This window comes from Methylobacterium oxalidis (assembly GCF_007992195.1).
Lineage (GTDB): Bacteria > Pseudomonadota > Alphaproteobacteria > Rhizobiales > Beijerinckiaceae > Methylobacterium > Methylobacterium oxalidis.
This window is the reverse complement of the sequence record NZ_BJZU01000055.1, coordinates 1-54607: the sequence shown is the minus strand read 5'-3', so window position 1 is coordinate 54607 and position 54607 is coordinate 1. Positions and strand designations below refer to the sequence as shown.

Genomic DNA, 54607 nt, shown 5'->3' with positions numbered 1-54607 from the left:
CGCGCGTCGTCCCCTGCTCTGCTGAGCTCTTGTCCTGGGACCGGAGCTTAACCCCGCCTCCCCGTTCTGTTGAGGGCGGTCAGGCTCCGGGCAGGATCTCGGCGTCCAACGGAGCGCCCTCGGCCCAGGCGTAGAGCAGCGCGCGGACCGCCTCCGGGTCGGCGAGGCGCTTGGCCGCCACCGTCTCGCCGGGGCCGACCCGCACGCTGACGCCCCCGTCCTCGTTGACGGATCCGAACGCAATCTCGTCCGTGCGGTCGTCGCCGAGGAAGATCGCTCGGCGCCCCGAATAGGGCGATTCCGCCATCAGCGCGCGGATCGCGTGCCCCTTGGTGGCCGAGGCCGGCACGATCTCGCCGACCGCCTTGCCGAGCTGGAGCCGGTACGCGCCCGCGAGCTCGGCGGCGATCTCCTTCACCACCGCCTCCGCGCGCTCCGCGCCCGCTGCGTCGGCGAGCCGCCAGTGCACGGCGACCGAGGCGCCCTTGTCCTCGATCAGCACCGCGTCGAGATCGGCGACGAGGGCCTGCAGGCGCGGCACCCGGGCGCGCAGATCCGGATGATCCTCCGGGCGCGCCCCCGTCACGGCGTCGCCGAGCCGCCGCTCGACGCCGTGAAGCCCCGCCACGTCGAACCGCGCGGGTTTCAGGAAGTCGTCGATCACGCCGATCGGTCGGCCGGTGACGATGGCGAGCGCGCCGCCGAGCCGCTCCCGGAGCCGTTCGAGAGCCGGCACGAGGCCCGGATCGACCCGCACCGCGTCGGGTCGCGGCGCGATCTCGACGAGGGTGCCATCGAAATCGAGGAAGAGGGCGAGGTCGCTCGGGGCCGTCACGGGGCGCGCTCCTGTGCTGCGGGCGGACTGCGCTAGCACGCCGCGTGCCCGCGGCAAACGCCGCGGCCGCACCGGCGGATGCACCCCGCGCGACGCGCCGGTCCGATCGCGCGCAGATGTGATCCCCGCGGCAGGATCCGGCGCCCCTGTTTGGCGGGAGGCCCGGCTGCGGCTACATGCCGGACCGGGACAGGTGACGGGAGCGGCGGATGCAGGATACGGACGTGGTCGGGCCGGAGGCGGCGGGCTTCAGCGCCGAGCGCCTGGAGCGTATCGACGGCTGGATGCGGCGCCTCGTCTCGGACGGCCGCCTCGCCGGCCTCTCGGTCAGCGTGATGCGCCGGGGCCGCACCGCCTTCGCGCGGGCGCACGGCCGGGCCGACCTCGCCCGGGAGACGCCCTTCACCCTCGACACCATCACCCGCATCTACTCGATGACGAAGCCGCTGACCTCGGTCGCGGTCATGATGCTCTACGAGGAGGGCCGCTTCCAGCTCGACGACCCGGTCGCCCGCTTCCTGCCGGAATTCTCCGAGATGCGGGTGCTGACCGGCGGGAACCGCAACAAGTTCGAGAGCGAGCCGGCCCGCCGGCCGATCACGATCCGGGACCTCCTCACCCACACCTCCGGCCTGACCTACGGCTTCATGGAGGCGACCCTCGTCGACGAGCTCTACCGGCGCAACGGCGTCGACTTCCACCTGAAGGATGCGAGCCTCGCCGAGGTGGTGGGGCGGGTGGCCAAGCTGCCCCTGCTCTCTCAGCCCGGGGCCCAGTGGAACTACAGCGTGGCGACCGACGTGCTCGGCCATCTCGTCGCGGTGATCTCGGGCATGGATTTCGGGGACTTCCTGCGCGAGCGGGTGATCCGGCCCCTCGGCATGGCCGATACGGATTTCCACGTGCCGCCGGAGAAGCTGCCGCGGCTCGCCGCCAACTACACCCTGTTCCGGGACCGCAGCCTCAAGCTCTACGACGACGCGGTCGACACGGCCTTCGCCAAGCCCCCCGCCATCGCCTCGGGCGGCGGCGGACTCGTCTCGACGGCCGCCGACTACCTGCGCTTCTGCCGCTTCATCCTGAACGAGGGTGAGCTCGACGGCGTGCGCCTCCTCGGGCGCAAGTCCGTGGCGCTGATGCTCACGAACCACCTGTCGGGCGACCTCGCCAGCATGGGCACGCCGCGCTTCGCCGAATCGTCCTACACCGGCATCGGCTTCGGGCTCGGCTTCTCGGTGATGCTCGACCCCGCCCGCGCCCAGATCCTGGGCACGCCCGGCGAGGTCGCCTGGGGCGGCGTGGCGAGCACCGCCTTCTGGATCGACCCGGCCGAGGATCTCGCGGTCGTTCTGCTGACGCAGCTGACCCCGTCCTCGGCCCTGCCGATCCGGCGGGAATTGCGGGTGCTCACCTACGCCGCGCTCGTGGACTGAGCGCGGCGCCGGATCTTCAGGCTCACTCCGCAGGCGCGGCCGGGGCGGCCTTCTTCTCGGGGGCCGGCGGCTTCGGGGCGGCGGGCTTCGGCGCCGGCGGCGTCGCCGCAGCGGTGCCCGTCGTGCCGGGGCCGGCATTGCCCGCCGTGGCCGCGGGCTTCGGCGCCCACTCGGCGTCGGCGCGGGGGCCGTTCGCGCCGTTCGTCGGGCCGGTGAGTTGGCCGGGCAGCACGTCGGTGACGCGGTTCCAGGTCTGCGAGCCGCACAGGAAGCCGAGCATGCAGCCGCGCACCGAGAGCTCGGCCGGTTGCTCGCTCCAGATCGTCACGTCGTAGAACTTGCCTTCCTCGGAATTGTAGATCTTGCCCTCGTATCGGCTGTCCGCGTTCGGCTTCAGGCCCATGATGAGCTGGTGGCCGAGGGAGGGGCGGCTCTGCTTCTTCGGGTCCGGGTTCTTGAAGTCGACGCGGGGCTGGCCCTTGTCGTTCAGCGGGGTCTTCAGCCAGACCACGTAGCCGCAGATGTTCTTCTCCTGCGGGCCGCACTTCTCGACGCGGATTCGGGCGCGCCCGTCCTCCGTCAGCCAGGTGCCGCTCGGGTCGATTGGCGCGGCGGCGTGGGCGATCCCGGCCAGGGCGCCGAGTGCGATGAGCGGCGCAATCGCGCGCCCGGCCAGAAGCCCGGCCCAGGGTCCGGCACTCGCGCCGGTCCGTCGAAACGTCATCCGATCACTCCCATGGCCTCCTGCCCCGCCTGGACGACACGCCTCGGCGGCCGGGCCTCGTCTGGATGCCCCGCCATTCCTCCCGGAAGGTGTCCGGATCATGACCGCGCCGCGCGGGACGGGGGAGAAATCGCCGGGTGCAGCCGGGGGTGCGATGGAGTCTACGGCGCTCGAACGCGAAGAGGGCCGGCGCTCGCGCACCGGCCCCTTGAGCCTTCACGGTCCGATGTAGCGGCTCACTCGGCCGCGGTCATCTCCGGGGTGTAGTGGCCGCACCAGTCCTTGTTGGCGACCACGGGCCAGAGGCCCTTCGACTCCGGAGCCGGCTGGCTCACCGGCGGATTGAAGCGGCAGAGGCCCTCGTCCGTTGCGGCGACGCCTCCGTTCAGCTTGTGGTCGTCGAAGAAGCGGCAGCTCTCGCAGGCGCCGTCGTGGGTGCTGGCCATGTGTGTCTCCAAAATTCGCTGGGGCGAGCATGGCCCGCCGCGTCCTCGCACTTGTTAATTAGAACAAGTCCAATGTGCAGTCAATGCTCCTCCGGCAACCCGGTTCCCGCCTACCGCGTCCCAACCGTGTCTCTACCCTGTGCGGCACCTCAAAGCGGACGTTGACGGCAGTGCCCTTCACGGCCTAGCTTCGTCGGTGACGGTTCCCTTCGGGGATCAAAAGGGAACGCGGTGAGGGTTCATCCCGAGGCCGTGGCTGCCCCCGCAACTGTAAGCGGCGAGCCCTTCACCACCACGTCACTGGACGCTGCGGCGCCTGGGAAGACGGCGGGGGGCACCGACCCGCGAGCCAGGAGACCTGCCGTCAGCCGTGGTCACACGCGAGCCAGTCGGGCGGGGTGTTCCGATGGGTGCCGAACCGGACGACGCGCTGCGGCGCGCGGCCGGGCCGAGGCCTCGTTCGCGGTGACGTGCCACACTGAGCGCGCCCGCGTGTCCGCCGTCCACCGAAGCGCCCCCGCCGCAGGCGTCGCGCCCGCAGCCCTGCCCCGTTCCGTCCTGCCCGTCGCGGCGGGCCCGGTCGTGGCGTGGCCGGTCCGCCGACGAACCGTCCTGTGCGGGGTTGATTGCAACATTATTACATTGCAATCAGTGCGACGGCGAGAGCGGGCATCCGCGCGTGCCTCGACCTTCGGACCCGAACCCCGATGCCCTCCCGTTCCATCCACGCCGGTGCCACCGCCCGCCTCGTCCGGCGTCTCCTCCTCTCCGCCGCAGGCGTCTGCGTCTGCGCGGAGGTGCAGGCGCAGGAAGCCGTCACTCTCGACACGCTCTCCGTGGCCGGAAGCGGCGCGCCCGCGGGCCTGCCGGCGAGCCTCGCCTCGGGCCTCGCCCTGCGCGCGCCGAATCGCGGCGCGAGCCGCCTCGACCTGACGCCGCTGGAGACACCTGCGAGCATCGACGTGATCGGGGGCGAGACCGCGCGCCTGCGGGGCCAGAACACGGTCGTGGAGGCGGTGACGCAGAACGCCACGGGCATCACCACCATCGGCGCGCCCGGCAACGGCAACGGCGCCTTCACGGCCCGGGGCTTCGCCGGCCCGAACTCGATCCAGCAGCTCTACGACGGCACGCGCCTCTACGTCGGGGCGGGCACCGTCAACTTCCCCTTCGACACCTGGAACATCGAGCGCATCGAGGTGCTGCGCGGCCCGGCCTCGGTTCTCTACGGGGACGGCGCGATCGGCGGCGTGGTCAACGTGGTGACGAAGAAGCCCGTCTTCGTGCCCCTCAACGAGGCCCGCGCGGCCGTCGGCTCGGACGGCGTGGCGCGGCTCGCACTCGATTCCGGCGGCCCGATCGGCGAGTCGATGGCCTACCGGCTCAACATCAGCGGCAACCGGGCGGACGGCTGGATCAGCCCGGACGGCGACTTCCGCAACCTCGCGGTCTCGGGCGCGGTGACGTGGCGCGCGACGCCCGACCTCGACCTCACCGTGAGCCACGATTTCGGCTTCCAAGAGCCGCAGCGCTACTGGGGCACGCCGCTGGTCGAGGGCCGCATCCTCGAGTCACTGCGTTTCAACAACTACAATATCCGCGACGCGAAGATCCTCTGGCAGGACAACTGGACCCAGGCGCGGGCCGAGTGGCGCCCGAGCGCGGACATCACGATCCGCAACACCGCCTACCGCCTTCAGAGCCGGCGCCACTGGCGGGACGTCGAGCAATACGCCTTCAACCGGGCCACGGGCTTGATCGACCGCTCGGACTACATCGAGATCTACCACCAGCAGGAGCAGGTCGGTAACCGCTTCGACGCGGCCTTCCGGGGCGAGCTGTTCGGATTCCGCAACGAGTTCCTGGCGGGCTTCGACGTCAACGCGATCCGCTTCCGCCACACCAACAACTCGCCCTACGGCGGCGAGTCGAGCGTGTCGCCCACCGGCTACGACCCGGGCCTTTTCATCAATCTCGCGGGCACGCGGCCGGCCTACGCCACCCGCACCAGCCAGGCCTCGGTCTTCGCGGAGAACCGGCTGATCCTGTCGGACCGCCTCTCGCTGCTGGCCGGCGTGCGCTACGACGCGCCGAGTCTGCACCGGGAGGACCTGCGCGCCGGCACCTCCTTCGACCGGGACTTCCGGGCCCTCGGCTACCGCTTCGGCGCCGTCTACAACCCGACGCCGGACACCGCGCTCTACGCCCAGTACGCCACCGCGACCGACCCGGTCGGCAGCTTGATCAGCCTCTCGCAGAGCCTCGCGAATTTCCAGCTCGCGACGGGGCAGCAGGTCGAGGTCGGCGCCAAGGGCCTGTTCTGGGGCGGTCTCGGGGAGTGGACCCTGGCCGGCTACCGCATCGTCAAGGACAACCTGATCTCGGTCGTGCCGGGGCAGCCGGGGGTGAGCACCCAGGTCGGCCAGCAATCCTCGCAAGGGTTCGAGGCCGCCGTCTCGCTGCAGATCACGCCCAGGTGGCGGGTCGATGCCAACCTCGCCCTGCTTCACGCGCAGTACGACGATTTCAGCCAGACCGTCGGCGGCGCCGTGGTCTCCTACGCGGGTCGCCAGCCGATCGACGTGCCCGAGCGCGTCGCCAACCTCTGGCTGAACTACGCTTTCGCGCCCGCCTGGGAGGCCCGTGTCGGCGTGCAGTATGTCGGCGATACCTTCTCGGACTTCGGCAACACGGCGCGGCGGCCCGACTACGCCCTCGTCAATCTCGGCCTCGACCATCAGGTCACGCCGGCCTCGCGCCTGTCGCTCCGGGTCTACAACCTGCTCGACACGGTCTACGCCGTGAGCGGCAACGCGGTCGACGGGATCGGCACGAACTGGCTGCTCGGGCGCCCGCGCTCCTTCGAGGTCGCCTACGCGGTGAGCTTCTGAGGCGATGCGCTCGCTCAAGCGCGCGAAGCGGTGGCTCGTCCTCGGCCATCGCTGGCTCGGGATCGGCACGGGGCTGTTCTTCGCGGTCTGGCTGCTGTCGGGCCTTGTGATGCTCTACGTGCCCTTCCCGAGCCTGACGGAGGCCGAGCGGCTCGCGCGGCTGCCACCGCTCGCCCTCAATCAAGTCGGCGTTGCGCCTGCGGAAGCCCTGCGGGCGGCGGTCCTTCCCGCCCCGCCCCGCTCCTTCGGCCTGGAGATGCGGGGCGACGCGCCCGTCTACCGGATCGTCAGCGCCGAGGGCGCCCTCGCCACGGTCTCGGCCGTGACGGGCGCGGTCCTCCCGCCGGTCGCGCCCGATGCGGCGCTCGCCTGGGTGCGCGGGCAGACCGGCCGCGCGGCCGGCGTCCGCACGCTCGAGCGCGACCAGTGGACGGTGGCCGGCCGCTACGATCCGCTTCGGCCCTTCCACGTCGTCGCGCTCGGCGACGGAGCGGGGACCGAGCTCTACGTGTCCGGCGTCACCGGTGCCGTCGTCCTCGACACGACGGCCCGGGAGCGCTTCTGGAACTGGCTTGGGGCGGTGCCGCACTGGCTCTACCCGACGCCGCTGCGGGCCCGCCCCGACCTCTGGCGCGACGTCGTCCTCTGGGTCTCGGGATTCGGCGTCGCCGGCGCCCTCAGCGGGCTCGCCCTCGGGATCTGGCGCCTGCGCCCGCGGCGGCGCTACCCGTCGGGCAGCGCGACGCCCTATCGCGGGATCGCCCGCCTCCACCACCTGTTCGGGGTCGTCGGCGGCCTCGGCCTCCTCACCTTCGTGGCGAGCGGCTGGCTCTCGATGAACCCGAACCGATGGTTCTCCGGCCCCTCGCCGGACGCGGCGATGCGGCAGGGCTACGCGGGCGTCGCGCCGTTGCCGGGCCTCGGGGAAATCCGTGCCGCCCCAGCCGGCACGGTGGCGCTGCGCTTCATCGCGGCCGGCGGGACGACCCGGCTCGTGGCCCTCGACGCGGCGGGTGGGCGCCGCGTGACGCCCGCCGTCGACGAGGTCGCGATCCGCGCCGCCGCACCGGGACTGATGCCGGGCGCGCAGCTCGCGGGCGTCGAACGGCTCGCTGCCTACGACGCCTACTGGTACGCCCACCACGACGCGAAGCCGCTGCCGGTGTTCCGCCTCGCCTTCGATGACCCGGCGGGAACGTGGTTCCATGTCGACGCGACGACGGGCGAGCTTCTCGACCGGCTCGACCGGAGCGGACGCGTCCACCGCTGGCTCTTCGCCGCCCTCCACCGCCTCGACCTGCCGGTCCTGATCAGCAACCGGCCGGCCTGGGACGTCGCGCAGTGGCTCCTCAACGGGCTCGGCCTCGTCGTCGCGCTGACGGGCGTCGTCATGGGGTGGCGCCGCCTGCGCCGTCCGCGGCCCGCTTTCGGAACACGAGGCTGAGGTTGTTCGCCGGCATCTCCACGCGCTCGTCGAGAGCGAGCCCGTGGCGCGCGGCGAGCGCCGTCACCGTGTCCCGGTCGCGCAGGCCCCAGGCCGGGTTGCGCGCGCGCAGGTCGGCATCGAAGGCGAGATTGCTCGCCGCGGCGTCCCGGTCCGCCTCCAGGAAAGGGCCGTAGAGGAAGAGAGGCGCGCCCGGCGGCAGGAGTCTCCCTGCCCCCGCCATCAGCCCCTCGGCCGCCGACCAGGGCGCGATGTGGATCATGTTGATGGCGAGGATCGCGTCCGCCGCCACGACGGGCCAATCGGGCGCCGACGCGTCGAGGCGGAAGGGAGGGCGCAGGTTCGCCAGGCCGCTCGTCCGGCGATGGGCCGCGATGCTCGCGAGCGCTTCCGCGTCCGGATCGCTCGGCTGAACGTCGAGATGCGGCAGGGCGCGAGCGAAATGCACCGCGTGCTCGCCCGACCCGCTGGCGATCTCGAGGACGAGCCCTCGCGTCGGCAGGATGCGCGCGAGCACGGCGAGGATCGGCTCGCGATTGCGCAGGGTGGCGGGAGCGTGCAGCGCTGCGCCGTCGGCATCCCAATCGAGCATCCGTCCGCCTCCCGTTCGAACGCCGGCCGCCGGGATCATAGGCGGCACCGAGCATCACTTCACGTCCGCGCGACGTTCGCGCGCGCAAGCCTACCGTTCGGCGGTCGCCGCCCGATCTTCCAGCGGACGGAACGGCCCGAGACCGGAGGCGCCGATGCGGATCGAGACCAACTTCCTGTTCGACCTCGACGGGACGCTCGTCGACAGCGTGTACCAGCACGTGCTGGCCTGGAAGCAGGCTCTCGACGCGGAAGGCATCGCCCTCTCCGTCTGGCGCATCCACCGCAAGATCGGGATGAGCGGCGGTCTGTTCACCAACCAGCTCCTGCGCGAGACGGAGCTGGAGATCAGCCCCGAGCGGGTCGACCGCCTGCGCCGCCTCCACGCGGAAGCCTACGCGGGGCTCTCGGGCCAGATCGTGCCGCTGCCCGGCGCGCAGGCGCTGCTCGCCGCCCTCACGGACGCCGGCATCCCGTGGGCCATCGCGACGAGCGGCCGGATGGAGACCGCCAGAGCCAACCTCGACGCTCTGGGCATCGACCCGGCGCAGGTGCCGGTCGTCACCCGCGACATGGTGAAGTACGCCAAGCCCGATCCCGACCTTTTCCTGGCGGCAGCCGAGCGCCTCGGGGTGCGCATCGATCACGCGGTGATCGTCGGCGACAGCATCTGGGACATGCTGGCCGCCCGGCGCTGCAAGGGGCTCGGCGTCGGGCTGCTCTCGGGCGGCTACGGCACCGACGAGCTGGAGCGCTCGGGAGCCGTGCGGGTCTACGAGGACCCGGCCGACCTCCTCGCCCATCTCGACGAGGTCGGCGGGCGTCGCTGAGCGGCGCTCACTCGCGCTTCCGCCCCGTCCAGGCGGCGAGCATCGGGGCCGTGAAGGTCTCGTACCACCACGTCGCCGGCAGGCCGGGCCACAGCGGCAGCGGCGCAGCGGCGGGGCCGGCAGCACCGGGCCGCGCCGTCCGGCCCTCGACCACGGGCGGGCGCTTGTTCTTGATCAGGAGGTCGTTCAGCGCCTCGACGCCGAGGGCCTCCACCGGCACGCCCCGTTCCGCGGCGAGCCGGTGAAGTTCCGCGAAGCCCGGTGCGTTGACCCAGACCTGCAGAAGCCTGGGGCCCTGAGCGGCGCTCCGCGCAGGCTCGGGCGTGGGCGACGGAGGCGTCGAGAGCGGGAGCGGCCGTGGGTCGGCGGCGTCCGGCCGCGGCTCGGCGGCCGGGCGCGGCGACAGGCTGGTGAGGGACGGACGGGTTCGCCGGGCCATGAGGTCTACCTTCGGGTTCTGCGGGCCTGAGCGGCCGGCCGCAGCGACTCGACCACCGCCGACCACATCGCGCCGACCTCGTCGGCCGCGCGGCTTCCGGGATCGTACTCGGTGACGGATTGCCCGCTGATCAGGGCGTGCGACAGGCTCGCCCGCTGCGAGACCTGCCCGGGCAGGACCGGGGCGCCGAGCTCCGTCAGCACGGTGCGCGTCTCCGCGACGATGCTGGTGGGGCGGTTGCTCCGCGTCATGGGCGGCGCCGCGTTGATGAGGCAGGCGATCCGCGCGTCGAGGCTGCGGGCCATGGCCAGCGTCGCGCCGACCGCGTCGAGGTCGAACGGGCCCGGCCGCACGGGGATGAGCGTCAGGCTCGCGCGGCTCATGAGTGCCGAGATCAGGGGCGCGTTGTGGGGCGGACTGTCGATGACGACCCAGTCGGCGTGCTCGCGCCGCGCCCGATCGAGCGTGTCGGGAATCGCGGCGGCGTCCGCCTTCACGAGGAGCGGCGTCTCTGCGGCGCGCTGCCGGTGCCAGAACGAGAGGGATCCCTGCGGGTCGGCATCGACGAGGATTGCGCGGCCCTCTCGCGCGGCGAGGGCTCCGAAATGCGCGGCGAGCGTGCTCTTGCCCGCCCCACCCTTCTGCGTCGCGATCAGGATCACCTGCACGGCGGCTTCCCCTGCACCCGGCCTCGCGCCGAGGATCCGGCCGTGCCGCGCTGCGGCGGGTGGCCATTTGAGGAGAGAAGCCGGGCCCTGGCAAGCCCCGGCGCTTCCCGGACTCGTCGAGAGGACGTGCGCGTCGCGGTGATGTCGGCGCAATGGGCGTTCGCGCCGCCGAGAGCGCCCTACATCGTGCCCTGACCCGACCCCAGCATGAGCACCGCCCTGACCACCGCCGGTATCCGACGCCCGCCCGCCATCGAGCGCCTGCTCACGCACGAGGCCGCGGCCGCACCGATCGCGATCTACGGGCGCACGGCCGTGACGCGATCGCTGCGCGCGGTACTGGAGGATGTCCGCGCGGGCCGTGCTGCGCTCGGCGCCGAGGCCGCCCTCCTCGCGGACGCGGCGACCCGTCTCGACGCCGAGAGCCGGCCCTCGCTGCGCCCGGTGCTCAACCTGACCGGCACGGTGCTGCACACCAACCTCGGCCGGGCGCTGCTGCCGGAGGAGGCGGCCGAGGCCGTCTCCGCCGTGATGACCCGGCCCGCGAACCTCGAGTTCGACCTCGAGCGGGGCGAGCGCGGCGAGCGCGACAGCCACGCCGAAGCCCTGATCTGCCGCCTCACCGGGGCGGAGGCGGCGATCGTCGTCAACAACAACGCGGCGGCCGTGCTGCTGGTGCTGAACGCTCTCGCCCTGCGCAAGGAGGTCGTCGTCTCCCGCGGCGAGCTCGTGGAGATCGGCGGTTCCTTCCGGGTGCCCGACGTGATGGCCGGGGCCGGCTGCCGCCTGCGCGAGGTCGGCACCACCAACCGCACGCATCTCGGGGACTACGCCGGGGCGATCGGCCCGCGCACCGGCCTCGTCATGAAGGTCCACCCGAGCAACTACGCGATCCAGGGCTTCACGGCGGAGGTCATGGAGGCCGAACTCGGCCGGCTCTGCCGGGAGCGGGACGTGCCCTTCGCGGTCGATCTCGGCAGCGGCAACCTCATCGACTTCGCGGCCTACGGCCTGCCGCCGGAGCCGACCGTGCAGGCGGCGCTGTCGCATGCCGACCTCGTCACCTTCTCGGGCGACAAGCTCCTCGGAGCGGTCCAGTGCGGGCTGATCGCGGGACGGAGCGACCTGCTCGCGCGCATCCGGAAGAATCCGCTGAAGCGGGCGCTGCGCGTCGACAAGATGACCTACGCCGCGCTGGAGGCGACGCTGCGCCTCTACCTGCACCCGGAGCGCCTGCGCGAGCGCCTGCCGACCCTGCGCCTGCTCACCCGCGACGCCGCCGACATACGGGTCCAGGCGGAGCGGCTGCTGCCCGAGGTGTGCGCCCGCCTTGGGGCTCGGGCCGAGGTGGCGGTCGAGCCCTGCATGAGCCAGATCGGCTCGGGCGCGCTCCCGGTCGAGACGCTGCCGAGCGCCTGCCTGGCGCTGCGCCCGCCGCCGGGCGCGCGCAAGGCAGGGGCCTGGCTGAAGCGGCTCGGGGCAGCCTTTCGCGCCCTGCCGCTGCCGATTCTCGGCCGGGTCAGCGGGGGCGCCCTGCGGCTCGACCTGCGCACCCTGGAGGACGAGGCCGGCTTCCTCGCGGGGCTCGCGGCTCTCGACCTGCCCGAGATGGATATGTGAGCCGCCTAGCCTGTCGCGAGCCGGCCAACTCTGGTAGACCCGGCCGCGGAGGCGAACGGGGTCTGGTGGCCCTCCTGGTCTTCAAAACCAGCGGTACGCCAACAGCGTACGGTGGGTTCGATTCCCATCCGCTTCCGCCAGACGCCCGAGGGGCGGGTCTGCGCGGCGCATGAATGACGGGCCGCTGATCAGCGGCGAACCTCGCTGTGATAGCCTCCGCCGCCGTCGGCTGCCCATCGGCGGCCGTCGAGGAAATGCCCCTCGCCGTAAAACCCGCCGCCGCCATCTGCCACCCACCGGGTGCCCTCGATCAGCGCGCCTTCGCCCTTGAACCCGCCACCGCCATCGGCTGCCCAGCGCAAGCCTTCGATGAGCGGGCCGTAGCCGCGGAAGCCGCCCTTTCCGTCCGCTCCCCAGCGCATGCCTGCGATGCCGGGTCCCTCGCCGCGGAAGCCGCCCCCGCCATCCGGGGCCCATTTCTGCCCTTCAACTCCGCGCCCGATTCCAACATATCCGCCCTGCCGATCCGAAGCCCAGCGAACATCTGGATTCCAATGAAATAGAATTGCGACCACGTTTGACGTATCCTCTCAGGGCAGAACGAAAATTTGAATGGAACTTCGCATTTCCTGCCGCGGCAAGTCGATGCATCGTCTTCGGCGAAAAGATTGGAATACTTGCGTTAAGAGGTTGAGCATTCTGAGCATCCAACCGTCTCAGGGTTGTACAGCGAGCCCTTCGCGGTCACGCCCGGACCTGCAACCGCGGCACGCTCACTCCCGGCAGCCGTTGCTGCGCTCCTGGCGGACGATCTCGCCAACCTTCGCGCGGTCCCGCGCTGAGAGCGGCACGTCCCGAATGTCGTCGTAGCGGCAGTTCGCGTTGCCGAAGGCTCTGATGCCGCGCGCGGTGCGGAAGCAGTAGCCCGCCTCGGCGTAGACGGCGTTCCGCTCACCCCAGAGCTCGTCGCAGGGAAAGTCCGCCCGCGCCGGCGTCGCGAGCGGCAGGACGGCGACGACGGGCACGAGGCCGATGAGGGCGAGCGGGCGCAAGAAAAGGCTCCGAGGCTAGGTTTGTCTTCCGCTCGGACCCTGTCACGTTCCTGCGCGCGGCGCTACGGCTCGGCTCTCGGTCACCCCTCGATCCGGAGGCCGGCAGGACCGTCCTCGATGCGGCCCACGATCGCGGCGAGCGGGTAGCCCGCCGCCCGGGCCCGGTCGCGGATCGCCTCGGCCTCGGCGGCTGCGCAGGAGGCGAGGAGCCCGCCGGAGGTCTGCGGGTCCGTGAGCAGGTGCCGCCGCCAATCCGGGAAGTCCGCGGGCAGGCGGACCTCCGCCCCGTAGGCAGCCCAGTTCCGGTGCGAGGCGCCGGTGACGTAGCCCTCCCGGGCGAGCGCCTCGGCGCGCGCCAGGAGCGGCACCGCGCCCGCCTCGATCACCACCCGCAGCCCGGACCCGCGCGCGAGTTCGAGCCCGTGGCCGAGGAGGCCGAAGCCGGTCACGTCGGTCATGGCGTGCACGTCCGCATCCGCCGCGAGGTCCGCGCCAACCCGGTTGAGGAGCGTCGTGGTCGCCAGGAACTCGGCGTAGCCGTCCTCCGGCAAAGCCTCGCGCTTGATCGCCGCCGAATAGACCCCGACGCCGATGCCCTTCGTCAGGATGAGGGCGTCCCCGGCCCGGGCGTCGCTGTTCCGGCGCACGCGGTCGCGCCCGGCGGTGCCGATGACGGCGAGCCCGTAGATCGGCTCCGGCGTGTCGATCGAGTGGCCGCCCGCGATGGGGATGCCGGCCTCGGCGCAGATGCTGGCGCCGCCCTTCAGGATCTCCGCCACGGTCTCGGGCGCGATCCGGCCGACCGGCATGCCCAGGATGGCGAGGGCCAGGATCGGCCGCCCGCCCATGGCGTAGACGTCCGAGATCGCGTTCGTCGCGGCGATGCGGCCGAAGTCGCGCGGGTCGTCGACCATGGGCGTGAAGAAGTCGGTCGTCGCGATGAGGCAGGTGCCGTCGTCGAGCGCCCACACGGCGGCGTCGTCCGCCGTCTCGTTGCCGACGAGGAGCCGCTCGAAGGGACCGGCAACGGGCTGGTTCGCCAGAAGCCCGCGCAGGATCGCCGGGTCGAGCTTGCAGCCGCAGCCGCCGCCGTGGGCGAGGCTCGTCAGGCGGATCGGTTCGGCGCTCATGGTCCCTCCGGGTTCAACGCTCGGCAAGGTCGGCTGCGGGCGGGCCGCGCCCGGTCAGATCCGTGCCTGGACGATGGTGGTGCAGGCGCTCTCAAGCTTCGGCAGGTCGCGCGCGGCGGCCATCCGGACGGCGAGCGTCCGGTCCTCGCCGCGCGCCACCGGGCAGTAGGGATCCACCGCGTCGAGGGCGTCCATCAGGCGCCGGCGCCCCGCGCAGCCGCCGTGGCAGGCAGCCTCGTGGGCGCAGCCGCGGCAGGGCTCGGGCAACGCGCGCGCGGCGACGAAGGGCTCCGTCTCGACGATCTCCGAGCCGGCCTCGATCAGCGTGCCGAGGGCCTGACCCGTCCCGCCCCAGTAGACGCAGGGCTGCACCGTGCCCCGCGGCGTCACCCGCACGGTGCCGGCGCCGCAGCCGCCGCGGCGGGCGGGCAGCCCCGCCATCGCCCGCACCAGCGGCTCGCCGATGGCGATCACGTCGGTCTCGGAGAACAGCCGGGCGAACCCGTCCCAGTACTCCTCGTAGGTGAGCGCGAAAGCGTCGGTGCGCACGGCCTGATAGACGTTGATGCGCAACGGCGCCTCGAACCGCGCGGCCACCGCCGCGATCTCGTGCAGGCGGTCGAAGTTCGAGCGCATCATCACCGCGATGAAGGTGACGCCGACTCCGAGCCGGCGGCAGCGCGCCGCCTGCTCCATCACGAGATCCCAGTTGCCCGCACCCCGCTGCGCGTCCTGCTCCGCACGGCTCGGGTAGTCGATCGAGAACTCGACGTCCGCGAAGGCCCGCACCTGCTCGTCGTCGATCACGGCGATCGAGTGCCCGTTCGAGGTGATGGTGAGCTTGAGGGGCTCGTGGCGCAAGAGATCGAGCAGGGCGGGAAATTGCGGGTGCATCCCGTTCTCGCCGGTGCCGAGATTGACGGAGCGCACGGGCAGCCGGTCGAGCACCGCGCGGACCTGCCCGGGCGCGAGCCGGTCGACGCGGCTCGGGTCGCGGTAGCAGAACTGGCAGGCGAGGTTGCACTCGTTGGTCAGCCCGAGGCCCAGGGAGAAGCTGCGGCGCGGCTCTTCGGTGCGGGCGGAGATGTCGTTCATGCGCGAACTCACGACCGGGGCGCCGAGACCGGCGCCACGTTTCCTGTAGCATCGGACTCTTCGAGGCGGGAGGAAGCGCGGTGACATCCGATCTGCAGCCGGATCAGCGATACGCCCTCTGGAACGATCATGTACGCGTGTACGAGGCGGTGTTCGAGCCGCTGACAGACCAATTCGCGCGGGCCGCGATCAGGGCGCTCGACTTCGCGCTCGGATCCCTCTGTCTCGACGTGGCGGCGGGCAGCGGGGGCGCCGCGCTGATGGCGGCGCGCGCGGGCGCCCGCGTCGTGGCGATCGACGCGGCCCCGGGCATGGTCCGGCGCGTCCGGGAGCGGGCCGCGGAAACCGGCCTGCCGGTCTCCGCCGCCGTGATGGACGCGCAGGGCCTCGCCCTGTCGGACGCCGCCTTCGGCGCCGCCCTCTCGGTCTTCGGCCTCATCCTCTGTCCCGATGCGGGCCGGGCGCTGGCGGAGGCCGCCCGCACCCTGAGACCCGGCGGCCGGATAGCCGTCGTCACGTGGACCGAGCCGCAGAACTACGAGCTCGCGGCACGGCTCCTGGCAGCGGCCGCGGCCGTGCGCGGCCCCCTGCCTCCGCCGCCCGTCGCGCCGGCCCAGCTCCGCTACAGTGACCCGGTCGCGTTCCGCGCCCTCCTCGCCTCGGCGGGACTCGCGGTGGAGCCGATCCGCCGGCTCGAAGCGAACCTCGAAGCGCCCTCCGCCCGCTGGCTCGCCGAGCGCCTCGGCTTCGCGCCGGGCCTCGCCGCTTTGCTCGCCGCGCAGGGCGAGGCGCGTGAGGCGGTGATCGCGCGGTTCTGCGCCGACCTCGAGCGTGACCAGGGCGCCGGCCCGGTCGCCCTGAGGGCCGTCGCCCAGCTCGGTCTCGCGAGACGGTCTGAAACCGGACAGTCCGCCGCCTCGTAACCGGCGCGACGCGGTGCGCGAAGAGGCGGCGCGGGTGCTCGGCTCGCAGGACCGTGAGGGAACGGGATATCCTGCCCGTTCCGAAAACGGTGCCTTGGCTGCATGCTGCGCACGAGACGCATCGGAGGGCGAAGCGGATGCTCGATCGGATACGCGGATTTTCGCTCGCACTGACGCTCGCCGCCGGCTGGGCGGGGGGCGCCGCCGCGCAAGGTGCCAAGCCGCCCTTCGTCTTCACCGGCATCCCGGACCAGGACGAGAGCCGTCTCGTCGAGCGCTTCGGCAAGGTCGCGACCTATCTGGAGAGCAAGCTCGGCGTGCCGGTGCGCTACATCCCGGTGAAGAACTATCCCGCCGCCGTCACCGCCTTCACCAACGGGCAGGTGCAGCTCGCCTGGTTCGGCGGGTTCACCGGCGTGCAGGCCCGCAAGGCCGTGCCGGGCTCGCAGGCCATCGCGCAGGGCGCTGAGGACGCGGCCTTCAAGACCTACCTCATCGCGAATGCCGGCAGCGGTCTGACGCGGGGCGCGGATTTTCCGAACGCGATCGAGGGCAGGAGCTTCACGTTCGGCTCGCGCGCCTCGACCTCGGGCCGGCTGATGCCGGAGTACTTCATCCGGCAGGCTTTTCCGGGGCGGACGCCCGAGCAGATCTTCTCGAGGGTCGGATTCTCGGGCGACCACAGCCGCACCATCCAGCTCGTCCAGTCCGGCGCCTTCGAGGTCGGCGCGGTCGACTACTCGGTCTGGGACCTCGACACGAAGGCCGGCAAGGTCGATCCCAAGGCGGTCGCGGTGATCTGGGAGAGCCCGACCTATCCCGACTACCAGTGGACGGTCCGGGGCGACGTGGACGCCACCTACGGCGCGGGATTCACCGAGACGTTGAAGGCCGCGCTGATCGGGATCGCCGATCCGGCCATCCTCGAGCCCTTCGGCCGCTCGAAGTTCATCCCGGTCACGAACGCCGCCTACGACCCGCTGATCGCGGTGGGCAAGTCCACCGGCCTCCTCGACTGAGGCTCCGGTGAGCGGGCCCGCCATCACCCTCGCCAATGCGTCGGCGGCCTATGACGGCCGGACCGTGCTGCGGGGCATCGACCTGACGATCCGGACGGGCGAGCGCGTCGCCCTGATGGGCCGCTCGGGAGCCGGCAAGTCGACGCTCATCGGGCTGATCCACGGGCAGGCGGCGGAGCGGATCGCCCTGGTGCCGCAGGCGTCGGCGCTGGTCCGGACACTTTCCGTGTTCCACAACGTCTACATGGGCCGGCTCGATCGGAACCCGACGCTCCACAACCTGCGCAACTTGGTCTGGCCGGCCGCCGCCGACTGGACGGAGGTCGGCCGCGTGCTCGGCCGCGTGGGCCTCGCCGACGCGATCCGCGCCAAGGCGGGGGCCCTGTCGGGCGGCCAGCAGCAGCGGGTCTCGGTGGCGCGCGCCCTCTACAACGGACGGCCGATCCTCGTCGCCGACGAGCCGGTCTCGGCCCTCGACCGGGCGCAGGGCGCGGCGATCCTCGCCGAGATGGCTCGGACCCACGAGACCCTGGTCCTCGCCCTGCACGACGTCGCCCTGGCGCTCGCCCATGCCGGCCGGATCGTCGTGCTGGATGAGGGCCGCATCGTGCTCGACGCCCCGAGCCGAGGGCTCGACGCCGCGGCGCTCGCCCCCTTCTACGAGCCGGCCGCATGATCGCCGGGCGCGCTCCCGCCGAGCGCGCCTCCCCGCGCGCGCTCGCCCTGCCCAAGCGCCGGCCCGCGCCCGGCTACGCCGCGGTCAGCCGCTGGTTCGTCGCTCTCGCGCTCGCCGCCCTCCTCGCCGCCGATCTGCACGTGTCGAGCCTCAACCCCTGGGGCGAGCTCGGGCGCCTCCTCGCCGGCCTGGCCCGCCCGGACCTCCTCTCGGTGGCGGGCTGGAGCATCGTCTACACCGTCGCCTTCGCGGTGCTCGGCGTCGGCCTCGGCGCCGGTGCCGGTTTCCTGCTCGCGATTCCCTTCGCGCGCAGCCGCCTCGTGCGCGTCCTCTGCGCGGCCCTGCGGGCGGTGCACGAGCTGTTCTGGGCGCTCCTGCTGATGCAGGTCTTCGGCCTCTCCGCGACGACCGGGATCCTCGCCATCGCCCTGCCCTACGCAGGGATCTGCGCCAAGGTCTATTCCGAGATCATCGAGGAGGCCGACCTCTCGGCCCTGCGCGTCCTGCCGGCCGGCACCGGCGCGGTCTCGGCCTTCGCCTACGCGCGGCTGCCGGATGTCGCGGCGGCCTTCCGCCACTACACGCTCTACCGGCTCGAGTGCGGGATGCGCTCGACCCTGGTGCTCGGCTTCATCGGCCTGCCGACTATGGGGTTCTATCTCGAATCCGCCTTCCGGCAGGGGCGATACGCGGAGGCCGGGGCGCTCCTCCTCGTCTTCTACGCGCTGATCGGCACGCGCCGCCTCTGGGTGCGGGCGAAGACCCTGCCGCTTCTCGTGCTCGGCAGCGCGCTGGCGCTGCCCCCGATGATCGGCGCGACCGACATCGGGGCGAGCCTCTCCCGCTTCCTCGGCCACGACATCTTTCCCGGTCCCTTGCGCGGCGCGCCGCTCTCCGACCCCGAGACCTGTGCTCGGACCTGGGCATGGCTGCGGCCGATCCTGACCGATCAGGTCCTGCCCGGGGCGGCGAACACCCTGATCCTGGCGCAGATCGCGCTGGTGGCGACCGGACTCGGCGCCCTCATGCTCTTCCCGCTGGTCTCGAGGCGCTTCGCGGGCCCGCTCGGACGCCCGCTCGGCCGTGTGCTCCTCGTCGCCGTGCGCTCGACGCCCGAGTACATGCTCGCCTACGTCGCGCTCCAGCTCCTCGGGCCCTCGATGCTGCCCGCGATCCTGGCGCTCTCGATCCACAACGCCGGCATCATCGGCTTCCTGATGGGCCGCCACGCCGACCTCATCCCCTATCGCCCGGACGCGCCGCGGGGTCTGAACCTTTACGCCTACGAGACGGTGCCGCGGCTCTACGGCCAGTTCCTCGCCTACCTGCTCTACCGCTGGGAGATCATCCTGCGCGAGAGCGCGATCCTCGGCATCCTCGGCGTCGCGACGCTCGGCTACTACGTGGACGCCGCGATCTCGGAGCTGCGCCTCGACACGGCCGTGGTGCTCATCGGCGCCACCGCGCTGATGGCGGTCACCGTCGACGCGCTGTCGCGGCTGCTCCGGCGGAGCCTGCGCATCAACACCCTGCCGACCCGCCTCGCCGAGCCCGTCCGGCACTCGGCGGCGGTGCCGGATCCCCGTCAGCGGCCTGCTTGAGCGAGGCGCCATGCGCACGAATCCCTACACCGATCTCCTCACCTTCCTGACGGCCGGCCAGAGCGACCAGATCGGGCTCGGCCCCTGGCGCTGGGTGATGATGGCGCTGTTCGCCGCCCTCGTGCTCGGCAGCCTGCTGGTGGCCGCTCGCGAGTGGGCGGAGGACCCGCGCCAGCGCACCGGGCGAGATCTCGGCGTGTGGCTGATCCGGTTCCTGATCGGCTGCATGTGGTTCCAGAACCTGTTCTGGAAGATGCCGCTCTTCTCCACCGAGAACGGCCTCTACTTCTGGACCAGCGAGGAGGTGAAGACCGCCGCCTTCCAGGTCCACCGCGACCTCGTCGCCACCTGGATCCTGCCGACCCCGAACTTCCTCTACGTGGACGTGCTGGTCTTCCTCACCGAGCTCGCATTCGCGGCCTCGCTGATGCTCGGCCTCGGGGTGCGCCTCGTCGGCGTGATCGGCGTGCTCTTCGTCGCCCAGCTCTGGCTCGGCCTCTACCAGCACCCGCAGGAATGGCCCTGGACCTACGTCTTCCTGGCGAGCCTGATGGCGCTGTTCGCGCTGATCGCCGCGGGCCGCAGCCTCGGACTCGACGGGCTCCTGCGGCGCACGCACCCGCCGGACATGACGAACGGTGCGGTCGCGGCCATCGTGCGCGTCGCCTCGTGATGGGGCGGACCACCGCCCTCGGCATCATGTGCAAGGCGCCGCGGCCGGGCCTGACCAAGACGCGGCTCGCCCGTGTGCTCGGCCTTGAGCGGGCCGCCGCCCTCTCGGGCTGCTTTCTGCGGGACGTGGCGGCGAGCATCGAGGCGCTGCCGGCGGCTCTCGGGGCGCGCGGCTACGGCGTCTACGCGCCGGCCGGCACGGAAGCCGAGCTCCGGGCCCTCCTCCCCGCGGGCTTCGGCCTGCTCCTGCAGGAGGGAGCGGATTTCGGGCTCGTGCTCGCCGGCGCGGTAAGGGCCCTGATCAGCCCCCACGGGCATGCCGGCGCGATCCTGATCAACGCGGACTCGCCGACCCTGCCCACCGCCCTGCTGGCGCGGGCCGTCGAGGCGCTCGCACGGCCCGGCGACCGCGTCGTGCTCGGACCCGCCAGCGACGGCGGCTACGTGCTGATCGGGCTCAAGGCGGACCATCCCGGTCTGTTCCGGGACATCCCCTGGAGCACGCAGGCGGTGCTGGAGGCGACCTGCGCGCAGGCCGCCGCCATCGGACTGGCCGTCGAACGTCTGTCCCTCTGGTACGACATCGACGATGCCGGGACGCTCGACGTCTTGCGGGGCGAGCTCGCCGGCGAGCCCCTGCCCTTCGCGACGGACCTCGTCGGCGGTCCCGCGCGGGCGACGCGAACCTTCCTGGCGGGGGCGCCCTGATGCCCGCGACCCTGCGCCTCGCCGCGCTCGGCCTCGCCGCCCTGGCCCTGGTGGCCGCCGGGATGCCGGCACTCCTGCGCTTCGGCGACGACGCCTTCCTGGCCCTCGCCGTGGCCGGAGCCGTTGCGGCGGCGCTCGCCGCGCGCCTGCCCGTCGCGGATGCGCGGCCGGCGCTGATCCTCATCCTGGGCTTCGGCCTCGCGATGCGGCTCGTCGCGCTGCCCTCCCCCCCGATCCTCTCGACCGACATCTTCCGCTACGTCTGGGACGGGCGCGTTCAGGGGGCCGGCATCAACCCCTACCGATACGTCCCGGCCGATCCGGCGCTCACCCCGCTGCGGGACGCCCTGATCTTCCCCTTCATCAACCGGGCGGACTATGCCGTCACCATCTATCCGCCGGTGGCGCAGGTCTTCTTTTTCCTCGTCACCCGAGTCTCCGAGAATCCGCTCGCGATCAAGCTCGGCCTCGTCCTGTGCGAGGGCGGCACGGTGCTGGCGCTGCTCGGCCTGCTGCGCCGCCTCGGCCTGCCGGCGAGCCGCGTCGCGGCCTACGCCTGGCACCCTCTGCCCGTCTGGGAGATCGCGGGGCAGGGCCATGTCGACGGGCTGATGGTCGCGCTCACGATGCTCGGGATCTGGTTCGCGCTCGCGCGGGACAAGCCTGCGGCGGGTGCCGTGCTCGTCGCGCTGGGCTCTCTCGCCAAGCCCTTCGCGCTGCTCGCGCTGCCGCCGCTCTGGCGTCCCCGGCGCTGGGGCATGGTGGCCGCGGTGATCGCCACCATCCTCCTCGCCTACCTGCCCTACCTCTCCGTGGGGATGGGCGTGCTCGGCTTCCTGGGCGGAGGCTACGCCGAGGAGCAGGGCATCTCCGGCGGCTGGGGCTTCACCCTTCTGCGGCTGTGGCGCCAGGGCGTCGGCCTGTTCCCGCACGACGCCGCCCTCTACATCGCCCTGTCGCTCGCGGTTCTGATCGGGATGAGCCTGCGTTTCGGCTTCCGGCGCGCACGCTCGCCCGAGCGGAGCCTTCGCGACCTCGCCCTGCTCATCCTCGCCTTCCTCGTCCTGTTCTCGCCCGAATATCCCTGGTACGCGCTGATCGCGGTGCCGTTCCTGGCGCCCGTGCCGACGATGGCGGGCTGGGTCCTGACGGTCGGCTCGCTCGGCCTCTACGACGTCGTGCCGGGCGATCCGCAATTCAGCTTCGAGACGCGCGCGGCTCTCCTGATCGCCGCGATCCTGATCGCCGCACTCCACGACGCCGCGATGATGCGGGCGGGCGGCGCGGGTCCCGTCCCGCACGACGCCGCGCTCGACCGAGGAACCGGAGTAGCGCCCCACCGGTCCGCGATCGTGGGCGGCGCGCCAGGGAGGACGCCATGACGAGCCCCCGGACCGAGACCCCCGGCGCGCCCGCCGTCGATCCGCGACGCTACCACGAGGCGGCCCCCGCTCAGGCGGGAGCTCGCGCGGAGCGGCCGCCGGTCTGCCTCTACCTGGAGGTGACGAACCGCTGCAACCTGCTCTGCACGACCTGCCCGCGCACCTACGCGGAGCTGGAGCCCCCGGCCGACATGAGCTGGGACCTGTTCACGGCCATCGTCGATCAGGTGCCGGGCCTCGCCCGCGCGGTCCTGCACGGGGTCGGCGAGCCGATGCTCGTGAAGGATTTGCCCCGCATGGTGGCCTACCTGAAGGCGCGGGGCAGCTACGTCCTGTTCAACACCAACGGCACCGTCCTGTCGGAGAGGAACGGCCGCGCCCTGATCGAGGCCGGCCTCGATGAGCTGCGCGTCTCGCTCGACGCCTCCACGCGGGCCTCCTACATCCAGGTCCGCGGCAAGGACTATTTCGAGCGCATCCTTCGGAACGTCCGGGCCTTCCGCGCCCTCCAGGAGCGCGAGGGCCACGCGACGCCCCGGGTCTCGGCCTGGCTCACCGGCCTCAAGGAGACTTTGCACGAGCTGCCCGCCTTCGTGCGGGTCGCGGCGGAGGCCGGCGTGCGCGAGGTCTACCTCCAGCGCCTCGTCTTCTTCGAGACCGACGCGATCGGCCTCGCCCGGCCGGATCAGGCCCTCTACGAGCGCATGGACCGGGAGGAGACGGCCATCCTCGCGGAGGCCGAGGCGGAGGCCGCGCGCCTCGGGCTCGCTTTCTCCGCCTCCGGCGCGGCGAGCGAGCCCGGGATGAGCCTGAGACGGGCGGAGGACGAGACGCCCTGGTCGCTGTGCCGGCGGCCGTGGACCGTCATGTACATCACGGCGAACGGCCGCGCCCTGCCCTGCTGCATCGCGCCCTTCTCGCAGCGGGGTTACGAGAACTACACCCTCGGCGACGCGACGCAGGACACCCTGCGGGCGATCTGGAACGGCCCGGCCTACGCCGACTTCCGCGCCGCCCTCCTGTCCGACCGGCCGGCGGAGGCCTGCGCCAGCTGCGGCCTGCGCTGGAGCCTCTGACCGCGGTGGCCGACCTCGCCCTCCTCTCGGCGATTGTGCCGGCCCTCGACGAGGAGACGGCGATCGCCGACGTGGTCGCGGGCCTCCGGGCTCAGGGCGCCGACGAGGTCATCGTGGTCGACGGCGGCTCGCGGGACGCGACCGTGGCGCGGGCCGAGGCCGCGGGCGCCCGGGTGATCGCCGAGCGCCGCCGCGGCTACGGGCGAGCCGTGCGCGCCGGCATCGCCGCGGCACGAGCCGATGCGGGCGTCCTCCTCTTCGTCGACGGGGACGGAAGCGACCGGCTGGAAGCGGTGCCCGACCTCGTCGGGCCGATCCGCCGCGGCGAGGCCGACTTCGTCCACGGTTCCCGGATCCTGGGCCCGCGCGAGCCGGGTGCGCTCAGCCCCCAGCAGATCGCGGCGGGCCACGTCGCGGGCCGGCTCGTGCGCCTCGCCTACGGCGTCGACTTCACCGACATGTCCCCGTTCCGCGCGATCCGCCGCGACAGCCTCGACCGGCTCGGCATGCGCGAGGAGACCTACGGCTGGAACCTGGAGATGCTGATGCGCGCCGCCGCGGCCGGCCTGCGCTGCCGCGAGGTGGCGGCCGGGCAGCGGACGCGCCGGGGCGGCGCCTCCAAGGTCTCGGGTGACTGGCGCGTCGCCTCGCGCGCGGCCTGGGTGATCGGCCGCACCTTCCTGCGCCTCTGCCTCGCGCTGCGCCGGGAGGCGAAGCGCTAAGGCTTGAGGAACATTCTGGGGCGGCACGCCCGCTTGCGGCGGGTCGATGACGGATGCGTATCGGGCGAGAGCGGCCCTGGCATGCCGGAGTGTGGGCGTCTCCGCGTTCGCAGCCCGGCCGAGGACGCGTTCACCTCGCTGTTCGATCGTCGATCGCGAGCTTCTGCTCAGGTCCTCAGCGGTGGAACCTCCAGCCACCGAGATGCGACCCAGCCTCTCCGGCGGACGCGTCGGCCGGGCGCGGGAGGTAGCCGCGGACGAGAAGCTCGGCTTCCTGCGCGCGGTTGGCCATCACTCTGGCCGAGAAACCGTAGCGTCCCTCCTCGCGGGAGAGAGCCTTCCGCCGCGCCAAGCTGTCTGATCTGCGCTGCAGGTTGACCAGCGAACGGTTGAGAAGGGCGGTGATTGTCAAGGACGAGATTCCTTACTGGAATACGATGGCCCTTGAGCGTTTCCTGTCGGATAAGTGGCCCTCGGCTTGGCCCTTCGAAATGCGGGAGGCTGCATGCTCGGCATGCGGTCAACTCATGAACACAGGAATGTCTGCGTTCTCCACCGAGTGGCCGCTTCAAATGCGGAGGTGCCGAAAGAGCGTGCATCGGCGGCTCAGCGCCAGGGGCGTGCGCACCGCCGGCCTGAACTACCTCAGGTCCCATGGCGGACGTCGCGGAGGACGACGCCATCGGGCTGCCTGAGCCCGCATCCGGGACGAGCGAGCTCGCCAGGATGGCTCACGAAGTCGCGACGAGGGCAGACCACGACCGGACTGACCCTGTGCCGACCTCAACTCCCGGCGGACCGATCAAGGCGCTCTGAGCAGGCGCGGGAGACTGAGACGATCTCCCCGTCACACTCCTCCCGATGCAGGTTGATGCTGCCCGTGAGGATGCGACCGCTGCCGCAACCGGGGAAGTCCGCGCTCGCGAAGATCGCGAGCGCGCCTTGGTTGTCGCATCGGCCCGGATCGGACGATCAGTGCCAGAGTGCGATGAACAGCGCCCAGACGACGATCGGTGCCCCCACCGTGACGATGGCGCCGTAGGCCATGAGCTTGCGGAAGAAGACCTCGCGGTCGACGCCCTGGGCGTTGGCGAGAACGAGGGCGCCGTTGGTCGAGAAGGGGCTCACATCGACGATGGTCGAGGAGACGGCCATGGCGGCGATGAAGCCGATCGCGCTCACGCCCGTTCCCGCCTGCAGGAACGGCACGGCCAGCGGGATGAGGGATCCGAGCACGGCCGTCGAGGACGCGAAGGCCGAGACGACCGCTCCGATGAAGCACAGGAGGAGTGCGGCGAGCATCGGCGAGGCCAGACCGGCCACGCTGTCGCCGACGAACGTGATCGTGCCCATCTTCTCCAGAACGACCACGTAGGTGCTGACGCCCGTGATGAGCATGATCTCGGGCCACGCGACCTGCCCCATCGCGCGCTTCTGCAGGTTCGGCGCGATCAGCGACAGGAACAGGCCGATCGTGATCGCGACGAAGCCGATGTCGAGATTGAAGGCCAGGACCAGGACCGCGAGGGCGACGAGGCCGAGCAACGTGATGATCTGGTAGAGGCTGCCGTCCCGGCTCGTCTCCTCCTCGACCGCGTTCTCCACGATCGAGCGGCCCGGCCGCTGCCCGGTCTCGAGCGCGATCTCCTCGCTGAGGGCCTCGGCCTCGGCATCGCCGTAGATCTGCGGGCCCGATTGCGCCCCCGCGATCCGAGTGGGCGGGACGTTGACGACCGCCGGCTCCGCCGCCGTCGCGCGCAGGAGCTTCCGGCCGCCGAGCGCGAAGAACAGCAGCACCGCGACGGCGAGGTTGACGCCGAAGCTGGCCAGGAAGGTCGTGATCTCGCTGAGCGGCAGCCCGGCCTTCGCGACGACCCGGTTGGTGATGCCGCCGTAGATGCTGATCGGCGAGAAGCCGCCCGCCTGGGCACCGTGGACCACCATGAGGCCCATGAGCAGGGGTGAGATGCGGTACTTGAACGCGAAGCCGAGCGCGATCGGCGCAATGATCGCGACCGCACCCGGGCTGACCGCGCCGACAGCCGTCAGGACGGCGGAGATCCCGAACATGATCCACGGGATCGCGGCGATCCGGCCCCGCACGGCTCTGACCGCCAGCCGCACCAGCCAGTCGATCGTGCCGTTGTTCTGCGCGATCGCGAAGAGGAACGTGATCCCGACCAGCGTGAGGAACAACCCGCCTGGGAAGCCCGCGATGATGGCGTTCGTGGTCTGCCCGGCCACCAGGGTTCCGACCAGGAACGCGCCCACGAAGGCCAGCACGCCCATGTTGACCGGCAGGATCGTGGCGACGACGAACATCGCGACGAGGGCGTAGATCGAGATCAGCTGTGGCGTCATGGCGCCCGCTCCTCCGTTTCCTCCCCTGCGTCAGGTGGACGAGCGGCTTCCGGCCGATTCGCGGGGATTGCGCAGGCGAATCCCTCATATCCTTGATTCGTCAGATACCCTCCTGCGCATTCACGGTCAACGCTCTTGTATACAAGAATGCGCTTGTAAAATTATCTACGGTCGTCTTAGGATGCAGTCGAGCAGGACGAACGCCATGAGACGAGCTCAAGCACTCAGGGACGCCCTCGAGCAGGAGATCATCACCGGCAGGTTCCGCCCCGGCGACCGGCTGGACGAGCAGAGCTTGGCTGCCCGCTTCGAGGTATCCCGCACCCCGATCCGCGAGGCGCTGATGCAGCTCGCCTCGACGGGGTTGGTCGAACTGCAGGCGCGGCGCGGCGCGTTCGTGACCCTCCTCAGCTTCAAGGACGTGGTTGAGCGGTTCGAGGTCATGGCCGCGCTGGAGGGAATGTGCGGGGCCCTGGCGGCGCGTCGCATCACCCAAGCGATGCAGCGGGAGATCGAGAAGGTTCACGAGGATTGCGTTCGCGAGGCGTCGCAGGAGAACGCCGACGCCTATTACTACGCGAACGAGCGGTTTCATCACCTCATCTACGAGGCCTGCCAGAATCGATTCCTGGCAGAGCAGGCCGCTCAGCTTCATGCCCGTTTGAAGCCCTATCGGCGCCTGCAGCTCCGGGCCCGGAGCCGCGTGGCGAACTCGCTCGCGGAGCATCAGAGCATCGTCGACGCCATCCGGGACGGCGACGGCGAGCGGACCGAGCGCCTGCTGCGCGAGCACATCCTGATCCAGGGCGAGCGCCTGGCGGACTTCATCGCGAGTTTCGAACGCGCGGCCTGAGGCGGCCGTGAGACCTGAAGCGGGCGGCCTATCCTCCTGAAACGTGCGGGCGGGGCTGATGACCTGGGGACCCATGCCATGAGCGAACTTCTGACTGCCGAAGCCCTGACCGCCTTCCTCCAGGTGATCATGATCGATCTCGTCCTGGCGGGCGACAACGCCGTCGTGATCGGTCTGGCGGCGGCCGGACTGCCGAAGGATCAGCGCAACAAGGCGATCCTGATCGGGATCATCGCGGCTACGGTCCTGCGCATCATGTTCGCGAGCCTCACGACGCAGCTCCTGGAGATCGTGGGCCTGCTCCTTGCCGGCGGCATCCTGCTGCTCTGGGTGTGCTGGAAGATGTGGCGGGAACTGCGGGCCGGCCATGCGGAGAAGGATCTCGAGGCCGAGGAGGCTCTGGAGGACCGCGACCTCGACCAGGATGGCCAGATCGCCGAGCACGCGCCGCGCAAGACCTTCGCTCAGGCCGCCTGGCAGATCGTGATCGCCGACGTCTCCATGTCGCTCGACAACGTGCTGGCGGTCGCGGGCGCCGCGCGCGAGCACCCGATCGTCCTGATCTTCGGCCTCGGCCTCTCGATCGCCCTGATGGGCATCGCCGCGAGCTTCATCGCCCGCCTGCTCCAGAAGTACCACTGGATCGCCTACGTGGGTCTTGCCGTGATCCTCTACGTGGCCGGCGAGATGATCTACCGCGGCGCCTTGGAGGTGTGGCCGGCCATCCATCGCGGCTAGCTCTATTCTGGCAGCCGGCACGGCGCCTGTGAGGCTAGCCGGTGCCACCCGTATGCGAAGCTCGGCTGCCGCGATGTCCGCTCCGGAAGTGCCGTCCGGATCGGCTCAGCGGCGGCACCGGGCGCATCGTGGCCGACCGAGCTTGTCGGCCGAGCCTGGCCGGACGTGCCGGTCCGCCTCGAGGCGCCTCAGGCGAGGAAGCGGACGCGCCGCTTCCGCCTCACGATGGACATCCTGCTGCCAAGCGGTCAAGCTCGGCAGCCGCCGTTCCGCTCGGAGTCGATGAACGCATCCGTCGCGTCGCTCGGAGGTCTGATGGCAAGCGCATTTTCCCATGGCACCGTCCACGAAGCACGCGAAGACCTTCAGGCCGCGGTTCGATCGGACCCCGAGATCCTTTTGCTTTGGGAGAGCCTGACGTCGCTCGGCCGGAACGAGTTCATCTGCTGGGTCGATGACGCGAAGCAGGCGACGACGCGCCAGCGCCGCATCGAGCGAACATGCGAGGCGCTGCTGGAGGGGAAGAAGCGGCCCTGCTGCTGGGCGGGTTGCATTCACCGCACCGACAAGGCGCCCAGCCGATGGCAACAGGCGGTCCTGATCGATCGGAAGGCGAAGAACGGGTCATGACGCGTCCGCGAGCGAATGGTCCCGTCCTGCCTCTCCGGGAGGGCTGCCGGAGGCCTCCAACCCGCTGACGGCCACCGCTCGGCCAGTCGCATGTCCCGTTCCGATCGTGCAACCTGCACGGCTCGCCGACCGGGACGGACGAAAGCGCTCAGAAAAGGCTGGACGATGCCGATCCGGTTCGGAGTGCGAAGGATCTAGGTTTCGGCGATGAGATCCTTGATGCGGGAGGCGAGCGCCTCCAGCACGAACGGCTTGGTCAGGACCTGCATGCCGGGCCGCAGGTACCCGTTCCCGAGCACGGCGTTCTCGGCGTAGCCCGTGATGAACAGGACCTTCAGGTCTGGTCTCCGCTCACGCCCCGCATCCGCCATCTGCCGCCCGTTCATGCCGCCCGGCAGGCCGACATCCGTCACCAGCAGGTCGATGCGCACGTCCGATTGCAGCACTTTCAGGCCGGCGACGCTGTCTGCGGCCTCGATGGCGGTGTAGCCGAGGTCCTCCAGCACCTCGGTGACGAGCATGCGCACGGAGGGCTCGTCGTCCACGATCAGCACCGTCTCGCCCTGGCCCGCGCGCTCGACCTCGGCGAGCCTCCGGGTCACATCGTCCTCGTCGGCCTCGCCGTAGTGGCGCGGCAGGTAGAGGCAGACCGTCGTTCCCTGGCCGACCTCGGAGTAGATCCGCACCTGCCCACCGGACTGGCGCGCGAAGCCGTAGACCATCGACAGGCCGAGGCCGGTACCCTCGCCCGTCGGCTTGGTGGTGAAGAAGGGCTCGAAGACCTTGCCGATGATGTCCGGCGGCATCCCGGTGCCGGTGTCGGTGACGCAGACGCTGAGGTACTGCCCCGGCGGCATGTCGTGCTGGCGGGCGCCGGCCTCGTCGAGCCACTTGTTGGCGGTCTCGATGGTGATGCGGCCCCCGTCCGGCATGGCGTCGCGCGCGTTGATGCACAGGTTCAGCAGCGCGTTCTCGAGCTGGCCCGGGTCGATCAGCGCCGCCCACAGCCCCGCGAGGCCGACGACCTCGAGGTGGATGGCCGGGCCCACCGTGCGCCGGACGAGGTCCTCCATGCCGGTGACCAGCCGGTTCACGTCCGTGGGCTTCGGATCGAGGGTCTGGCGCCGGGAGAAGGCGAGCAGGCGATGGGTCAAGGCGGCCGCGCGCTTGGCCGCGCCCTGGGCGACCGTCATGTAGCGGTCGAGGTCGCTCATCCGACCTTGCGACATCCGGGTCTGCATCAGCTCCAGCGAGCCGGAGATGCCCGCGAGCAGGTTGTTGAAGTCGTGCGCCAGCCCGCCCGTCAGCTGCCCGACCGCTTCCATCTTCTGCGATTGCCGCAGCGCCTCCTCGGTCTGGGCGAGGGCATCGGCCTGATGCTTGGCCTCAGTGACGTCACGGGTCGACGCGTAGATCAGGCCGTCCCGCGGCACGGCGTTCCAGGACAGCCAGACGTAGCGTCCGTCCTTGTGGCGATAGCGGTTCTCGAAGGTGAGCTGCGCCTCTTCCTGAGCCAAGCCGTTCGCGGCCGACAGGGTGGCGGCGATATCGTCCTGGTGGACGAAGTCGAGGAACGGCCGTGCCTTCATCTCGGCCTCGCTCCACCCCAGCGTCCGCGACCAGGACGGGTTGAGGCTGACGAAATGTCCGTCGAAATTGGCGACGCAGAGCAGGTCCGATGACGCTTGCCAGACCTGGTCGCGCTCGGCTGTGCGGGCGGCGACCTGGCGTGCGAGGTCGGCCTCCGTCTGCTTGCGTGCGGTCACGTCCTGCACGAAAACGTGGAAGCCGTCGACGTGTCCGTCCACGGCTCGGCGGGGCAGGTAGCGGATCTCGGCGACGCGGGCGCGCCCATCGCGGTGCGGCCAATCCAACTCGAAGGTGACTGCCTCGCCCGAGAGGGCCCTGTCCATGAACGGCTTGCGCGCGGCGTAAGCCTTCGGGCCGAGAAGGTCCCGCACATCCTGGCCGACGATCATCTCGGCCGGTATCGAGAACCAGTCGTCATAGGCCTTGTTGGCGAAGCCGTAGACGTGGTCCGCGCCGATGAAGGAGATGAGGACCGGCAGGGCGTCCGTGATGAGGCGGAGCTCGCGCTCGCCGGCCTCGGCGCGCTGCTCGATCCTGCGACGCTCGGTGATGTCGGAGAAGAAGATGGCGACGCGGTTGGCCGAGGGCTCACCGGTGCGCAAGGCCCGCACGTCGAACCAGCGCCCGAACACCTCGGCGTAATGCTCGAAATGCGCGGGCTCGCCGGTCAGGGCGACGCTGCCATACGTGTCGAACCAGTGACGTTCGAGGTTGGGCGCGAACTCGCTCACCCACCGGCCGGCGACGTCGGCGCCGGTCTGCTGCACGAAGGCAGGGTTGGCCTCGACGATGCGGTAGTCGACGGCGCGGGTGCCCTCGAACATCATCTCGACGATGCAGAACCCCACTTCGATGCTCTCGAATAGGGTTCGATAGCGCACCTCGTTCTCCCGCAGGGCGATCTCGCCGAGGGTGCGCTCGGTGACGTCGTGGCCTTCGACGAAGATGCCGCTGACGACGCCGCGCGCATCGGCGATCGGCTGGTACACGAAGTCGAGATAGCGCTCGTTGACGGGTCCGCCCGGCAAGGCCCGGACGTCGAACCGGGCGCCCGTCGCCCGATGCGTCCGGCCGCTGCGGAAGACCTCGTCGAGCAGCGCGACGTAGCCCTGGGCCGCCGCCTCCGGCAGCGCCTCCGCGACCGTGCTCCCGACTACGGCGCGATCGCCGATGGTTCTCTGGTAGGCGGCGTTCGTCAGCGCGAAGCGGTGCTTCGGGCCACTGAGGAGAGCGATGAAACTCGGAGCCTGCTCGAACATCTGCGCCAGAGAGGCCGACTGGGCACGCAGCAGGCGCACTTCGGCTTCGAGTTGCTCGCGCGACAGGGTTGTCGGGTCCGGGGTGAGAGGGGTGTGCATACGAGCCGGTCTAACCGGCGATTGTGTTGCGCGCGAGGAATTCGACCGTCGCGCGTCGCGACCAGCGGGCTGGGTGCTGGCATGGACGCTGCCGGCATTGGACGGACACCGACGAGCTCGCGACTTCCTCAGTTCCGAGCAGTCGACAGAACGTCAGTGGGCTCTGGCTCTCTCGAAGGCGCGGAGCACCTGATCCGCCAGATAGGGCTTGGGCACGAACATGCCGTGGTCCGGCACATCGCGCGGCGCGGGACGACACCGCCCCGACGTGATCACCAAGCGGATCTGCGGCCATCGCTCGGCCACTCGGGCAGCCAGCACGAAGCCGTTCATCGAGCCGGGCATCTCGATGTCGGTGAACAGCACGCCGATATCGCTGCGGCTCTGCAGGATCGCCCAGGCTTCGTCGGCGCATGCCGCCTCGACGACTGCAAACCCGGCATCCTCGAGCATGTCGACGGCCATCATGCGCACGAGATCTTCGTCCTCAACGATGAGAACACGGGTGGCGGAGGCGTTGGGCGGGATCGACATGAAGGGAAAACGGCGGCACGTGCGCAGAGGTTCACTCAGGTTAATTTTACAACTCTGCTTACGGGATGCAGGGCCGTGGTCGCTTCAGAGCATCCAGCCGGCGGTCATTCGGTTTCGAGACATTGCCGGGACCGACCGAGGGGCGGCTGCGGCCCAGACCGGAGGGTTCGGATTTCGGCCGTAAGCCATTCTGATGCGAGGTCGAGCGGCATCTGTCCGGCTCCTCGTTCCAGCGCAGCAGCCGACGATAACCGAGCCGAAGGCGGGCCTGGCGATGCAACTACATCTCCCGCCCGCCTTCGTTTGCATTGAGGAGTCAAGTATCTGAGTGGTTCGGGGCAGATTACCCCGCGAGGCGGTCAGACATGCCCGCGAAATCACGCCGGCGGCCTCACACGTCGAGATTCGCCACGCTCAGCGCGTTCTCCTGGATGAACTCGCGGCGGGGCTCCACCACGTCGCCCATCAGCTTGACGAAGAGGTCGTCGGCATCCGTCGTGTCCTTGACCTTCACCTGCAGCAGCGAGCGCACGTCGCGGTCCAGGGTCGTCTCCCAGAGCTGCTGAGCCGTCATCTCGCCGAGCCCCTTGTAGCGCTGGAGCTGCAGGCCCTTGCGGCCGAAGGCCATCACCGCCTCGAACAGGCCGACGGGCCCGTGCAGAACCGTCTCGTCACCCTTGCGGGCGAGCGTCACCGGCTCCCCGTAGATGTCGCGCAGCGCGTCCGCCCGGTCGGCGAGGCGGCGCGCCTCCTGCGAGGCGATGAGCGAGGCGTCGAGCGTCGAGACCTGACGCACGCCGCGCAGGGTCCGGCTCAGGATGTAGCCGCCCTCCGAAGCCTCGCCCTGCCAGCCCTGCTCGATCTCGTCGGCGATGGCGTCGAGGCGCTTGGCGGTCATGTCGGCCAGCACCTCCGCCTCCCCCGCGTGCTCGGCGGCCTCCGGCCGGAAGGCGCCCGCGATCACCGCCTGCTCCACGACGGCGCGGTCGTAGCGGGTGTGGAGGCCCTGCAGGACCGACCGGAAGGCGCGGGCCTCCTCGACCAGCGCCTTGAGCTGCGCGCCCTGGAACTCCGTGCCGGAGGCGAGCCGCAGGGTGGCACCCTCGACGCCCTGGTCGATGAGGTAGTCCTCCAGCGCCCGCTCGTCCTTCAGGTAGATCGCCTTGCGGCCGCGCTCGGCTTTGTAGAGGGGCGGCTGCGCGATGTAGAGGTGCCCGCGCTCGATCACCTCCGGCATCTGCCGGAAGAAGAAGGTCAGGAGCAGCGTGCGGATGTGCGAGCCGTCCACGTCCGCATCCGTCATGATGATGATGCGGTGATAGCGCAGCTTCTCCGGGTTGAAGCCCTCCCGGTCGGTGGAGGAGCGCCCGATGCCGGCGCCGAGCGCCGTGATCAGCGTGCCGATCTCGGCCGAGGAGAGCATGCGGTCCGCCCGCACCCGCTCCACGTTGAGGATCTTGCCCCGGAGCGGCAGCACCGCCTGGAAGGTGCGATCGCGGCCCTGCTTGGCCGAGCCGCCGGCCGAGTCGCCCTCCACCAGCAGCAATTCGCACTTCGTCGGGTCGCGCTCCTGGCAGTCGGCGAGCTTGCCCGGCAGCGAGGCGATATCGAGCGCACCCTTGCGGGTCACGGTCTCGCGGGCCTTGCGCGCCGCCTCCCGGGCCGAGGCCGCGAGCACCACCTTGCCGACGACGGATCTCGCCTGGGCCGGGTTCTCCTCGAGCCAGTTCGAGAGCCCCTCGTTCAGCACGTTCTCGACCGCGGGACGCACCTCGGAGGAGACGAGCTTGTCCTTCGTCTGCGAGGAGAATTTCGGGTCGGGAACCTGCACCGATATGACCGCCGTGAGCCCCTCGCGGCAATCCTCGCCGTTGAGGGAGACCTTCTCCTTCTTGGCGATGCCCGTCGACTCCGCGTAGCCCGTGATCTGGCGGGTGAGCGCCGCGCGGAAGCCCGCCATGTGGGTGCCGCCGTCGCGCTGCGGGATGTTGTTGGTGAAGGGCAGGACGGTCTCGTTGAACGAGTCGTTCCACCAGAACGCCACCTCGACGCGGATGCCGTCGCGCTCCGAGCTGACGGTGACCGGTCGCGTCATGCCCTCGATCGGCTTTCGGGAGCGGTCGAGATAGCGCACGAACGCCTCGATGCCGCCCTCGTAGCAGAGCTCCTCGCGCTTGTGCTCGGCGTGGCGGGCATCGGTGAGCACGATGCGCACGCCGGAATTGAGGAAGGCGAGCTCGCGCAGGCGCTTCTCCAGAGTCGGATAGTCGAACTCGACCATTGAGAAGGTCTCGGGGCTCGGCAGGAAGGTCACTTCCGTGCCGCGCCGTCCCTTGGCGTCGCCGACGACCTTGAGCGGGGCGACCGCATCGCCGTGCCGGAACTCCATCGAGTGCTCCTGGCCGTTGCGCCAGATGCGCAGGCGCAGGAGCGTCGAGAGGGCGTTCACCACCGAGACGCCGACGCCGTGAAGGCCGCCCGAGACCTTGTAGGAGTTCTGGTCGAACTTACCGCCCGCGTGCAGCTGGGTCATGATGACCTCGGCCGCCGAGACGCCCTCCTCCTTGTGGATGTCCACCGGGATGCCGCGGCCGTTGTCGGACACCGTGCAGGAGCCGTCGGCGTTCAGCGTCACGGTGACGAGGTCGGCGTGGCCCGCGAGCGCCTCGTCGATGGCGTTGTCCACCACCTCGTAGACCATGTGGTGGAGGCCCGAGCCGTCGTCGGTGTCGCCGATATACATGCCCGGCCGCTTGCGCACGGCATCGAGCCCCTTGAGCACCCGGATCGATTCCGCGCCGTAGGTCTCGGCGTTCTCAGTCTGCGGATTGTCGGCCATGAAGTTCCTCGGGCAGGCGGGCTCTCGAGCGCGTGTCCGGCCCCGTTCCGGGACCTGGCGCCTGCGATTCGGTTGACCCACCTGATATAGGGGCTCTGCCTTGAAATTGCATCGGTTTCGGGAGCGGGCGGCCGAGCTTGGCCGCTCGATTATTCGAAGACTTGTTAAGGAAATGTCAGCGATGCTGACGAGCCGGCCGCCGACGCGCGCGGCCATGGGGCGGTCTTAAGGACTTTCGTCCAGGATCAGGGAAGATCCTTGGACGACGTGATGCGCGCGCCAGCCCCCAGTCTCGATCTTGACGAGGTCGAACACGAAATCCGCCACGGATTCCGTCCGCTGCGGTTCAGCCCACGGATCGAGCGGCAGTACGAGGCCGACACGGGCGAGGGCCGCTGCCGGCACATGATCCGGCAGAACTACGTCGGCCTTCTCGTCTACCACGGCTTCCTTCTCACCGACTACCGCGTGATCGGGGACGTGTTTCTCCTCGACCTCATCCTCCATTTCTGCGTCATGACGCCGGCCACGGTCGCCACCAATCTCCTGCTGGCCCGCTGCCCGCCGCGCTGGCTGAGGGCCGGTGCGCAGACGCTCGCGATGATCGTCCTAGCCCTGACCATCGTCGTCGTGACGTGCGCGAGCCGGATGCCCGACCGGGACGTCCTCATCTTCACCATCATCCTGGTGGTGCTGTTCATGATCGTGATGCAGGGGGTCGAGTTCGTCTACGCGACGGCCGGTTGCGCGGCGATCTTCATCCTGTTCGCGTTCGGCATGAACACGTTCGATGCGCACTCTGCCGACCGGATCCTGATGGCGGACTCGATCATGGCCGGCGTGATGATCTTCTCGCTGTTCGGTGCCTACGCGCTCGAGCAAAGGACGCGCGCGGGCTATCTCCTGACCCTGCGCGACCGCCTCCGCAACGAAGCTCTTGAGATCACGAGCCTGCGCGACGCGCTCACCGGCATCTGCAATCGGCGCGCGCTCGATGCGGCCCTGCTGCGGCTGCTCGCCCGGCGCGCATTTGACCCGTCGCCGACGTCGTCGGTCCTGCTTCTCGACATCGACCACTTCAAGGCGTTCAACGACACCAACGGCCATCAGGCCGGGGACCGGTGCCTGAAGCGCGTGGCCGCGATCCTGACCGAGAGCGTCCGCTCGGACGAGGGAAAGGTCTACCGCTTCGGCGGCGAGGAGTTCCTGATCCTGCTCGACGATCATCCCGAGGCCGAGGCGGCCGCCGTGGCGGAGCGGGTTCGCGCGCGGGTGGCGGGGGAGCGGATCCCGCGGGATCCCGCAGGATCCGCCTTCGTGACGATCAGCGTCGGCATCGCCTCGGGCCGCCTGGGCGGCGAGACGACGGCGGAGGCGCTGATCGCGGCGGCGGACGCCGCGCTCTACGCGGCCAAGCGCGGGGGGCGCGACCGGATCTGGCCGCCGCTCACCGTGGATCGGGCCGAGCGGGACCCCGACGGACTGCGCGCGGCGCGTGCCTGAGGCGTCTCATTCCTGCAGGAACGGGTTCGTCAGGCGCTCCTCGCCGAGCGTGCCCGTCGGCCCGTGGCCGGGGATGAAGGCCACGTCGTCGCCGAGCGGCAGGACCTTCTCCTTGATCGCCCGGATCAGCTCGCCGTGGTTGCCGCCCGGCAGGTCTGTGCGGCCCACCGAGCCCTTGAACACCACGTCGCCGACGAGAGCGAAGCGCGCGTCCCGGCTCACGAAGACGACGCTGCCCGGGGAGTGGCCGGGAGCGTGCAGGATATCGAAGGCGAGCGGGCCGACGCCGACGGCGTCGCCCTCGACGAGCCAGCGGTCGGGGGTGACGGCGCGCGCGCCCTGGATGCCGTAGCCTGCACCGGTCTCGGGCAGGGAATCGAGCAGGAAGCGGTCGGCCTCGTGCGGCCCCTCGATCGGCACGCCGCCGAGACGCTCGCGCAGCTCCGCCGCGCCGCCCGCGTGGTCGATGTGGCCGTGGGTGAGCAGGATCTTCTCGATCGTCAGGCCCTGCTCGCGGATCGCCGCCTCGATCCGGTCGAGGTCGCCCCCCGGATCGACGACAGCGCCGACCTTGCTGGCCTCGTCCCAGATCAGGGTGCAGTTCTGCTGGAAGGGCGTGACCGGGATGATTCCGGCGCGGGGGGTGCCTGGCATCGGGACTCGTTTCGGATCGGAGCGCCCTCTCGGGCGGGACGGTGCCGTCCTTCTAGCGCGCCTCCGCGCTCCGCGCGACCCGCGCTCAGGCCGGGCTGCGCTTGAGAAGGGCGTCGAGCCCGCCGACCCGGTACCAGTGATAGCCGTAGCCCTCCAGGCAGAGCAGGTGGCGTCCGTCCGCCGCCTCGCTGCGGGCGCCGGTGAGGAGATCGATCAGGAGGTTGCCCTCGGGCGGCTCGATGCCGGTGCGCAGGCTGATCTCGATGGGGCGCGCCGCGAGGTTGTGCAGGCAGAGAACGGCGTTGTTGCGCCAGTCGTAGCGCAGGGCCAGCACCGCGTCCTCGCCCGTCTCGAGCGCCGTCACCGCGCCCCAGCCGATCTCCGGCGCCTCCTTGCGCAGGCGGATCATGCTCTGCATCCAGGCGAGCAGCGAGTCCTTGTCGTGGCGCTGCTCGGCGACGTTGACGTGCTCGTAGCCGTAGGGCCCCTTGCCGATCACCGGCATGGTCGGCCGGTCCGATTTCGTGAAGCCGCCGTTCTTCTCCGCCGTCCACTGCATCGGCGTGCGGGCGCAGTCGCGCTCTTTCAGCGAGAGGTCGTCGCCCATGCCGATCTCGTCGCCGTATCGCAGCACCGGCGTCCCCGGCAGGGTGAGCATCAGGGAGTAGGCGAGCCGGATCTTGCGCGGGTCGCCCTGCAGCATCGGCGCGAGGCGGCGGCGGATGCCGCGCTCGTAGAGCTGCATGTCCTTGTCCGGCCCGAAGGCCGCGAACACGGTCTGCCGCTGCTTCTCGGTCAGCCGACCGAGGTCGAGCTCGTCGTGGTTGCGCAGGAAGGTGGCCCACTGGGCGGAGGCCGGGCGCTTCCATGTCTTGTCGATGGCCTTGATCAGGGGCCGCGTGTCGCCGGCGGCGAGCGCGTAGAAGGTCGCCTGATTGACCTGGAAGTTGAACATCATGTGCATGCGGTCGGCGTCGGCGCCGAAATAGTCCAGATCCTGCTTCGGCAGGATGTTGGCCTCCGCCAGGATGATCGCGTCACCCTTGCGCCACTGCAGGAATTCGCGAAAGTCGCGCAGCATGTCGAACTGCTCGTCCGGCTCGCCCGTCACGTCGGGCCCCTTCTTCGCGATCACGAAGGGCGCCGCGTCCATCCGGAAGCCCGAGACGCCGAGCTCGATCCAGAAGCCCATGATCTTCAGGATCTCGGCCCGCACCTCCGGATTGGCGGTGTTGAGGTCGGGCTGGAAGTCGAAGAAGCGGTGGAAGTAGTAGGCCTTGGCCCGCGCGTCGTAGGTCCAGGTCGTCTTCTGCACGCCGGGGAAGACCATGCCCTCGTCGGCGTTGGCCGGCCGCTCCGCCGACCAGACGTACCAGTCCCGGTAGGGCGAGTCCGGGTCGGAGCGGGCCGACTGGAACCAGCGGTGCCGGTCCGAGGTGTGGTTGACCACAAGGTCGATGATGACGCGCAGGCCGCGCTGCTTGGCCGCGTGGGCGAAGGCCACGAAATCGCCGAGCGAGCCATAGTCGGGATCGACCCCGTAATAGTCGGAGATATCGTAGCCACCGTCGCGCTTGGGCGAGGGTTGGAACGGCATCAGCCAGATCGCGGTGATCCCGAGCCCCTGCAGGTAGTCGAGCCGCCGCTCCAGCCCCGCGAAATCCCCGATCCCGTCGCCGTCCGCGTCCATGAAGGTGCGCACCGACAGGCAGTAGATGACGGCGTTCTTGTACCAGAGATCGGTGATCATGCGGGCCCCCGGCACGCGCCGATCGAGCCCCCTCGGAGCGACGTGCGAGGGCCTAACGCTTAAGGTTGTAAAATGGTCGCGCCGCTACCGCCGTCAGATGGGCGGAGAGGGATTGTTCACCCTGGCCGGCGTTTTTCCGGCCTCCGGCCTCATGGAGGCCGCCAGCGTGCGTCTCGACCAGCCGGATTGAGGCGACGTCAATCCTCGCGGAAGCATAGAGGAACGGGGGCAGGCGCCTGATCTGCCCAGGACTGACGAAGGCGGACCATGAGACGGATGATGTTCGGCGCGCTGCTCTGCGCGGTGCTCGCCCTGCCGGCCGAGGCGAGGAACTTCGCGGTGCCGCCGAAGAATCCGACCATCACCGTCGTCGTCCCGGACAACTGGAAGGTCCGCGAGATCGATTTCGGCTTCTCGGCGCGGTCGCCCGGCGAGGACGTGGTCTTCTACGTCGAGTACGCCTCAAAGAAGAAGCTCGACGCGATGCTGGAAACGAACCGCGCCTGGATGCGCGAGAACGAGATCGATGACAGCGTGAAGCCGATCGAGAAGGAGATGGATTTCAACGGCCTCTCGGGGACGGTGCTGCGCTACGATACAAGGGACGCGAACGGGAAGACCCTCGTCGATTTCGTGCTCCTCAGCGGCGGCGAGAACCAGGTGATCATGCTCACCCTCTGGGGATCCGAGGAGGAGCGCGCGGCCCACAAGGCCGAGATCTCCGCTATCATGAACAGCGTCCGGCCGATCCGTTGAGCGAGGAGACCGGGACCATGCGCACCCTTGCCGCGGTCTGCCTGATCGCCCTCCTCTGCGCCGGCCCTGCCACGGCGGAGGATTTCTGGTCCGGCTCGAAGTCGAGCCTCAAGGCCGCCGCGGCGGCCGGCACCCAGGCGCTCGGCGAGTACGAGGCGGCCGAGCGCGCGGCCTCGGAGGCTTGGGAGCGCCTGCCCTTCGCGGCGCGCCGGGCGATGTTCGTGAGCCGCAAGGCGGCCCTCTACGGCGACTACGAGCGGCGCCCCTCGAACGTGTTCGCGCCGGGCGAGCCGCTGATGAGCTACGTCGAGCCGGTCGGGTTCGGCTACCGCAAGGCGGGGGACACCTACACGTTCGAGGGCACGATCGACTTCGCGATCAAGAAGCGGTCCGGCGAGGTGCTCGGCGAGCAGAAGGCCTTCCAGTCCTACAGCCTCTCGACCCATGCGCGGGCGCGCGAGTTCTTCCTCAACCTCACGCTCAGCCTGAGCGGCGCCCCACCCGGCGACTACGTGCTGGTCTTCACGCTCAACGACACGGTCCGCCGGGCGAGCGCCGAGGTCGAGCAGCCCTTCACGATCCAGGGGGAGGCGGCGCAGACACCTTAAAACAGCCGCGTTGTGGTCCCCATCTAGGGCGGGACGGCCGCGCTTGATCCGCGGGGCGGTCTCACGCGTTCCTGTCAGACGGCCGGTGCCCGCCCCCCGATGAACATCATCCTGATCAAGCTGTTCGCGACGGCGCTGACGCTGAGCCAGGTCACGACCCGTCCCGATGCGGTCAGGACCCAGTTCGATCCGGCCAGGGACGGGGCGGAGGTCGTGCAGATCCTGCGCGACGGCTGCGCGCACATGCGAAAGGCTTTCGACATCGAGGACATCAACCTCGACGAGCTGATCTCGACCGCGATGGAGGATCCGAGCGCGGTGGCGGGCGCGGGCGCGCCGAAGCTCCTGCACGGGCTCGACATCGGCGAGTTGAACACGAGCTACCGCCAGTTCTGCAAGGGCGAGAGCCCGGCGAACTCGCCCTTCGACGCCGCCGAGGTGATCGCCTTCTACAACAAGGCCGCGGCCGACCTGCCCTCCGCCGAGGCGCTCAAGGACGCCAAGCTCCCCGGTGCCAGCGTCATCCTCGACGGGGCGGGCAAGCCGTACGCCGAGACCTTCGAGGCGAACGGGCGCCGCCTCACCGTGCCGATCGCCTCCGTGCCGCCGCTCGTGCGCAAGGCGTTCGTCGCGGCCGAGGACAAGCGCTTCGAGAGCCACCACGGCATCGACGAGCGCGGCGTCATCCGTGCCTTCATCGGCAACCTCGCCTCGCCGGGCCGCCCGCAGGGCGGCTCGACCATCACGCAGCAGGTCGTCAAGAACCTCTCGGTCGGCGACGACGTGACCTACGAGCGCAAGATCCGCGAGATGATCGTGGCGGCGCGCCTCGAGCGGATCCTCGGCAAGCCCGAGATCCTCGGCCTCTACCTCAACGGCATCTACCTGGGGCGCGGCGCCTACGGCATCGAGATGGCCGCGCGCAGCTATTTCGGGAAGTCGGTCGGCGATCTCACCCTGCCCGAGGCGGCGCTCCTCGCCGGCATGCCGAAGGGCCCGAACTACTACAGCCCCGACAAGTACCCCGATCGCGCCCGCGAGCGGCGCGCCTACGTGCTCTCGCGCCTCAAGGAGGAGGGCGCCATCACCGAGGAGCAGATGGCGCAGGCGGTGAAGGCCGATCTCGGCCTCAAGCCCGTCGAGACGGCGCGGCGCGATTCCGGCTTCTACGTGGTCGATCACCTCGCCCGCGAGGCGCGCACCTTCGGCGGGACCGAGTCCCTGACGTCCGCATCCTACACGGTGCGCTCGACGGTCAATGCCGGGCTGCAGCGCGCCGTCGAGACCGTGCTGCAGGACGGCCTCGCCAACTACGAGCGCGCCACCGGCCGCCAGAGCTTCACGGGGCCCGAACTCAACCTCGCCGAGGCCGTGCGCAAGATCGAGTCCGCGGCGCCCACCGCGGCGCCGGCCGTGGCGGAGGTCGGAGCGCAGCCCCCGCCGAAGCCCGCCACGGAGGCCGCCGGCCGCAAGGCCGTGAAGGCCGCCCAAGCGAGGCAGTCCGCCGCGAAGCCCGCCGGGCCGAAGCCCGCCTGGCAGCGGGCTCTGGAGAGCGCGCGGGCGCCCCTCTACGACGTGCACTGGCCGCTCGCGGTGGTGCTGGAGACCGGCCGCGGCGCCGTGAGGGTCGGGCTCGCCGACGGGCGCGTCGCGAGCCTCGATCCCGGCATCGCCCGGGGCAAGCTGCAGCTCTACGACGCGGTGCGGGTGAAGCTGCGGGAGGGCAAGGGGAGCCTGCGCGCGGAGATCCGGGTGCGCCCCACCGTCCAGGGCGCGGCGCTCGTTCTGGAGAACCGCACCGGCCGCATCCTGGCCATGGTCGGCGGCTTCTCCTACCCGGTGAGCCAGCTCAACCGGGTGACCCAGGCGGTGCGCCAGCCCGGCTCGACCCTGAAGCCGCTGACCTACCTCGCGGCGCTGAACGCCGGCCTGCAGCCCAACACCCTCGTGATGGACTCGTCCGTGACGCTGCCGCCCATCGGCGGGATCGGCGATTCCTGGTCGCCGAAGAACTACGACGGCGGCGGCGCCGGGGCCACGACCCTGCGGCGGGGCCTCGAATTCTCGAAGAACCTCGTGACCGCCCGCCTGCTCCAGGGTGGCATCGCCGAGAAGGCGCCAGCGAGCCTGCAGCGGGTCTGCGACATCGCGCTGGAGGCCCAGATCTACGCCGAGTGCGAGCGCTACTACCCCTTCGTTCTCGGCGCCCAGCCGGTGCGCATGCTCGATCTCGCCGCCTTCTACGCGGCTGTGGCGAACGAGGGCGCCCGCCCGACGCCCTACGCGCTCGAAGGCATCGAGCGGGATGGCAAGCCGCTCTACCTTCACGCCGCCCGCGAGCCGGTGCGGATCGGCTCGGCCGACCGTGTCGCCTTCTACCAGCTCAAGACCATGTTGCAGGGCGTCACGAGTCACGGCACCGCCGCCGCCCTCGCCCGCAACGCCGCCTACGTCGCGGGCAAGACGGGCACCTCGGAGAACGAGAACGACGCGTGGTTCGCGGGCTTCACCAACGAGATCACGGTCGTGGTCTGGGTGGGCTACGACAACGCCGACGGCACCCGCCGCACGCTCGGCCGAGGCCAGACCGGCGGCCACGTCTCCGTGCCGATCGCCGGCGCCATCCTGCAGGCGGCCTGGGCGAACGGGGTGCCGCGCACTCCGCTGAGCCCCCCGTCGCAGGAGGCGCGGCGCAACCTGATCGACCTGCCGATCGAGCCGCGCAGCGGCGAGCGCATCGCGGGCGGCGGCTTCCTGGAGCATTTCCGCACGCAAGGCGACGGCCGCATGGCCGACACCCAGTACCGGCTCGTGCCGCGGGAGACCCTCTACGCCATGCGGCCGGACGCGGAGGACGGCGATGCCGGCCTCGGCGGCTCGGAGGACGGGGCGGACGTGCGCGGCGACTTCTTCGGCAACCGCGCCCCCGATACCGACTTCCTCGACCCCTACGGCCAGCGCCCGCAGCAGCCCGGCCGCAGCCGGCGCGCGCAGGGCGATCTCGACGGCTACCAGGACGGGTACCGAGCCTGGCCCGGCCAGACCAGCCGCTCGCCCTTCGGCGACGACGACTGGCCGCGGCCCCGCCGCCGGGACCCGGACTGGCTCTTTGGCGACGATCCGCGCTACTGAGCCCGCGCTTCCCGACATTCCGAACCCGAGGCCCGAAACGTGCGCACGCATCTGACGGCAGCCCTTTGCTACGCCCTCGCCCTACCGCATCTCGCCGGCGCGGGCGCCCCAGCCCTCGCTCAGGCAGGGCCGGCACCCGGGACGGGAACCGGCATGGCCGCGCCTGTGCCGAATGCCCCCGAGCGCATCCGAGAGGTGCCCTCGGTCACCGCCCTCGATCCCATCCAGATCAAGCCCGGCACGATCCTGTTCATGGACCGCCGGGAGAACCCGTCGGCGCCCGAGAACGGCCTGACGCCCTATCTCGACTGGGTGCGCACCCGGCCGGCCGAGGCCGCCGCTCTCGCGCCCTTTCCCGGCTACAAGGAGCCCGACTACACGGTGACGGTGAACGGGGTCGCGAAGCCCCGGCACGAGACCCTCAAGGTCTACGTGGCGGAGGGGCGCTTCGTGGTGCCCCGTCCGCCGGAGGCGATCGATCTCTCGGCCTACGCGAACCTCGCCTTCGTGCAGAAGATGGACGGGGCCATCAAGCACAAGCCCCTGGACCCCGCCGACGTGACCCCGACCAAGGACCCGGCCGCCGCCTTCGCGAAGCGGCCGGACCGCCCGTGGTGCGCGGACGCGGCCGCCTGCATCGAGTCCCGCTACGACCTTGAGGGCAAGCTGCCGCTCGGCGTGAAGCTCGCCAACAAGCTCGAGGAGGGCTCTTCGAAGAAGATCGCCGAGTTCGTCTCCTTCCAGAGCGAGTTGCGCACCCTGCCCCCGGCCGAGGCCGCCGCCCTCGGCAAGCTCACCAAGGTCGACACGGCGGTGACGGGCGGGCTCGAGCAGACGATCTTCTGGGTCAACCAGATCCTTCGCTTCGGCAAGTTCCTCGCCGTATTCCAGCCGATGCCGGGTGACCCGATGAAGACGGTGGTGACGACCTACATGGCGCTGGCGATCAAGGCCGACGTGCTCGACCGCAAGGCCGAGTATGCCCGCGTGCCGGTGCTCAAGAACCTGCTGCCGGCGCAGGTGCTGATGGGCAATTCGAGCTTCAACACCGGCAACTCGATCAGCGCCGGGCTTCCCACCTATGCCCGCAACCGCATCGCGGCCTTCGCCGACGCACTGGCCAAGCGTTAGGGCTGGGCAAGCGGTGGGCAGGCCCTCTCCCGGCCTGCCTCGTTGCTCCGCCATCCCGGGCTCCGCTCACGCGGGCCCGGTATGTGCCTCGGGGACGGACGCGCGTCAGTAGCCCCGGTTCGCGATCGAGGGGATCGAGGGCTGCGTGTAGGCGCGGTTCACATCCCGGCGGGTCTGGGTGCCGTTGGTGTCGTTCGAGCGGCGGAAGTTGTCGGTGCTGAACGTCTCGGCGAAGCCACTGCGGCTGTCCGGCCCCTCGACGCTGCTGCAGGCCGCGAGACCGGCTGCCAGGGCCGCGATGAGGGCGAGGGGCTTGAGGCGCATGTCGTGTTCCAGATCTCGTCGCTGAGCGTCGTCGCTCGGGGGCCGCGCCGTGGTGGTGCCGCCTGGGCGGCCCCGTCAAGCGCATGGTTCATGGGCGGTGGATCGTTGCCGGCAGGGTGATGCCGGGCGGCCACGAAAAACACACCAATCCGCGTCGAATCGGCCACGCAACCGCGGCAATCGTGTGGAGGATCGGGTGCGGACCCTGGCGAATCCTGCCGCTTTTGACGAAGACTGGCGCCGATGAGCAACGTTCTGCCCTTTCGTCAGCGCCAGCCCGCCGCACAACTTGCGCGTTGCGAGGTCGTGGCCGTGGCCGGCGATCTCCTCGATCTCCTGGAGCAGCTGGAGGCCCTGAGCGCCCGGGCCGCCGCGATGGGACGGCCGCCGCTGGAGGTGGAGCGGACGGTTCAGAACCTCCTCGACGCGGTCAGCGCCGTCGAGCGCGCCCTCGACTGCATCGGCGAGGGCGACGAGGCCGCTCCGGGATGAGGCGTCCGTACGTCAGAACCTGAAATTGCATCGGAACTGTCACGTTAACCCTCCGTTGAAGGTGGGACGTCCCGCCGCAGGCGCGGGAGAGCCTGCCGGAGGGGACCGATGCCGACGATCCAGACCCGCCTCGCCCGTCATCCGCTGAGCCATGGTGCCGTGGTCGCCCTCGCCGCGGCGGGGGTGGTGCTCGGCAGCGCGGCGGTGCACGCGCAGGAGGAGGGGCTCGGCGGGCTGTTCCGCCAACTCTTCTCTCCGGCGCAGCCCGCGCCGCAGGCGGCGCCTCCGCCCGCCGACGTGCAGATGCCCGCGCCCGAGCGCTACTACGGGCGGCGTCAGGCCCGCGCCGCGCGCCTGCGCCCGAAGGTCCGCTACGCGGCGCTGCCGAAGCCCGAGCCGCTCAAGGTCCGCATCACGGACCGGCAGCAGCCCCTAGACATGAAGGCCGGCGCGGCGGCGGCCCTGCTCAAGGACGAGACTCTGCGCCCCGGCGACATCGTGATCCTGAAGGACGGCGCCCGCGTCTTCACCGGGGCGCCCGACAAGCGCCACGCCATGCACGAGTTCGAGCCCGTCGACCGCTCGCGGCAGGTGGACAAGAAGACCCGCCGCCTGCTCGCGGCCATGATCGCCCCGGTCGGCGCCCTGCCCGCGGACGAGGCCCGCCGCCAGATGGCCCGCCTGAAGCGCGGGACGGCACCGAAGGAAGCCGCTCCCGTCCAGACGGAGGCCGCCGCGATGCGGGTGATCAATCCCTGGTCGACGAGCCCCTGAGGTCCGGGGCGTTCAGACCGCCCCTGCGCCGGAGACGCTCGCCCAGACCGTTCCGTAGTGGCAGGCCGTGCCGAAGAGCACGAAGGCGTGCCAGATCGCGTTCTGGAACGGCAGGCTCCGCCAGACGTGGAACACCACGCCGAAGGAGTAGAGCAGGCCGCCCACCGCGAGCAGCCAGAGAGCGGTCGGCTGCAGGACGGCGATGACCGACTCGTAGGCGAACAGGCCGCTCCAGCCGAGCATCAGGTAGAGGGCGATGGAGAGTCGGTCGAAGCGGCCGGGCAGGAGCAGCTTCACCGCGATGCCGATGCCGGCCACCACCCAGATGAAGGCCAGGAGCCCGTAGGCGGTCGGCCCGGTGCCGACGAGGGTGACGAGCGGCGTGTAGGTCCCCGCGATCATCAGGTAGATCAGGGCGTGGTCGGCCCGCCGCAGGAGCCATTTGCGCGGATGGACCGGGTGAAGGTTGTAGATCGCCGAGACGGCGAGCATCGAGACGAGGACGGTGGCGTAGACGATGATCGCGGCGCGCGCGCCCCAGCCCAGATGCGTCATCGTCGCCGTGACCACCAGAGCGATGGCGCCGGCGAGACCCAACACCACGCCGATACAGTGGATCACCCCGTCGGCCATGATCTCGCGACGGGTATAGTTCCAGCTCACGCCAAGCGGTCGTCCATCCTCTGCCAGGAACATTTCTGCCTCCAGCACCTCGCGAAGGCTAAGCTCTTTCTCGCAAAGTCGTTCCTTCAAAAAACTACTGATGTGGAGTTACTCCCAATTATTTGAGCGCAGATGGTGAAGATTTGTGCGTTGCGAGACGTTTCGCCGCCGGGCGAATGCCATGCGCACCTGTGGAGAGCCGCGCCGATGCGGTGCGCGGCCCCCGCTCCATGAGACCTCGACTCGCGAGCACTGGCGTCCGCGGCGGGTCGGGCGCCGGATCCGCGGGATCGTCAGACGCCGGGCCGGGCCATCGCCTCGTAGCCGAACGGGACGCTGGCCGGGCCGAGCTTCACGGAAGCAGGCACCGTGCCGCGGCTGAGGCGGGCGTGCACCGTGGCCATGATGAGGACCGCCATCGCCAGCACCTGATGCGCGAGCGCGGCCCAGAGGGGCACCGCGAGCAGCAGCGTCGTGATGCCGAGCGCCGCCTGGGCGAGCGTCAGGACCAGGATGCCGGCCGCGCGCCGCGCCGGCGCCCTCGCGCCGGTGAGGCGCGCGTCGAGGGCGTGCAGGAGCGCCACCGCGACGATGAGGTAGGCGGTCACCCGGTGGTTGAACTGGACCAGGGTGACGTTGTCGACGAAGTTCTCGATCCAGGGCTTCACGACGAACAGGCCCGAGACGTCCGGCACGAGGTCGCCGTTCATGGTGGGCCACGTGTTGTAGACGAGGCCCGCGTGCGAGCCGGCGACGAGGCCGCCGAGGAAGATCTGCAGAAGCACGAGGATCGGGAGCGCGGAGGCGGTGCGCCGCAGGCGTGCCGGCGCCGGCTGGATCGTCGCCTCGCGCAGGCCCGCAGCCAGCCAGACGAGGCCGGCCAGGATCAGGCTCGCGGTGGTGAGGTGCAGGGCGAGCTTGAGGGGCGCCACCGCGGTCATGCCCGGCTCGAGGCCGGAGGCGACCATGATCCATCCAATCGCGCCCTGGAGTCCGCCGAGAAGCCCGAGCCCGAGCAGGCCGAGACCGAGGCGCAGGCTCAGCCGCCCGCGCAGCCAGAACCAGACGAGGGGCAGGAAGAAGGCGAGGCCGATGAACCGCCCGAGGAACCGGTGTCCCCACTCCCAGGCGTAGAGCACCTTGAAGTCGGACAGGCCGAGGCCCTGGTTGAGGATCCGGTACTGCGGCGTGTCCTTGTACTTGTCGAACTCGGCCGCCCAGGCTTCCGCCGAGAGGGGCGGGACGGCGCCGGTCACCGGCCGCCACTCCGTGATCGAGAGCCCGGACCCGGTGAGGCGCGTCGCGCCGCCCACCGCCACCATCGCCACCACGAGGGCGGCGAGGAGGTAGAGCCAGGTGCGCACGGCCCGGTTCGCGGGGGGAGTCGCGGTCGCGGCGGAGATCATCGTGTGGCTCGCTCGGGGTTCGGCCGGGCGCCCGCGGGTCGGCCGGCGGGAGGGCGCTGTCGCGGCAGGCTCTTACGGCAGCGGACGCGGGCGGAGCAACGCCCGCCGGTGACGCACGCGGTGCAGCCCGCTGCGGCGCCGCACCGTGTTGCCATCCGGCGGGGCCCGCATTAGCCCTCGCCGGACCGCCCTCCCCGCGACGGGGCGATGAGAGGAGCCCGATGGCCCGCCGGACCCGCACCCTGATCGGGACGATCGTGATCCTGGCCTTCGTCATGATCTACGCGCCCCTCGCCATGGCGCTCGCCGACAGCCGCATCGCCGAGGCACCGGCCCTGGTGCAGACCGTGCTCTACTGCCTGCTCGGGATCGCGTGGATCTTCCCGCTGATGCCGGTGATCCGCTGGATGGAGCGGCCCGATCCCTGAGAGTTCGGCGGCGAGGTCCCGGGCGCCCGCGATTTCGCCGCACTCGCCGGCCAGAAGCGTGGCGCCAGCCCCCAGCGAACCCCGATTCTGGTCCGATCCCGCCTCATGCCCCCTCTCTTCCCGCGTCTCCTCGGCCTCGCCGGCTTCCTCTGCCTTCTCTCGGGCACGCCGCTCGCCGCGCAGGAGACGCCGCGCTCGATCGGCGAGTGCGAGCGGCTGAAGAACGACCTCGCCTACAACCAGTGCCTCTCCATGTTCGGGCCGGCGGCGAAGAACATCGCGGGCGGCGACGGCGGCGGCGCCTCGGCCCCGCCGGTCGCGGCCGCCGCGATCCCGATGGCCGAGGACGCCGCCCCCGAGGTCGGCCGCGGTCGGCGCGGGCGGGCGCGCTACGGGCGCCGCGGCCGGCAGGTCGCCGTCTTCACCGCGGGCGGCGGCGAAGAGACGCGCAGCTACCGGCGGCGCCGCCGCCGCTGATCCGGCATCAGGCCACGTCGAGCCGGCGCCCGCGGTTCCAGGCGAGGAAGGGCACGCCGGAGAGAAGCCCCTTCAGCGCCGCCTGCGACTGATGACAGCCGTTCACCGACACCCGCGGCAGGGCGTGCGGGTGGTCGGCATGCTCCGCGAAGAGGTGGCCGGGCCGGGTCGTCACCGCCGTCGCGAAACCGAGCTCCCGCGCGAGGGCGAATTCCCGCGGGCCTGCCGAGGTCCGGTCCCCGACCGGGTAGGAGAGGTGCCGCACCGTGCGATCGAGCATCGCCTCGATGCGGGCGCGGCCCTCCGCGATCTCCGCGCGCGCGGCCTCGCCGGCGTGCTTGGCGAGCATCGGGTGGGAGCGCGTGTGCGCCCCGATCGTCACGGCCGGGTCCCGCGCGAGGTCGCGCAGCCCGTCCCAGCCGAGGCAGAGCTCGGAGGCGAGGCCGCCGGCCCGGATGCCCGCCCGGCCGCAGAGCTCCGCGACGGTATCGAGAAGGTGCTCTTCAGGGCCGGCCCGCAGCGCCCGGTAGACTGCCTCGAAGGCCACCACCTTCTCGAGGTCCGTGCGGGCCTTGAGGTCGAGGGCGGATCCGTCCGCCCCCGTGGCCTGCACCCGGTCGAGGCGCCGCACCGCCCGCTCAAGCTCGATCCACCAGAGCCGGCCGCGCTGGTCGGCGAAGTCGCTGGTCACGAAGAGCGTCCAGGGCGCCCGGTGACGCCTGAGCACGGGCGCCGCGTGGGCCGCGTTGTCCCGGTATCCGTCGTCGAAGGTCAGCGCCGCGAAGGGCGCCTGCCCCGGCCGCGCGAGACGCTCCGGCACCGCTTCGAGAGGCACGATCGTGAAGCTCCGATCCCGCAGGGCCGTCAGGGTGCGGTCCAGGAAATCCGGCGTGATGCTGAGGAGGCGGTTCGGCGCGAACGTTCCGGGCGCATCCGGCGAGACGTGGTGGAAGGTGAGGATGAGGCCCAGTCCGCGGGCCGCGGGCTCCAGCCAGCGGTCGGCCGCGAGGCCCGAGACGACGCGGAAGCCCGCTTCGAACAGGCGGTGGCGGTTGCGGCTCGACAGCAAGACGGAACCCTCGGCGCGGCGGGCGGATCGAATTAGCCCTACCCCACCGACCGACAAGGTTTCGTTACCCACGCTCGCAGGTCTCCGGGGCGGCGACACGGCGCTTTAGGACGGGGCTTCCTAGGTTCGAGGGATCGGGCGCCGGAGCGGCGCACACAGGGAGGCTCGGCCGATGTCGGTTCTCGTCGGAGGCTGGTCCGGGACGGTCCCGGCCGCCGAGAGCGTGCCGGGAGGAGCGCACGGGAGCATGCGGGCGGAAATCTGGTCCGATCTCGGTTCCGTCGAGGCGCTCTGGCGGGGCCTCGAGAGCGGACCGGGCTGCCTCGCCACGCCCTACCAGCGCTTCGACTGGGTGGCGGCCTTCCTCCGCGGGGGTGCGGCACCCGGCGCATTGCGCGTCCTGGTCCTGCGCGACGCGGGCGGGCGCCCGCGCCTGCTGATGCCGCTCGCGGTGACGCGCGAGCGCGGCGTGCGTGTCGCCCGGGTCGTGGGCGCCACCCACGCGAACTACCATCTCCCCCTCTTCGCGAGCCGCGAGGCCGCGGCGGTCCCGACCGAGGATCTGCTCGACCTCCTGGTTCGCGCCGGATCGAGCGCGGGCATCGACCTCTACATCCTCGCCCACCAACCCCGCACTTGGGACGGCGCCGTGAACCCGCTGGCGGTGGGCGCACGCCGCGGGGCGAACGACGCCTACGGCCTGATGCTCGGGCCCGACCCGGAGGCGACGGTGCGCCGTGTCTTCAGCGCCGACGCGCGCAAGAAGCTGCGCGCGAAGGAGAAGCGCCTCGCGGAGGCCGTGGGCCCCCTCGACTACCGGTGCGCCGGCACGGCGGACGAGGCGGAGGCGTTTCTCGCCGCCTTCTATGCCCAGAAGGCCGTTCGCTTCGCGAGCCAGGGCATCGCCGATCCCTACGCCCAGATGCCGATCCGCCGCTTCCTTGCGGCCGCGTCCGATCCCGGCGCGAGCGCGCCCGCAATGGAGGTCCACGCGCTGGTGGCCCGCCGGAGCGGGCGCGTTCTGGCAGTCTTCGGCGGCGCGGTGGATGCCGGCCGCTTCAGCGGCATGATGACGGCGTTCGACGGTGATCCGGAGATCGCCCGCTGCAGTCCGGGTGATCTCCTGCTGCACCACCTCGTGCGCGACCAGACCGCGCGCGGGCGCCGGGCCTTCGACCTCGGGGTCGGGGAGGCGCGCTACAAGTCGAGCATCTGCGACGAGACGATCGAGCTCGCCGAACTGGTCCTGCCGGTGACCCTGCGCGGCCGCCTCTACGGGCTCGCCGCTGCCGCCGACACCGGTCTGCGGGCGCAGATCAAGCGCGACCCGCGCCTCTGGAGCTTCGCCCGGCGCCTGCGCCGCCTCGGCCGGAACTGAGCGCGGCCCGGGCTCGCCGCGCGATGGGACAACCGTCGCGACCGCTTCCGGCCGGCACCCGCGTCGCGCTCACGCCGCCGAGAGGCGAAGCGGCATCGGCTCGTCGCTCAGGTCGGCGGCCGGCTGGGCCACGCTGTCCTGCGCCACCAGCACCTGGCCCGCTCCCGCGTCCTCGGCGATGCCGTAGAGGGTGACGAGGTCGGGATCGTCGGCGGCCGCGTTCGAGGCGATGACGACGCTGTCCATCCGCCCGGCCACCGCTTCCAGAAGGGCACGGGTGGCGCTGCCGTGGCGCAGGCGCTGGGTGCAGATTACCCAGTCGTAGGCCTCGGACATCGCCTCGAGGGTGATCGCGAGCGCCTGCGGCTCCTCCAGCAGCACCTCGCTGTCGACGAAGCCGCGGGCGACGCGATGGAGACGGGAGCCGGGAACGGGCTGGATCACGTCGAGGAAGGCGGCGTCGCCCGCCACGAGATCGGTCAGGCCCGGATCGTCCGGATCGCTCGCCGGCCCGTCGAGATCGACGGCGAGCACCTGCGCCGGCACGGCGCGTTGCTCGGCAAGGGTGTCCGCGAGGGTCTCGGCGAGCCCCTTCGCGGAGGGGCGGCCAGTGCCGCGCTTGGCCGGCGCGGTCTCGAGGACGAGGACGGTACGCCCTCCCTCACCGCGGGGCCGCTCGCTCAGGCGCCCGACCAGGATGCCGAGATCGAACGGCGAGCCGGGTTCGGCTTGCGGCGGCTGCGGCGCGGCCGGCGTCCGGACCGGCGCCCGTTCGGAGGCGACCTCGGCGAGTTTCGGCCAGGAGGCGGGCGGCGTCGCCTCGGGGAAGCTGAAGCGGACCGGCTGGGGCTGCGGCGCGGCCTCGGCCGCCTCGAACGCCGGAGCGTCCGCGCGCGGGGCGCCGCCCGGATTGGCGAGGAGCCTGCGCGCGATCACGGCGCCCGCCGAGAGCAGGAAGGCCATCAGCGTCACGAGACCGATGATCGGCAGCTTCTTCGGGAAGGAGGGCAGCTCCGGAACCACTGCACGGGAGACGATGCGGGCGTCGGCGGGCGATGCGCTCTCCGCGTCGCGGGCTGCCGCCTCGCGGTAGCGCGAGAGATAGGACTCGAGTTGCTCGCGCTGCGCCTTGGCCTCGCGCTCCAGCGCCCGCAGCTGCACCTCGCTGGAATTGCCCTTCACGACGACGTCGCGCTGCCCGTCGACGGTCGCCTGAAGGCTCTCGACGCGGGCTCCCGCGATCTTGGCGTCGTTCTCCAGCGTGCGCCCGATGCGCTCGGCCGCCGCCTTGATCTGCGCGTCGAGGTCAGCCACCTGCGCGGTCAGCTCCTTGATGCGCGGGTGGGCGGGGAGCAGCGTGCGCGATTCCAGGGCGAGCTGGGCCCGCAGGGTGATGCGGCTCTCGACGACGCGGCGGATCAGGTCGTTGTTGGCGACGTCCGGGATCTCGAAGGCGCGCCCGTCCTTGATCATCTCCTTGATGAGCTTCACGCGGCCGTCGAGATCCGCCTTGAGGGTGCGGGCGTGCGAGAGCTGGCTCGACAGCTCGGCGAGCTGCTGGGCGCTGAGGGGCTGGCCGGCTGCTCCGCCCGCGGCGACGAGGCCGTTCCTGGCGCGGAACGCCTCGACCTTCGCCTCGGCCTCGGCCACGCGGCTGCGCAGGGCCTCGATGTTGCCTCCGAGCCAGGTCGAGGCGTAGCGCGCCGTGTCGACCTTCGCGGCCTCGAGCGAGGCGATGTAGAGCTCGGCGATGGTGTTGGCGCCCTGCGCCGCCAGGGCCGGATCCTTCGAGCGGAACTCGACGGACAGGATCCGCGACTTTCCGGCGGGGAAGACGAGCAGCCGGTCGAAATAGGCGTCGAGGACGCGATCCTCGGCGGGCCGCTCCAGCGGGTTCTGCGCGACGCCGACGAGCATCAGCGCGCGCTGCACAGGGCCGAGACCCTCGACGGTCGGGTCGAATTCCGGGTTGCCCACGAGCTTGAGGCGGCGGATGGCCTCGCGGGCGAGGTCGCGCGACATCACCACCTGCGCCTGGCTCGCCACCGCCTGCTCGTCGATGGGCTGCGGCTGCTCCGCCCGCTCCTGGGCGGTGCGGGCGAACCCCGCCTCGCGGCTCTCCAGGAGAAGCTTGGCCTCGCCGGTGTAGCGGGGCGGCACGATCTGCACGAAGGCGACCGCGCCCGCCGCCGCGACGAGCGTCGGCAGGGCGATCCAGTGCCAGGAGCGGCGCAGCACGCCACTGACCTGCGACAGGGCGAGCGCCTCCGCCGGGGCGCCGGCGCGCGCGTCGCGGTCGGCCTCGGGGTCGGCGCGGGGCGTTGATCGGTCGATACGCAAGGCGACGGTATCCGCTGCACGGGCTCAGGTCAGCGCACAGTAGAGACTGTTAAGATTGATCAGCGGTTAAGGCGCCGGCCGCGCATCCTGCGCCCTTCCGGGACGTCAGCCTTCCTTAACCATATCGACCTAAACCGTCGCCGTTGAGGACAATCACGGCGGCATGGGTGATGAACCGGCGCGCACTCCTTCTCGCACTCACCTCCAGCCTGGCGCTGGGCGGCTGCCTGCGCCCGGACTTCCGGACGGCGCAGCTCGACGCCACCGGCACGGGCTCGATCGGCGCCCGCTACACCCTCTCGGCGGGTGACCGCCTGCGCGTGATCGTGTTCGGCCAGGACAACCTCTCGAACATATACGCGGTCGACGGGGCCGGACGCATCGCGATGCCGCTGATCGGCACGGTCGCGATCGGAGGGCAGACCACGGCGGCGGCGGCCCGCACCATCGAGGGCAAGCTCGCGGCGGGTTTCGTGCGCGAGCCGCACGTGACGGTGGAGGTGGACGCCTACCGGCCGTTCTACATTCTCGGCGAGGTGACGACCTCGGGCCAGTACCCCTACGTCAACGGCATGACGGTCGAGACGGCCGTGGCGATCGCCGCCGGCTTCGGGCCGCGTGCCGCCCGCGACTACGCCGTGCTGACCCGCGAGGGGCCGGGCGGCCTCGTCTCCGGCATCGTGCCCATGACCTACCCGGTGCGGCCCGGCGACACGATCATGGTCAAGGAGCGCTTCTTCTGAGGCCGAGGACCACGAGCGGATCCGGCGTGCTCCCTCTCCCGTTCGGGAGAGGGTTGGGGTGAGGGATACGACCTCTCCGGATAACGCGCACCCCTCACC

General features: G+C 71.0%; 49 protein-coding genes, 1 tRNA gene and 1 riboswitch. Of the genes, 29 read left to right on the top strand and 21 right to left on the bottom strand.

Annotation, left to right across the window (positions count from 1 at the left end):
• Window positions 1-79: 79 nt before the first annotated feature.
• Window positions 80-835 (bottom strand): trehalose-phosphatase, encoded by a 756-nt coding sequence (otsB, locus tag MOX02_RS14590; protein WP_147026520.1) that lies wholly within the window; start codon window positions 833-835, stop codon window positions 80-82.
• 209 nt (window positions 836-1044) lie between these two features.
• Here otsB and MOX02_RS14585 point away from each other — a divergent pair, with 209 nt between their 5' ends.
• Window positions 1045-2268, top strand: a complete 1224-nt coding sequence (locus tag MOX02_RS14585) for a serine hydrolase domain-containing protein (RefSeq protein ID WP_147026519.1) — start codon at window positions 1045-1047, stop codon at window positions 2266-2268.
• Between the two features lie 22 nt (window positions 2269-2290).
• Here the strand turns inward: MOX02_RS14585 and MOX02_RS14580 are convergent, their stop codons facing one another.
• Window positions 2291-2992, bottom strand: coding sequence for a DUF2147 domain-containing protein (locus MOX02_RS14580; RefSeq protein ID WP_147026518.1), 702 nt, complete (start codon window positions 2990-2992; stop codon window positions 2291-2293).
• A 236-nt stretch (window positions 2993-3228) separates the two neighbouring features.
• Window positions 3229-3438 carry a hypothetical protein gene (locus MOX02_RS14575; RefSeq protein WP_147026517.1) on the bottom strand — a complete coding sequence of 70 codons (210 nt, stop codon included), beginning with the start codon at window positions 3436-3438 and terminating at the stop codon, window positions 3229-3231.
• A gap of 183 nt (window positions 3439-3621) precedes the next feature.
• Window positions 3622-3818: riboswitch (cobalamin riboswitch) on the top strand.
• Window positions 3819-4145: 327 nt separating this feature from the next.
• On the opposite strand from MOX02_RS14575, the gene MOX02_RS14570 reads away from it, so the two are divergent.
• Entirely contained in the window at window positions 4146-6329 is a 2184-nt protein-coding gene (locus MOX02_RS14570; protein WP_147026516.1) for a TonB-dependent receptor, read from the top strand.
• 4 nt (window positions 6330-6333) lie between these two features.
• Window positions 6334-7773 carry a PepSY domain-containing protein gene (locus MOX02_RS14565; protein ID WP_147026515.1) on the top strand — a complete coding sequence of 480 codons (1440 nt, stop codon included), beginning with the start codon at window positions 6334-6336 and terminating at the stop codon, window positions 7771-7773.
• Here MOX02_RS14565 and MOX02_RS14560 read toward each other — a convergent pair.
• Window positions 7718-8365 carry a DUF938 domain-containing protein gene (locus MOX02_RS14560; RefSeq protein WP_147026514.1) on the bottom strand — a complete coding sequence of 216 codons (648 nt, stop codon included), beginning with the start codon at window positions 8363-8365 and terminating at the stop codon, window positions 7718-7720. The genes MOX02_RS14565 and MOX02_RS14560 overlap by 56 nt on opposite strands.
• A gap of 154 nt (window positions 8366-8519) precedes the next feature.
• Between MOX02_RS14560 and MOX02_RS14555 the strand changes: the two genes are divergently transcribed.
• Entirely contained in the window at window positions 8520-9194 is a 675-nt protein-coding gene (locus tag MOX02_RS14555; RefSeq protein WP_147026513.1) for an HAD family hydrolase, read from the top strand.
• A gap of 7 nt (window positions 9195-9201) precedes the next feature.
• Here the strand turns inward: MOX02_RS14555 and MOX02_RS32175 are convergent, their stop codons facing one another.
• Window positions 9202-9633, bottom strand: a complete 432-nt coding sequence (locus MOX02_RS32175) for a hypothetical protein (protein ID WP_147026512.1) — start codon at window positions 9631-9633, stop codon at window positions 9202-9204.
• A 5-nt stretch (window positions 9634-9638) separates the two neighbouring features.
• Window positions 9639-10301: a nucleotide-binding protein gene (locus MOX02_RS14545; protein ID WP_147026511.1), complete on the bottom strand. Its 663-nt coding sequence runs from the start codon at window positions 10299-10301 to the stop codon at window positions 9639-9641.
• A 207-nt stretch (window positions 10302-10508) separates the two neighbouring features.
• On the opposite strand from MOX02_RS14545, the gene selA reads away from it, so the two are divergent.
• Both selA and MOX02_RS14535 read left to right on the top strand, forming a co-directional pair.
• A complete protein-coding gene (gene selA, locus MOX02_RS14540; RefSeq protein ID WP_147026510.1) occupies window positions 10509-11921 on the top strand; it encodes an L-seryl-tRNA(Sec) selenium transferase in 1413 nt (470 codons plus the stop codon).
• Between the two features lie 47 nt (window positions 11922-11968).
• A tRNA-Sec gene (locus tag MOX02_RS14535) sits at window positions 11969-12061 on the top strand.
• A gap of 48 nt (window positions 12062-12109) precedes the next feature.
• Here MOX02_RS14535 and MOX02_RS14530 read toward each other — a convergent pair.
• The 4 genes from MOX02_RS14530 to MOX02_RS14515 all read right to left on the bottom strand — a co-directional run bounded on the left by MOX02_RS14530 (window position 12110) and on the right by MOX02_RS14515 (window position 15198).
• Window positions 12110-12343 carry a hypothetical protein gene (locus MOX02_RS14530; protein WP_147026509.1) on the bottom strand — a complete coding sequence of 78 codons (234 nt, stop codon included), beginning with the start codon at window positions 12341-12343 and terminating at the stop codon, window positions 12110-12112.
• 351 nt (window positions 12344-12694) lie between these two features.
• Window positions 12695-12973 carry a YARHG domain-containing protein gene (locus MOX02_RS14525; protein WP_147026508.1) on the bottom strand — a complete coding sequence of 93 codons (279 nt, stop codon included), beginning with the start codon at window positions 12971-12973 and terminating at the stop codon, window positions 12695-12697.
• Window positions 12974-13053: 80 nt separating this feature from the next.
• Window positions 13054-14103, bottom strand: a complete 1050-nt coding sequence (gene selD / locus MOX02_RS14520) for a selenide, water dikinase SelD (RefSeq protein WP_147026507.1) — start codon at window positions 14101-14103, stop codon at window positions 13054-13056.
• A 54-nt stretch (window positions 14104-14157) separates the two neighbouring features.
• Window positions 14158-15198: a radical SAM/SPASM domain-containing protein gene (locus MOX02_RS14515; protein ID WP_147026506.1), complete on the bottom strand. Its 1041-nt coding sequence runs from the start codon at window positions 15196-15198 to the stop codon at window positions 14158-14160.
• Window positions 15199-15278: 80 nt separating this feature from the next.
• On the opposite strand from MOX02_RS14515, the gene MOX02_RS14510 reads away from it, so the two are divergent.
• From MOX02_RS14510 to MOX02_RS14470, 9 genes are all read left to right on the top strand, one after another.
• The gene (locus tag MOX02_RS14510; protein ID WP_147026505.1) at window positions 15279-16121 is read left to right on the top strand and encodes a class I SAM-dependent methyltransferase; all 843 of its coding nucleotides are present in this window, start codon (window positions 15279-15281) and stop codon (window positions 16119-16121) included.
• Between the two features lie 137 nt (window positions 16122-16258).
• Entirely contained in the window at window positions 16259-17140 is an 882-nt protein-coding gene (locus MOX02_RS14505; protein WP_147026504.1) for a putative selenate ABC transporter substrate-binding protein, read from the top strand.
• Window positions 17141-17147: 7 nt separating this feature from the next.
• Entirely contained in the window at window positions 17148-17816 is a 669-nt protein-coding gene (locus MOX02_RS14500) for an ATP-binding cassette domain-containing protein (RefSeq protein ID WP_147026503.1), read from the top strand.
• Window positions 17813-19417 (top strand): PhnE/PtxC family ABC transporter permease, encoded by a 1605-nt coding sequence (locus MOX02_RS14495; protein WP_174804928.1) that lies wholly within the window; start codon window positions 17813-17815, stop codon window positions 19415-19417. The genes MOX02_RS14500 and MOX02_RS14495 overlap by 4 nt, the downstream gene beginning before the upstream one ends.
• A gap of 10 nt (window positions 19418-19427) precedes the next feature.
• The gene (locus MOX02_RS14490) at window positions 19428-20090 is read left to right on the top strand and encodes a DoxX family protein (protein WP_147026502.1); all 663 of its coding nucleotides are present in this window, start codon (window positions 19428-19430) and stop codon (window positions 20088-20090) included.
• On the top strand, window positions 20090-20797 hold the full coding sequence (locus MOX02_RS14485) for a TIGR04282 family arsenosugar biosynthesis glycosyltransferase (protein WP_147026501.1): 708 nt from the start codon (window positions 20090-20092) through the stop codon (window positions 20795-20797). Before MOX02_RS14490 ends, MOX02_RS14485 begins: the two co-directional genes overlap by 1 nt.
• A complete protein-coding gene (locus MOX02_RS14480) occupies window positions 20797-22179 on the top strand; it encodes an MptA/MptB family glycosyltransferase (RefSeq protein WP_147026500.1) in 1383 nt (460 codons plus the stop codon). The genes MOX02_RS14485 and MOX02_RS14480 overlap by 1 nt, the downstream gene beginning before the upstream one ends.
• Window positions 22176-23255 (top strand): radical SAM/SPASM domain-containing protein, encoded by a 1080-nt coding sequence (locus tag MOX02_RS14475; RefSeq protein ID WP_147026499.1) that lies wholly within the window; start codon window positions 22176-22178, stop codon window positions 23253-23255. The genes MOX02_RS14480 and MOX02_RS14475 overlap by 4 nt, the downstream gene beginning before the upstream one ends.
• A gap of 5 nt (window positions 23256-23260) precedes the next feature.
• Window positions 23261-23977, top strand: coding sequence for a glycosyltransferase family 2 protein (locus MOX02_RS14470; protein WP_147026498.1), 717 nt, complete (start codon window positions 23261-23263; stop codon window positions 23975-23977).
• 972 nt (window positions 23978-24949) lie between these two features.
• Here the strand turns inward: MOX02_RS14470 and MOX02_RS14465 are convergent.
• On the bottom strand, window positions 24950-26338 hold the full coding sequence (locus MOX02_RS14465; protein ID WP_147026497.1) for an SLC13 family permease: 1389 nt from the start codon (window positions 26336-26338) through the stop codon (window positions 24950-24952).
• 205 nt (window positions 26339-26543) lie between these two features.
• Here MOX02_RS14465 and MOX02_RS14460 point away from each other — a divergent pair, with 205 nt between their 5' ends.
• The 3 genes from MOX02_RS14460 (at window position 26544) to MOX02_RS14450 (ending at window position 28559) form a co-directional block, all read left to right on the top strand.
• Window positions 26544-27191: a GntR family transcriptional regulator gene (locus MOX02_RS14460; RefSeq protein WP_147026496.1), complete on the top strand. Its 648-nt coding sequence runs from the start codon at window positions 26544-26546 to the stop codon at window positions 27189-27191.
• 78 nt (window positions 27192-27269) lie between these two features.
• On the top strand, window positions 27270-27929 hold the full coding sequence (locus MOX02_RS14455) for a TerC family protein (protein WP_147026495.1): 660 nt from the start codon (window positions 27270-27272) through the stop codon (window positions 27927-27929).
• 165 nt (window positions 27930-28094) lie between these two features.
• Window positions 28095-28559 carry a YdeI/OmpD-associated family protein gene (locus tag MOX02_RS14450; RefSeq protein ID WP_244948437.1) on the top strand — a complete coding sequence of 155 codons (465 nt, stop codon included), beginning with the start codon at window positions 28095-28097 and terminating at the stop codon, window positions 28557-28559.
• 194 nt (window positions 28560-28753) lie between these two features.
• Here MOX02_RS14450 and MOX02_RS14445 read toward each other — a convergent pair whose 3' ends face one another.
• The 3 genes from MOX02_RS14445 to gyrB all read right to left on the bottom strand — a co-directional run bounded on the left by MOX02_RS14445 (window position 28754) and on the right by gyrB (window position 34880).
• Entirely contained in the window at window positions 28754-31507 is a 2754-nt protein-coding gene (locus tag MOX02_RS14445; RefSeq protein WP_147026494.1) for a hybrid sensor histidine kinase/response regulator, read from the bottom strand.
• Between the two features lie 153 nt (window positions 31508-31660).
• Window positions 31661-32041: a response regulator gene (locus tag MOX02_RS14440; protein WP_147026493.1), complete on the bottom strand. Its 381-nt coding sequence runs from the start codon at window positions 32039-32041 to the stop codon at window positions 31661-31663.
• 391 nt (window positions 32042-32432) lie between these two features.
• Window positions 32433-34880 carry a DNA topoisomerase (ATP-hydrolyzing) subunit B gene (gyrB, locus tag MOX02_RS14435; RefSeq protein WP_147026492.1) on the bottom strand — a complete coding sequence of 816 codons (2448 nt, stop codon included), beginning with the start codon at window positions 34878-34880 and terminating at the stop codon, window positions 32433-32435.
• Window positions 34881-35147: 267 nt separating this feature from the next.
• On the opposite strand from gyrB, the gene MOX02_RS14430 reads away from it, so the two are divergent.
• A complete protein-coding gene (locus MOX02_RS14430) occupies window positions 35148-36383 on the top strand; it encodes a GGDEF domain-containing protein (protein WP_244948438.1) in 1236 nt (411 codons plus the stop codon).
• Between the two features lie 6 nt (window positions 36384-36389).
• On the opposite strand, the gene MOX02_RS14425 is transcribed toward MOX02_RS14430, so the two are convergent.
• Together MOX02_RS14425 and MOX02_RS14420 are read right to left on the bottom strand one after the other, a co-directional pair.
• A complete protein-coding gene (locus MOX02_RS14425; RefSeq protein WP_147026490.1) occupies window positions 36390-37037 on the bottom strand; it encodes an MBL fold metallo-hydrolase in 648 nt (215 codons plus the stop codon).
• Window positions 37038-37122: 85 nt separating this feature from the next.
• Window positions 37123-38787: an alpha-amylase family protein gene (locus MOX02_RS14420; RefSeq protein ID WP_147026489.1), complete on the bottom strand. Its 1665-nt coding sequence runs from the start codon at window positions 38785-38787 to the stop codon at window positions 37123-37125.
• A 267-nt stretch (window positions 38788-39054) separates the two neighbouring features.
• Between MOX02_RS14420 and MOX02_RS14415 the strand changes: the two genes are divergently transcribed.
• The 4 genes from MOX02_RS14415 to MOX02_RS14400 all read left to right on the top strand — a co-directional run bounded on the left by MOX02_RS14415 (window position 39055) and on the right by MOX02_RS14400 (window position 44414).
• On the top strand, window positions 39055-39543 hold the full coding sequence (locus MOX02_RS14415; protein ID WP_147026488.1) for a hypothetical protein: 489 nt from the start codon (window positions 39055-39057) through the stop codon (window positions 39541-39543).
• Between the two features lie 17 nt (window positions 39544-39560).
• The gene (locus MOX02_RS14410; RefSeq protein WP_147026487.1) at window positions 39561-40151 is read left to right on the top strand and encodes a hypothetical protein; all 591 of its coding nucleotides are present in this window, start codon (window positions 39561-39563) and stop codon (window positions 40149-40151) included.
• Window positions 40152-40250: 99 nt separating this feature from the next.
• The gene (locus MOX02_RS14405) at window positions 40251-43283 is read left to right on the top strand and encodes a penicillin-binding protein 1A (RefSeq protein ID WP_147026486.1); all 3033 of its coding nucleotides are present in this window, start codon (window positions 40251-40253) and stop codon (window positions 43281-43283) included.
• Between the two features lie 39 nt (window positions 43284-43322).
• Complete coding sequence (locus MOX02_RS14400; protein ID WP_147026485.1) at window positions 43323-44414, top strand: hypothetical protein; 1092 nt, start codon at window positions 43323-43325, stop codon at window positions 44412-44414.
• A gap of 105 nt (window positions 44415-44519) precedes the next feature.
• Here MOX02_RS14400 and MOX02_RS14395 read toward each other — a convergent pair whose 3' ends face one another.
• The gene (locus tag MOX02_RS14395) at window positions 44520-44738 is read right to left on the bottom strand and encodes a hypothetical protein (RefSeq protein WP_147026484.1); all 219 of its coding nucleotides are present in this window, start codon (window positions 44736-44738) and stop codon (window positions 44520-44522) included.
• 243 nt (window positions 44739-44981) lie between these two features.
• Between MOX02_RS14395 and MOX02_RS14390 the strand changes: the two genes are divergently transcribed.
• Together MOX02_RS14390 and MOX02_RS14385 are read left to right on the top strand one after the other, a co-directional pair.
• The gene (locus MOX02_RS14390) at window positions 44982-45230 is read left to right on the top strand and encodes a hypothetical protein (protein ID WP_147026483.1); all 249 of its coding nucleotides are present in this window, start codon (window positions 44982-44984) and stop codon (window positions 45228-45230) included.
• Between the two features lie 108 nt (window positions 45231-45338).
• Entirely contained in the window at window positions 45339-46004 is a 666-nt protein-coding gene (locus MOX02_RS14385) for a hypothetical protein (RefSeq protein ID WP_238179517.1), read from the top strand.
• Between the two features lie 12 nt (window positions 46005-46016).
• On the opposite strand, the gene trhA is transcribed toward MOX02_RS14385, so the two are convergent.
• The gene (trhA, locus tag MOX02_RS14380) at window positions 46017-46700 is read right to left on the bottom strand and encodes a PAQR family membrane homeostasis protein TrhA (RefSeq protein WP_147026482.1); all 684 of its coding nucleotides are present in this window, start codon (window positions 46698-46700) and stop codon (window positions 46017-46019) included.
• Between the two features lie 260 nt (window positions 46701-46960).
• Window positions 46961-48073, bottom strand: a complete 1113-nt coding sequence (locus MOX02_RS14375) for a COX15/CtaA family protein (protein ID WP_147026481.1) — start codon at window positions 48071-48073, stop codon at window positions 46961-46963.
• Between the two features lie 221 nt (window positions 48074-48294).
• Here MOX02_RS14375 and MOX02_RS14370 point away from each other — a divergent pair, with 221 nt between their 5' ends.
• Entirely contained in the window at window positions 48295-48501 is a 207-nt protein-coding gene (locus tag MOX02_RS14370; protein ID WP_147026480.1) for a DUF2842 domain-containing protein, read from the top strand.
• 105 nt (window positions 48502-48606) lie between these two features.
• Window positions 48607-48978 carry a hypothetical protein gene (locus tag MOX02_RS14365; RefSeq protein WP_147026479.1) on the top strand — a complete coding sequence of 124 codons (372 nt, stop codon included), beginning with the start codon at window positions 48607-48609 and terminating at the stop codon, window positions 48976-48978.
• Window positions 48979-48985: 7 nt separating this feature from the next.
• On the opposite strand, the gene MOX02_RS14360 is transcribed toward MOX02_RS14365, so the two are convergent.
• Window positions 48986-50047 carry a polysaccharide deacetylase family protein gene (locus tag MOX02_RS14360; RefSeq protein ID WP_147026478.1) on the bottom strand — a complete coding sequence of 354 codons (1062 nt, stop codon included), beginning with the start codon at window positions 50045-50047 and terminating at the stop codon, window positions 48986-48988.
• Between the two features lie 247 nt (window positions 50048-50294).
• On the opposite strand from MOX02_RS14360, the gene MOX02_RS14355 reads away from it, so the two are divergent.
• On the top strand, window positions 50295-51425 hold the full coding sequence (locus MOX02_RS14355; RefSeq protein WP_238179519.1) for a GNAT family N-acetyltransferase: 1131 nt from the start codon (window positions 50295-50297) through the stop codon (window positions 51423-51425).
• A gap of 69 nt (window positions 51426-51494) precedes the next feature.
• On the opposite strand, the gene MOX02_RS14350 is transcribed toward MOX02_RS14355, so the two are convergent.
• Window positions 51495-53765 carry a GumC family protein gene (locus MOX02_RS14350; RefSeq protein WP_373866744.1) on the bottom strand — a complete coding sequence of 757 codons (2271 nt, stop codon included), beginning with the start codon at window positions 53763-53765 and terminating at the stop codon, window positions 51495-51497.
• Between the two features lie 170 nt (window positions 53766-53935).
• On the opposite strand from MOX02_RS14350, the gene MOX02_RS14345 reads away from it, so the two are divergent.
• Window positions 53936-54508 (top strand): polysaccharide biosynthesis/export family protein, encoded by a 573-nt coding sequence (locus MOX02_RS14345; RefSeq protein WP_147026476.1) that lies wholly within the window; start codon window positions 53936-53938, stop codon window positions 54506-54508.
• Window positions 54509-54607 lie beyond the last annotated feature (99 nt).

Bases quoted from the DNA above. Each gene is read 5' to 3' on its own strand.
- MOX02_RS14365 (WP_147026479.1), top strand. From the start codon at position 48,607: ATGCCCCCTCTCTTCCCGCGTCTCCTCGGCCTCGCCGGCTTCCTCTGC.
- MOX02_RS14565 (WP_147026515.1), top strand. From the start codon at position 6,334: ATGCGCTCGCTCAAGCGCGCGAAGCGGTGGCTCGTCCTCGGCCATCGC.
- MOX02_RS14460 (WP_147026496.1), top strand. From the start codon at position 26,544: ATGAGACGAGCTCAAGCACTCAGGGACGCCCTCGAGCAGGAGATCATC.
- MOX02_RS14490 (WP_147026502.1), top strand. From the start codon at position 19,428: ATGCGCACGAATCCCTACACCGATCTCCTCACCTTCCTGACGGCCGGC.
- MOX02_RS14405 (WP_147026486.1), top strand. From the start codon at position 40,251: ATGAACATCATCCTGATCAAGCTGTTCGCGACGGCGCTGACGCTGAGC.
- gyrB (WP_147026492.1), bottom strand. From the start codon at position 34,880: ATGGCCGACAATCCGCAGACTGAGAACGCCGAGACCTACGGCGCGGAA.
- MOX02_RS14390 (WP_147026483.1), top strand. From the start codon at position 44,982: ATGAGCAACGTTCTGCCCTTTCGTCAGCGCCAGCCCGCCGCACAACTT.
- MOX02_RS14385 (WP_238179517.1), top strand. From the start codon at position 45,339: ATGCCGACGATCCAGACCCGCCTCGCCCGTCATCCGCTGAGCCATGGT.
- MOX02_RS14415 (WP_147026488.1), top strand. From the start codon at position 39,055: ATGAGACGGATGATGTTCGGCGCGCTGCTCTGCGCGGTGCTCGCCCTG.
- MOX02_RS14445 (WP_147026494.1), bottom strand. From the start codon at position 31,507: ATGCACACCCCTCTCACCCCGGACCCGACAACCCTGTCGCGCGAGCAA.
- MOX02_RS14505 (WP_147026504.1), top strand. From the start codon at position 16,259: ATGCTCGATCGGATACGCGGATTTTCGCTCGCACTGACGCTCGCCGCC.
- MOX02_RS14475 (WP_147026499.1), top strand. From the start codon at position 22,176: ATGACGAGCCCCCGGACCGAGACCCCCGGCGCGCCCGCCGTCGATCCG.
- MOX02_RS14580 (WP_147026518.1), bottom strand. From the start codon at position 2,992: ATGACGTTTCGACGGACCGGCGCGAGTGCCGGACCCTGGGCCGGGCTT.
- MOX02_RS14530 (WP_147026509.1), bottom strand. From the start codon at position 12,343: ATGCGCTGGGGAGCGGACGGAAAGGGCGGCTTCCGCGGCTACGGCCCG.
- selA (WP_147026510.1), top strand. From the start codon at position 10,509: ATGAGCACCGCCCTGACCACCGCCGGTATCCGACGCCCGCCCGCCATC.
- MOX02_RS14375 (WP_147026481.1), bottom strand. From the start codon at position 48,073: ATGATCTCCGCCGCGACCGCGACTCCCCCCGCGAACCGGGCCGTGCGC.
- MOX02_RS14440 (WP_147026493.1), bottom strand. From the start codon at position 32,041: ATGTCGATCCCGCCCAACGCCTCCGCCACCCGTGTTCTCATCGTTGAG.
- MOX02_RS14345 (WP_147026476.1), top strand. From the start codon at position 53,936: ATGAACCGGCGCGCACTCCTTCTCGCACTCACCTCCAGCCTGGCGCTG.
- MOX02_RS14425 (WP_147026490.1), bottom strand. From the start codon at position 37,037: ATGCCAGGCACCCCCCGCGCCGGAATCATCCCGGTCACGCCCTTCCAG.
- MOX02_RS14395 (WP_147026484.1), bottom strand. From the start codon at position 44,738: ATGCGCCTCAAGCCCCTCGCCCTCATCGCGGCCCTGGCAGCCGGTCTC.
- MOX02_RS14495 (WP_174804928.1), top strand. From the start codon at position 17,813: ATGATCGCCGGGCGCGCTCCCGCCGAGCGCGCCTCCCCGCGCGCGCTC.
- MOX02_RS14410 (WP_147026487.1), top strand. From the start codon at position 39,561: ATGCGCACCCTTGCCGCGGTCTGCCTGATCGCCCTCCTCTGCGCCGGC.
- MOX02_RS14585 (WP_147026519.1), top strand. From the start codon at position 1,045: ATGCAGGATACGGACGTGGTCGGGCCGGAGGCGGCGGGCTTCAGCGCC.
- MOX02_RS14370 (WP_147026480.1), top strand. From the start codon at position 48,295: ATGGCCCGCCGGACCCGCACCCTGATCGGGACGATCGTGATCCTGGCC.
- MOX02_RS14575 (WP_147026517.1), bottom strand. From the start codon at position 3,438: ATGGCCAGCACCCACGACGGCGCCTGCGAGAGCTGCCGCTTCTTCGAC.
- MOX02_RS14420 (WP_147026489.1), bottom strand. From the start codon at position 38,787: ATGATCACCGATCTCTGGTACAAGAACGCCGTCATCTACTGCCTGTCG.
- MOX02_RS14570 (WP_147026516.1), top strand. From the start codon at position 4,146: ATGCCCTCCCGTTCCATCCACGCCGGTGCCACCGCCCGCCTCGTCCGG.
- MOX02_RS14560 (WP_147026514.1), bottom strand. From the start codon at position 8,365: ATGCTCGATTGGGATGCCGACGGCGCAGCGCTGCACGCTCCCGCCACC.
- MOX02_RS14485 (WP_147026501.1), top strand. From the start codon at position 20,090: ATGGGGCGGACCACCGCCCTCGGCATCATGTGCAAGGCGCCGCGGCCG.
- MOX02_RS32175 (WP_147026512.1), bottom strand. From the start codon at position 9,633: ATGGCCCGGCGAACCCGTCCGTCCCTCACCAGCCTGTCGCCGCGCCCG.
- selD (WP_147026507.1), bottom strand. From the start codon at position 14,103: ATGAGCGCCGAACCGATCCGCCTGACGAGCCTCGCCCACGGCGGCGGC.
- MOX02_RS14515 (WP_147026506.1), bottom strand. From the start codon at position 15,198: ATGAACGACATCTCCGCCCGCACCGAAGAGCCGCGCCGCAGCTTCTCC.
- trhA (WP_147026482.1), bottom strand. From the start codon at position 46,700: ATGTTCCTGGCAGAGGATGGACGACCGCTTGGCGTGAGCTGGAACTAT.
- MOX02_RS14555 (WP_147026513.1), top strand. From the start codon at position 8,520: ATGCGGATCGAGACCAACTTCCTGTTCGACCTCGACGGGACGCTCGTC.
- MOX02_RS14465 (WP_147026497.1), bottom strand. From the start codon at position 26,338: ATGACGCCACAGCTGATCTCGATCTACGCCCTCGTCGCGATGTTCGTC.
- MOX02_RS14480 (WP_147026500.1), top strand. From the start codon at position 20,797: ATGCCCGCGACCCTGCGCCTCGCCGCGCTCGGCCTCGCCGCCCTGGCC.
- MOX02_RS14455 (WP_147026495.1), top strand. From the start codon at position 27,270: ATGAGCGAACTTCTGACTGCCGAAGCCCTGACCGCCTTCCTCCAGGTG.
- MOX02_RS14355 (WP_238179519.1), top strand. From the start codon at position 50,295: ATGCGGGCGGAAATCTGGTCCGATCTCGGTTCCGTCGAGGCGCTCTGG.